The sequence below is a fragment of the Moorella sp. E306M genome, from assembly GCF_006538385.1.
Lineage (GTDB): Bacteria > Bacillota > DSM-521 > Neomoorellales > Neomoorellaceae > Neomoorella.
On sequence record NZ_BJKO01000001.1, the window covers coordinates 1,672,526 to 1,730,196 of the forward strand.

A 57,671-nucleotide genomic window follows, 5' to 3' on the forward strand; every position below is an offset into this window, starting at 1 on the left:
AAGAATACTTTAAGCAAAATGCTGAAACGATTAAGTTTTGGTTTTAGGAATCGTAATCATTTCATCAAGAAAATTTTCCTGGGATGTTGCCCTCAAAATTTAATCCCACAACTATTGACATAGAGCCGAAAGCTTATTGACAGTTGTTACCCCATTTGTTATTATGGGGTCGAAAAGTAAATATGGTAACGGACTGTATAATTGGGGGAATAGGGCTCCCAAGTTTCTACCGGGCAACCGTAAATTGCCCTGGCTACAGCCTGAAAGTGTACCTCAGGGTTCCGCGCGAAGGTTATTTCGCGGCCAGGTCCGAGTGGTACAGGCACATTTTGTGCTACACCGGAGGGATAAAAACCCAGGCGGGTAGGTTTCAGTGTTGCGTGACCTACCCCGGCCTGGGTTCTTTAGTTTGCCGGCCGGCAAGAGGTATATTGGGCGGCAGCAAAAAGGATAAAGGGGGATGATAAAACAAATGCTAAAATATAAGGAAGGAGAAGAAATTTGATGAACATGGCACATGTTGGTATTGTCATGGGCAGTGACTCCGATTTGCCGGTTATGGCCCAGGCCGCAGGCTTCTTGGAGTGCTTCCAGATTCCTTATGAAGTAAGGATCCTATCCGCGCACCGCTCGCCCGATGCTGCCCTGGAATACGCCCGCAATGCAGCCGGCCGGGGGCTCAAAGTCCTCATCGCCGGCGCCGGCGGGGCAGCCCACCTGGCCGGTGTCCTGGCCGCCGTGACCACCCTGCCCGTCATTGGCGTTCCTATCAAGACGGCGGCCCTGGGCGGGGTGGACTCCCTCTACGCCATGGTACAGATGCCGAAAGGCATCCCGGTGGCTACTGTAGCCATAGACGGGGCGGCCAATGCCGCAATACTTGCGGCCCAGATTCTCGCCGTTCATGACCCGCAGCTAAAGGCGCGCCTGGCGGCCTATAAAGAAGAGCTGGCCCGGGAAGTGGCGGCCCGGGATGCTAAACTGGCGCAGCTGGGCATCGAGGGTTATTTACGGGAGGGGAAAAAATGATTGCACGCTACACCTTGCCGGAAATGGGGAAAATTTGGGAACAAGAACACAAATTCCGCACCTGGCTGGCTATTGAGATCTATGCTTGCGAAGCCTGGGCCGAGCTGGGCCGGATCCCGCCGGCCGCCCTGGAAGAGATCAAGGCCAAGGCCGATTTTGACATTGACCGGATCAATGAAATTGAAGCCACCACCCGCCATGACGTCCTGGCCTTTCTCACTGCCGTTGCGGAAAAGGTGGGTGACGCCTCCAAGTATATTCACCTGGGCATGACCTCCTCCGATGTCCTGGACACGGCCCTGGCGGTGCAGATGCGGGACGCCGCCGACCTGCTCCTCAGACGCCTGCAGGAACTGCGGGCCGAACTCGTCAAAAAGGCCCGGGAACATAAATACACCCTCATGATCGGCCGCACCCACGGTGTCCACGCCGAGCCCACCACCTTTGGCCTGAAAATGGCCCTCTGGGTCATGGAAGTAGACCGGCATATAACCAGGCTGGAACAAGCCAGGGAAATGATCAGTGTCGGCAAAATATCCGGCGCCGTCGGCACTTTTGCCAATATCAATCCCCGGGTGGAAGAGCACGTATGCCGTCGCCTGGGTCTTAAACCGGCCAGCGTTTCCACCCAGATCATCCAGCGCGACCGTCACGCCCAGTTCCTGGCCACCCTGGCTGTCATCGGCAGTTCCCTGGAGAAAATGGCTACAGAAATCCGCAACCTGCAGCGGACTGATATTTTAGAAGTTGAAGAGCCCTTTGCTCAAGGGCAGAAGGGTTCCTCGGCCATGCCCCACAAACGCAACCCCATCATGTGCGAGCGGGTGGCGGGCCTGGCCAGGGTGTTGCGGGGCAATGCCCTGGCGGCCATGGAAAATATCGCTCTCTGGCACGAGCGGGATCTCACCCATTCTTCCGTCGAGCGGGTGATTATTCCCGACAGCACCATTCTGCTGGACTACATGCTGGTCAAATTCACCGAGATTATAGCCGGCCTCAATGTCTACCCGGAGAATATGCGCCGGAATCTTGAAGCCACCCACGGCCTGGTCTTTTCCCAGCGGGTTCTCCTGGCCTTGGTGAACAAAGGCGTTTTGCGGGAGACAGCCTACGCCTGGGTGCAGCGCAATGCCATGCAGGCCTGGCAGACCCGCCAGCCCTTTAAAGAGCTGGTCTTAAAGGATCAGGATATTATGGCTCACCTGGACCGGAAGGAAATCGAGGCTTTATTTGATTACGACTACCACCTGCGCCACGTGGACTACATTTTCCGCCGCGCGGGATTGGAATAAGGGGGAATATCCATGCCTGCTAAAGGAGAGCTGCTCTATGAAGGTAAAGCCAAACGGGTCTACCGCACGGGTGACCCCGACCAGTACCTGGTAGAATTCAAGGACGACGCCACGGCCTTTGACGGCCTGAAAAAAGGCACCATTGCCCGCAAGGGCGAGATCAATGCCCGGCTGTCGGCTCTGTTTTTCCAGATGCTTTCCCGCCGGGGCATCCCCACTCATTTTATTGAACAGACAGGCCCCCGGGAGCTCCTGGTGCGGGCGGTAGATATCATCCCGGTGGAAGTTGTGGCCCGGAACATTGCCGCCGGTAGCCTGGCCAAACGCCTGGGCCTGGCGGAAGGGACACCCCTCAAGCGCCCGGTGCTGGAGTTTTACTATAAATCCGATGAACTCCATGACCCCATGATTAACAACTACCACATTGCCGCCCTGGAGCTGGCCACCGCAAGCCAGATTGAAGAAATGGAAAGCTGCGCCTGGAAGGTTAATGAGCTGCTGACGGAATTCTTGCAGCCGGCCGACCTGGTCCTGGTGGACTTCAAGCTGGAGTTTGGCCTTTTCCACGGCCAGGTCCTCCTGGCCGATGAGATTTCCCCCGACACCTGCCGCTTCTGGGACGGCACCAGCGGGGAAAAACTGGACAAGGACCGCTTCCGCCGCGACCTGGGCGGCGTTGAAGACGCCTATGAAGAAGTGTTAAGCCGGGTGGAGAGGCTGTTGCAATAAATATGGAGGACGATAGTTATGTTCCTGGCTAAAATTTACGTCACCTTAAAACCCGGCGTCCTCGACCCCCAGGGCGAGGCTGTCATGGGCGGCCTCAAAGCCATGGGGTATGAGGGGGTAACTGCGGTACGCGTCGGCAAGTACCTGGAAGTGCAGCTGGACCTGGACGACCGGCAGGAAGCCGGGCGGCAGGTGGAAGAGATGTGCCGGCGGCTCCTGGCCAACCCGGTGATCGAACAATACCGCTTTACCCTGGAAGAACCTGCCGGCGCCGGTGGCAAGGCTTGAGCGCGGCGCGGCGATCGGTGGGGTATAGTCCGGTAGATAAAATGGAGGAACAACCATGAAGTTCGGCGTTATCGTCTTTCCCGGCTCCAACTGCGACCAGGATGTTTACCACGCCCTGGGGTCCGTCCTGGGCCAGCCGGTGGACTACCTCTGGCACGGCGATACCGAAGTTGCCGGTTACGACTGCCTGGTGCTGCCCGGCGGCTTTTCCTACGGCGATTACCTCCGGGCCGGGGCCATCGCCCGCTTTGCCCCTATTATGCCGGCAGTCATTGACTTTGCCAGGTCCGGCGGCCTGGTGCTGGGCATCTGCAACGGCTTCCAGATCCTGTTGGAGGCCGGCCTCCTGCCGGGGGCCATGCGGCGCAATGACTGCCTCCAGTTTCGCTGCCAGTGGACCTATTTAAGGGTGGAAAATAACGCCACCCCCTTTACCAACCGCTTCCAGGAGGGCCAGGTCATCCGCATTCCCATTGCCCACGGTGAAGGCAACTATTATGCCGACGCCGCCACCCTGGCCGAACTTGAGGCCAACCGGCAGATTATTTTCCGCTACTGCAATCAGGACGGAGAAGTGACGCCGGCGGCCAATCCCAACGGTTCGGTGGGCAATATCGCCGGCATTGTTAACCGGGAGGGCAATATCCTGGGCATGATGCCCCACCCGGAACGTTGCGCCGAAAGCCTCCTGGGCGGTACCGACGGCCGGGAACTTTTTGCTTCCATAGTTGACTGGTGGCAGAGGGGGGAGCGCCTTGGAGCCTGAAGTTTACCGGCAGATGGGCCTCACGGACGAGGAATTTGCCCGGATTAAAGAAATCCTGGGTCGCGAGCCCAATCATGTGGAAGTGGGCATGTTTGCCGTCATGTGGTCGGAGCACTGCGGCTACAAGCACTCCCGGCCGGTGTTAAAGCTTTTTCCCACCAAAGCCCCCTGGGTCCTCCAGGGGCCGGGGGAAAACGCCGGCATTATCGACATCGGCGACGGCCAGGCGGTAGTTTTTAAAATCGAAAGCCACAACCACCCCTCGGCCATTGAGCCCTTCCAGGGAGCGGCCACCGGCGTGGGGGGTATCGTGCGCGATATCTTTGCCATGGGGGCACGGCCCATTGCGGTCCTTGACTCCCTGCGCTTCGGCCCCCCGGATGACCCGCGTACCCGCTACCTCATGGGCGGCGTAGTGGCCGGTATCGCCTTTTACGGCAACTGTCTGGGCCTGCCCACGGTGGCCGGGGAAGTATATTTTGATCCATCTTATGCCGGCAATCCTCTGGTCAACGCCATGGCCGTGGGCCTTATCGAGCAAAAAGACATCCGCCGCGGCCGGGCCGCCGGGGTGGGCAATGCCGTCATGCTGGTGGGCGCCCGTACCGGCCGCGACGGCATCCACGGCGCTACCTTTGCTTCTGAGGAGTTGACCCAGGCCTCCGAAGAACGCCGGCCTTCGGTCCAGGTAGGCGACCCCTTTCGGGAGAAACTTCTCATTGAAGCCTGCCTGGAAATAATTAAAGAAGATTTAATCATCGGCATGCAGGATATGGGCGCGGCCGGGATCACCAGCTCTTCCTGTGAAATGGCGTCCCGGGCCGGAACGGGAATGGAAATCGACGTCGCCCTGGTGCCCCGGCGGGAAGAGGGCATGACCCCCTATGAGGTGATGCTTTCGGAGTCCCAGGAACGCATGCTCCTGGTGCCCAAAAAAGGCGCGGAAGCAAGGATCCAGGCCATCTGCCGGCGCTGGGGCCTGGAGGCGGTGGTTATCGGCCGGGTGACGGACGACGGTATCATGCGCATTAAAGAGGGCGGCCGGGTGGTGGCCGAGGTGCCGGCCCGGGCCTTAACGGACCAGTGCCCTGTCTACGAGGTGGAACGGCGCCGGCCGGCTTACCTGGATAAATTGCAAAATATGGATCTCAGCCGCCTGCCGGAGCCGGAGGATTACGGGGAAACGCTTTTGCAGCTCCTGGCGGCGCCCAATATAGCCAGTAAAGAATGGGTTTACCGCCAGTACGACTACATGGTACGCACGGACACGGTGGCCGGACCCGGCGGCGATGCCGCTATCTTAAGGATTAAGGGAACCGGCAAGGGCCTGGCCCTGACGGTGGACGGCAACAGCCGCTACTGCTACCTGGACCCGGAAACGGGTGGGGCCATTGCCGTAGCTGAAGCAGCCCGCAATCTCTCCTGTGTAGGCGCCCGTCCCCTGGGCCTTACCGATTGCCTGAACTTCGGCAATCCCGAAAAGCCGGAAGTCGCCTGGCAGTTTTACCAGGCTGTTGTGGGTATGAGCCGGGCCTGCGAGGCTTTGCAGACGCCGGTTACTGGCGGCAACGTCAGTTTCTACAACGAAACAGAAGGCGAGGCCATCTATCCCACGCCGGTGGTGGGTATGGTGGGTCTCATCGCTGATATTGAAAAACGCTGCGCTTTAGCCTGGCACCGTGAGGATGATGTCCTCATCCTCCTGGGTGAAACCTGCCCGGAGATAGGCGGCAGCGAATACCTGGCCGTTGTCCACGGCCTGGTGGCCGGGCGGCCGCCGGGCCTTAACTTGGAACGGGAAGCCGCCGTCCAGGAAGTTGTGCGGCAGGCCATCGCCGCCGGGCTGGTGACGGCGGCCCACGATTGCGCCGAAGGGGGCCTGGCCGTGGCCCTGGCTGAAAGTGCCCTGGCCGGCGGGTTGGGCGCCGTGGTGGAACTGGTAAGCAGTCTCCGGCCGGACTACCTCCTCTTCAGCGAAAGCCAGTCGCGGGTGTTGCTGGCGGTCCCGCCGGCAGCCCAGGACAGGGTGCTGGCCATGGCCCGGGAGAAGGGCGTGCCGGCGGCGGTCATCGGCCGTACTACCGGCCGGGCCCTGGCGGTAAGGGTAAACGGCAGGACGGTGTTTAATCTCAGCCTGGGGGAGATGGAGAAGCAATGGCGGGAGAGCATACCTGCTTTGATGGCCCGGTGAGGGAAAGGGAGTTATCCTGGGACCGGTCGCCCTGGCATGAAGAGTGCGGCATCTTCGGCATCTATGCCCCGGGCAAGGATGTGGCCCGCCTGGCCTATTACGGCCTCTTCGCCCTGCAGCACCGGGGCCAGGAGAGCGCCGGGATTGCCGTGGCCGACGGTCGCCATATTGCCGTCCACAAGGGCATGGGGCTGGTGGCGGAGGTTTTTAACCAGGACAACCTCCGGGCTTTAAAGGGTAGCGTAGCCATCGGCCATGTGCGCTATTCTACTACCGGGGCGAGTTCCCTGGTCAATGCCCAGCCCCTGGTTTTCCGCTACCTCAGGGGTATGGTGGCCATTGCTCATAACGGGAACCTGACCAATGCCAACCGGCTTAGGCGGGAGCTGGGAGCCAGGGGCTCCATCTTCCAGTCTTCCACCGACAGCGAAGTCATTGTCAATCTTATCGCCCGCTACAGCCAGGAGCCCATTGAGGCGGCCCTGCGTCGCTGCCAGGACGAGCTGGAGGGCGCCTATTCCCTGGTGGTGATGACCGAGGAAAAGCTCATCGGCGTCCGCGATCCCTTTGGCGTCCGGCCCCTGTGCCTGGGGAAAATGGGGGAGGCCTGGGTGCTGGCCTCCGAGTCCTGCGCCCTGGATACCGTGGGCGCCGCTTTTTGCCGTGACATTGAGCCCGGGGAAATTGTCGTCATCGACAGCCAGGGGGTGCACTCCATTCAGGGACGGCGGGCGCCCCACAGCGCCCACTGCATCTTTGAATACGTCTACTTTGCCCGGCCCGACAGCATCCTGGACGGCGAGACCGTCAACCTGGTGCGGCGGGAGCTGGGCCGCAATCTGGCCCGGGAATACCAGGTGGCGGCCGATGTGGTGATCCCGGTGCCGGATTCCGGCATTGCCGCCGCTGCCGGTTACGCCGAGGCGGCGGGTTTACCCTTTATCGAAGGGTTGATGAAAAACCGCTATGTGGGCCGGACCTTCATCCAGCCCACCCAGGAGATGCGCGACCTGGGCGTGCGCTTGAAACTCAATCCCATCAAGTCAATTCTGAAAGATAAACGGGTTATTATCATCGATGATTCCATTGTCCGGGGAACTACCAGCCGGCGGATTGTGGAGATGCTGCGCCAGGCCGGGGTGCGGGAGGTCCACCTGCTGGTGGCCTCGCCGCCGGTTTTGCACCCCTGTTACTATGGCATTGATACCAGCGCCCGGGGCGAGCTCATTGCCGCCCGGTATTCCCTGGAGGACATCCGCCGCCATGTCGGAGCCGACAGCCTCTATTACCTGAGCCTGGAAGGGCTGTTCCGTTCCGTAACCCGCGGGGCCGAAAATTTCTGCGCCGCCTGCTTTTCCGGCCGCTATCCCATCCCCATCCCCTCCACGGAGGAGGCGTCCAAGTACAGCCTGGAGGGGTAGGGGTAAAGGTTTAACAGGCTGGCTTTTGTTTTGCCTGAGGAGCCGCTGGTGGCGGCACGCCGCCACCAGCGAGGGTATGAAAATGCCTGGTTGGCATTTGTCGGAAGCGAGTGACTTGGCCCGAGTGGTGAAGCGGCCCAGGCGAAGCTGAGGAGCGAGGGCGGGGCCGAGGACAGGATGTCCGAGGCCGGCCTCTGAGGCAAGGATGCCGAATAGGCCGGGAACCCCGCCCGAGCCCGAAGCTGAGCCGTAGGCCGCTCCACAAGGGCCAGGGAGCGAGCGAGACAATGCCAACCTGCGATAGAGTTATTTTCGGAGGGGAACATTATGGTAGCTGGCGAAGGCCTGACCTATGCTGCCGCCGGGGTGGACATAACCGCCGGCAACCGCGCCGTAGAGTTGATGCAGGAGCATGTCCGCCGGACCTTCCGGCCGGGGGTCCTGGGGGACCTGGGCGGTTTCGGCGGCCTTTTTGCCCTGGAACCGGGCCGTTACCGGCAGCCGGTGCTAGTGGCGGGCACGGACGGGGTAGGGACGAAGCTGAAGATAGCCTTCCTCATGGACCGCCACGATACCATCGGCATCGACGCCGTGGCCATGTGCGTCAACGATATCCTGGTTCATGGGGCCGAGCCCCTCTTCTTCCTGGACTACCTGGCGGTAGGGAAAATGGTGCCGGAAAAAGTGGCCCAAATCGTCGCCGGGGTGGCCGAAGGCTGCCGCCGGGCCGGCTGCGCCCTGATCGGGGGCGAGACGGCCGAGATGCCCGGCTTTTACCCTGAGGATGAATACGACCTGGCCGGTTTCGCCGTCGGCGTCGTGGAACGGGAGGAGCTCCTGGACGGCAGCCGCATCCGGCCCGGCCAGGTGGTCCTGGGCCTGGCCTCAAGCGGCCTGCACTCCAACGGCTTTTCCCTGGCCCGCCGGGTTTTGCTGGCGGAAGCCGGTTACACCCTGGACCGGCAGCTGCCGGAACTGGGCCGGGCCCTGGGGGAAGAATTGCTGGAGCCGACCCGTATATATGTAGCCTCTCTGTTGCCATTAATAAAAGAGGGATTAATCAAGGGCCTGGCCCACATCACCGGCGGCGGCCTGGTGGAAAACCCGCCCCGCATCCTGCCGAAGGACGTAAACATGCGCCTGGACCGGCGCAGCTGGCCGGTACCGCCCGTTTTCCGCCTCATCCAGGAGAACGGCAAAGTGCCGGAACCGGAGATGTACCGCACCTTCAATATGGGCCTGGGTATGCTGGCGGTGGTTGCGGCCGGTGACGTTGACAGGGTAAAAGCGCGCTTAGAGGCCGCCGGGGGAGAGGTTTTTGTGGTTGGTGAAATAATACCCGGCCGGGGAGCAGTAGAGTTCGTGCCGGAGCTAAAATAAAAAAGTAAACGGCTGGCTTTTGCTATGAGAAAGTCTAGTTTCGGGGGAGAGAGAATGGTTGCAGCACCTTTACCGATAGGCATCCTGGTTTCCGGCCGGGGCAGCAACATGGAGGCCATTGCCGACGCTATAGCTGCCGGCCGCATCCCCGCCCGCATCCAGGTGGTCATCAGCGACCGCCCGGAAGCCCGTGCCCTGGAACTGGCCCGGCAGCGGGGGCTCAAGGCCTGTTGCCTCGTACCCCGGGAATACCCATCCCGCCAGGCCTATGACCGGGCCCTGGCGGCGGTCTTGAAAAAAGAGGGGGTAAAGCTGGTAGTCCTGGCCGGCTTTATGCGGCTCCTCAGCCAGGATTTTCTCGATCAGTTTCCGGGGGCGGTAATCAACATCCACCCGGCCCTGCTGCCGGCCTTTCCCGGCCTCAACGCCCAGCGCCAGGCCTGGGAATACGGTGTCAAGTTTTCCGGCTGCACCGTCCACTTTGTTGACGCCGGCACCGATACGGGCCCCATCATCGCCCAGGCGGTGGTACCGGTAAAGGACGACGACACCCCGGAAACCCTGGCGGCCCGCATCCTGGTGGAAGAACACCGCCTTTACCCCGAGGTTATCAAATGGCTGGCCGAAGGCAGGGTAGAACTCCACGGCCGGCGGGTCGCAGTGAAAATTTGAAGGAGCCGCTCATGGCGGCAAGTCGAGTTATTTTCATAGGAGGCGAGCTATACATATGCCGAAAAGGGCGCTTCTTAGTGTTTCCGACAAGACCGGCCTGGTGGATCTGGCCCGGGGGCTGGTAGAGCTGGGATGGGAGCTTATCTCTACCGGCGGTACCGCCCGCACCTTGACCGCAGCCGGTTTGCCCGTTACCGAAGTCGCAGCCGTTACCGGTTTTCCTGAGATCCTTGACGGCCGTGTCAAAACCCTCCACCCTAAAATCCATGGGGGTATCCTGGCCCGGCCGACGCCGGAACACCTGGATCAGCTCCAGGAGCAGGGCATTCAGCCCATTGACCTGGTGGTGGTCAACCTCTACCCCTTCCGGGAAACCATTGCCCGGCCAGGGGTAACGCCGGAAGAGGCCATTGAAAACATCGACATCGGCGGCCCAACGATGGTCCGGGCAGCAGCCAAGAATCACGAGAGAGTGGCGGTGGTCGTTGACCCGGCCAGCTACAGCGAGGTGCTGGCCGAACTGCGGGAGAAGGGGAATTTAAGCACGGCCACCCGGCGGCGCCTGGCGGCGGCGGCCTTCGCCCACACGGCTGCTTACGATGCGGCCATTGCCGCCTATTTCCAGCGCCTTATCCGCAATGAAGAGCCTTTTCCTGTTCACTTTATCCTCAGCGGCGAGAAGGTCCAGGACCTTCGTTATGGTGAGAATCCTCACCAGCAGGCCGCTTTTTATCGTTTGCCCGCCGTATCCCCCGGCAGCCTGGCCGGGGCGCGGCAGCTCCAGGGCAAGGAGCTTTCTTACAACAACCTCATGGACCTGGACGCTGCCTGGAACCTGGCCTCTGACTTTAAAGAGCCGGTAGCGGCTATCATCAAGCACACCAATCCCTGCGGCGTGGCCCGGGCTACAACTCCATCCCAGGCCTACCGCCTGGCCTACGCGGCCGATCCTGTTTCCGCCTTTGGCGGCATCGTCGCCCTGAACCGGACGGTGGATGCCGCTACAGCCAGGGAAATGACGGAGATATTCCTGGAAGCTGTCATCGCCCCTGATTTTACCCCGGAAGCCCTGGAGATTCTTAAAAGCAAACCCAACCTGCGCTTGCTTGCTGCAGACGAGAGGGCTGCCTACCGCGTCCAGGAATACCAGGTAAGGCCCGTCAGCGGCGGCTTCCTGGTCCAGGAGCCGGATTACCATGTCCTCGACCCCGAGCACCTCAAGGTGGTAACGGCCCGTAAACCCGAAGCAAGGGAGATGGAGGATTTACTCTTTGCCTGGCAGGTGGTGAAGCACGTCAAGTCCAACGCCATTGTGGTGGCTAAGGACGGCGTTACTTTGGGCATTGGTGCCGGCCAGATGAACCGGGTCGGCGCGGCGCACATCGCCCTGGAGCAGGCCGGGGCCCGGGCGAAAGGGGCTGTCCTGGCTTCTGATGCCTTCTTCCCCTTCAGCGACACAGTGGAACTGGCAGCTAAGGCCGGGATTACAGCCATCATCCAGCCCGGCGGCTCCGTCCGCGACGAAGAGTCCATCAAAGCAGCCGATGCCGCTAGTATAGCCATGGTGTTTACCGGCATCCGCCATTTCCGGCATTAAAGGAGGTACTATTAAATGCGCATCCTGGTAGTCGGCGGCGGCGGGCGGGAACACGCCCTGGTGTGGAAGATTGCCCGGTGTCCCCGGGTTACAGAAATCTATTGCGCGCCGGGTAATGCCGGCATTGCCGGATTGGCTAATTGTGTGCCCATTGCCGCCGATGATATTGAGGGTCTCTTGGCCTTTGCCCGCCAGGCAGGCATCGATCTTACCGTCGTGGGCCCCGAAGCACCCCTGGTGGCCGGCATTGTCGATGCCTTCCAGGCCGCAGGGTTACCTGTTTTTGGCCCCTCCCGGGCGGCGGCCCGGCTGGAAGGGAGCAAGATTTTTGCCAAAGAGTTAATGCAGGCGGCGGGCATCCCTACGGCCCGCCATACCGCCTTTATGGAGGCCGGGGCAGCCCTGGCCTACCTGGAGGAACATCCCGGCCCGGTGGTCGTCAAGGCCGACGGCCTGGCCGCCGGCAAGGGAGTGGTGGTGGCTCCGGACACGGCCACGGCCAGGGAAGCGGTAACGGCCATGTTCGGCGGCCGGTTTGGCCCTGCCGGGCAGCGGGTGATTATTGAAGAGCACCTGGAAGGCGAAGAGGTCAGCATCCTGGCCCTCTGCGACGGGGAAACAGTGATCCCCCTCTTGCCTTCCCAGGACCACAAGCGGGTGGGGGAAGGAGATACCGGCCCCAATACCGGCGGCATGGGCGCCTACGCCCCTGTCCCCTTTTACACTCCGGAAATAGCCGGGGAGGTAGAAGAAAAGATACTCCGGCCTACAGTCCGGGCTATGGCCGCGGCCGGCTGCCCCTACCGCGGCGTCCTCTACGCCGGGCTGATGCTCACCCGCGAGGGGCCTAAAGTCCTGGAATTTAACTGTCGTTTTGGCGATCCGGAAACCCAGCCCTTGATGCTGCTTTTACAGAGCGACCTGGTGGAACTGATGCTGGCTACCATAAACGGTGAGCTGGCCGGAACAAAGATTGACTGGTGCCCGGGGGCGGCAGCCGGGGTGGTCCTGGCGGCCGGCGGTTATCCCGGACCTTATGCCAGGGGTGAAGTCATTACGGGGCTGGAGGCAGTGCCGCCTGGAGTGGAGGTTTTCCACGCCGGTACGGCTCTGGTGGACGGTCAGGTAGTAACTGCCGGGGGACGGGTATTATGTGTTACTGCTCGAGGTGAAAATTTACAGGCCGCCCTGGACCGCGTTTATGCCGGTATAAAGGCCATCAATTTTGCGGGCATGCACTACCGCCGCGATATTGGTTACCGGGCCCTGTAAATCGCTATAAAATAAGCACCCGGCAATTGATTTGCCGGGCTTATTGCATTTTATCCGGATATTCGCCTGCATGGTGCGAAGAATGACTACCCCTTTAGCTTCTGAGCCACCGTGGCAATACGTTTACCCAGGGAACGGGCGATGACCTGGTCCTGGTCCGTGGGCGGCTGGTCATGGTTGGGACCGGAGGTGGCGGAAGCTCCGTAGGGAGTTCCGGCGTTGACCAGGCTAAAATCTTCATAGGTCCGGCCGACGATAATCATGCCGTGATGGAGCAGGGGCAGGAGCATGGAAATAAGAGTAGCTTCGTTACCCCCGTGAATGCTACCCGAGGTACAGAAGACACCCCCAACTTTACCGGCCAGTTGACCTTTACCCCATAAAGGAACAGTAGCATCGATAAATTGTTTTAACTGGGCCGCGGCATTACCAAAGTGGCTGGGGCTGCCGAAGATTACCCCATCGACATCCTGGAGGTCTTCCAGGGTGGCTATGGAAATGTCCTTCATTTCCTCCTGGGCCTTTTGATAAGCCGCCGATTTCTCAAGCTGCTGCAGGGTTTCCCGCGGCATGGTTTCCGGGACCCGCTTCAAGATGGCAGTGCAGCCGGGTATTTCTGTAACCCCGGCCCCTACAGCCCGGGCAAGTTTAGCCGTATTACCGTAGAGGCTGTAGAAAACCACCAAAATCTTTGTCTCACCGGCCAAAAAAATCAACTCCCCATCAAAACACATTGTCCTTACAGTCAGTGTGAGCCAAAACTGGCGCTTTTAGTCATTTTTAAACAGGCCAATTTCAAACCGCATATCTCTAGCTGCCCAATCGAGATGCGGCGACTTATGCATAATGTTTCCTCCCCCGGTAAAAGCTATCCAGTGCTGGTATTAACCGGCTTCCACTTAAAGGAGGGAGGAACTTTGCCCGGTCCTTACCGCAAGCCCTTAAGGGCGGCTCTTTTCCGCCGCCGGCAGCCTTCAGGAAAGCAGGATAACAAGGGTCATTCCAAGGGTAGTAAGGCTCAAAAGGCACCTTACCCGCCCCTGGAGGAATACCAGCTCACTGCCGAACTGAAGCTCAACCTGGAACAGCTGCAGAGAATCTTTGCCAAATGCAGCGATGTCGTCAACCGCGATTTTTACCTCGGCCAGGCTATTAAAGCAGCCCTTTTTTATATCGACGGCCTGGCCGACAAAAAGCTCATTGAAGATACCCTGATGCGCACCCTGCAGCAGGCACCTCCGCAGCTGGCCCGGGACCTGGCAGACAAAACCCGGGACCTGGCCGCGGTTATGGAAACCGTCATGCCCATGACGGATGTGGCCGTAGTTGATAACATGGGGGCCGTGGTTAAACACGTCCTGGACGGGGATACGGTCCTGCTCCTGGATGGGTATAATAAAGGCCTGGCCTTAAGCACCCGTTCCTGGGAACACCGTGCTATTGATGATCCCATTACCGAGAGCGTGGTCCGGGGCCCACGGGAAAGCTTCATTGAGAGCTTACGCACTAATACCGCCCTCCTCCGGCGCAGGTTGAAAACTCCGTCCCTCAAAATGGAACTTGTTTGCCTGGGCCGCTATACCATGACTAATATTGTCATCACCTATATAGAAGACCTGGCCGACCCGGCGGTAGTCCGGGAAGTGCGCCAGCGGCTGGAGCGGATTCAAATTGATGGTATCCTGGAAAGCGCCTACATTGAGGAACTTATAGAAGATAACCCTACTTCCCCCTTTCCCCAGATCGACCATACGGAACGGCCGGACAAGGTGGTGGCCGCCCTGCTGGAAGGCCGGGTGGGCATCCTGGTGGATAATACTCCCTTTGCCCTCATCGTACCGACCCTTTTTATCCAGTTTATCCAGTCCAGTGAAGACTACTATGAACGCTATTACCTTTCCAGTTTCCTGCGGCTGGGTCGTTTTATCGCCCTGAATGTAGCCCTGCTCCTGCCGGCTTTCTATGTAGCTGCCAGCACTTTTCATCAGGAAATGTTACCTACCAACCTCCTGATAAGGCTGGCCTCACAGCGGGAAGGCATACCTTTCCCGGCTGTAGTAGAAGCGTTGATCATGGAACTTAGTTTTGAACTCCTGCGGGAAGCCGGCGTGCGCCTGCCAAGGCAAGTTGGCCAGGCGGTAAGCATTGTTGGGGCTTTGGTTATTGGGGAAGCGGCTGTGAGCGCCGGCCTGGTGTCCCCAGCCATGGTAATTGTCGTAGCCCTGACGGGGATCAGCTCTTTTGCCCTCCCGTCCTTCGCCATGGCCATCACCCTGCGCCTCCTGCGTTTTATCATGCTCGTCCTGGCCGGCACCCTGGGCTTTTACGGTATTATGCTGGGGTTGCTGGCCATCTTGGTACATCTTAATACCTTACGTTCCTTCGGGGTACCCTACCTGGCGCCCGTCACCCCCTGGAATTTTAGCGATTTTAAAGACGTCCTGATCCGAACACCACGCTGGGCCATGAACTCCCGGCCCAGCCAGATCGGTTATCGCGATCCGGTGCGTCAGGGAGCCGGGCTAAAGCCCACCCCGCCAGCCAGCTCCAATCCCCCGCCGGAGGAGGGCCGGTCCTGAAGATGCGGGAAGAAGGCTATATCAGTCCCCGCCAGGCGGCGGTCATGCTGTGGTTTGCCATCCTGCCTACAGCCATCCTTTTTTTGCCGGCTTTGCTGGCTTTGCGGGCGCACCAGGACGCCTGGTTGTCGGTCATAGTGGCCACCCTGGCTGCCGCCGCAGTGGCGCTGGTTGTCTACCTGCTGGCCCAGCGTTTCCCCCACCATACCCTTTTCCAGTACTGCGAGCTGATTTTAGGCCCTGTGGCGGGTAAAATAGTAGCCTTTATCTTTGTCCTGGCCTTTTTCCTGCTGGATGCGGTAGTCATCCGGGAGTTCAGCGAGTTCCTGGTCACGGCGGTTATGCCGGAAACGCCGGCTTTATTCTTCAGCCTCAGTATCGTCGCCGTGGCCGTCTATGCCGCCCGCAACGGTCTGGAGGTCATCGCCAGGTGCACGGACTTTATCCTGCCTCTGATGGTGGCCTTTATTGCCATCGTCCTCCTTTTTGCCACTCCGGAAATGGCGCCCCGCAATCTCTTGCCCGTCCTGGAAAACGGCTTCCGGCCGGTTCTGGGGGGTGCCCTGGTGACCTGGAGATTTCTGGGCCAGATATTCATCCTGGCTACTTTCGGTGCCTTCGTTAACCCGCCTCGAGCCCTGAGAGCCAGCCTGGTCAGCGGGCTGCTGGGGATAGCCTTTTTCCTCAGCCTGGTGACTATGGGCACCATTCTTGTCTTCGGCTGCTGCGAAGCTGCCCGCCTGACCTTTGCCGCTTACGCCCTGGCGCGGGTGGTCTCTTTGGGTCAGTTTTTTGAGCGCATCGAAGCCCTGTTCCTGGCCATCTGGGTAGGGGGGGTATTTATCAAAATAACCCTTAACCTCTATGTAGTGGCCCTGGGCTTGGCCACCGTCACCGGGCTCAAGGAGTACCGACCCCTGGTTGCCCCCCTGGGGGCGTTAAATGTTGCCGTAGCGGCCCTCCTTTACCGGAACATCAGCGAGATCCGCCACGATCTCCTCATGGTAGAACCAGGGTGGACCCTGACCTGGCAGCTTATTTTACCCTTATTTTTGCTCATAATGGCCTGGCTTCGAGGTAAAAGGAGGACGGGGATATGAAGGCCCGGCTGCGTTTAACCCTGGCCCTTCTTTTACTGGCTCTTATGTTACCCGTGCTTGCGGGCTGCTGGAGCCGTCATGAGATTGAAGAGCTGGCCATTGTCATGGCCGTGGCTCTGGATGCCGCCCCAGGGGACCTGGTACGCCTGAGCGTTTATATAGTTATCCCCCGGGCCATAGCTGGCGGGCCGTCCATGGGTGGTGGTGGCGGTGGGGAACCGGATAAAGTAGGGGAAGTTATCAGCGCCACCGGCAGCGACTTTGCCCAGGCAACCCGGCGGCTGGAAAGTTTGGTGCCGCGGCGTCTTTTATGGGCCCAGAACCGGGTGTTGATTCTTGGTGAGGAGCTGGCCCGGCAGGGGCTTCATTACCTGGACCTCTTTACCCGCGAGCGCCAGATGCGGCTGACGACACCGGTATTGATTACCCGGGGCGAAGCCCGTAAAGTACTGGAAGTGCCGCCGGGCATTGAATTAATGCCCGGGACGATTTTAACCGGTATTTTGCGCAACCGAACCACCTTTAAAGTGGAACTAAAGGATCTTCTTGCCATGTGGGAGGCGCCGGGAGATAACCCCGCCCTGCCCCTGGTGGTAATGACGCCGACGCCGGAGCAGGAAAGCCGCGAGGCGAGAGGCGGTGATGATGATAAGGGCCAGAAGGGCGGTAACAAGGAGGAGGGGAAAAAGAACCAACCCGAGGCCGTAGCCATTAAAGGTGCCGGGGCTTTCCGCGATGACCGTTTGATCAGCTGGCTGGATGAAAGGGAGACCAACGGCCTTATGTGGCTGCGGGGGGAAGTAAGGGAGGGGGTTATTACCGTAACTTTGTCAATACCGACCGGGGGTAATTTCCCGGGGCAGGAGCAGGGGCAGAAAAGGGGTCAAACTATAACACCGGACCAGGGGCAGGGACAGCCTGCCGGGCCGGTAGAGGGGCAGGGGCAAAACCCTTCCCAGAATCAAGCCCGGGCCAGGAGCCAGGGACAGGCCTCGGTGATTTTTCACCGCGTTTCTACGGAGGTTAAACCCCGGGTTGAAGGCAGCCAGGTAACTTTTAACGTGGAAATCCGTGGCAACTGTGACTTAACGGAAGCTACAGTTAGCCTGAACCCCGACCGGCCGGAACATTTGCTGGCCATTCAGGAGGCTGTCAACAGGGCCGTAGAAGAGCGGGTCCTGGCTGCCGTGCGCAAGGCCCAGCAGGAAATCCGGGCGGACATCTTTGGTCTTGGCGAAACCCTGCACCGCAGCAACGTTCGCTACTGGCGCCAGGTCCAGGACCGCTGGAACGAAGAGTTTACCCGTGCTAAAATCCAGGTTAAGGTGGATTTGTATCTGAACCGGCTGGGAATGACCAACAGGACACCAGGTAAAACCCTGGATATTGGCGGCAAGGGCGCCACTCAGGGCAGTACCAGGTAGGAGTGATGAAATGCTTATTTTAATTATCCTGGCTTTCCTGGTCATCGCTTACCTGGATGCTCCGAAGCTCTGGGAGAAAAAGTACTGGCGGGAACTGACCGTCATGGGTATCGTCTGGTCCCTGGGTCTGGCCTTAAGCCTGGCCCTGGCTTTAAATTTACCTGTCCCCAACCCGGCAAAACTTTTAGCCCGGGTTTTTGGCCCGGTGACAGAGTGGCTGACCAGGTTGATTGGTTGAAGGAAAAACCAGGTGCATGGCGAAGTTTTTAATTATCGCATAGAAAGCTAAACTTGTTGACTTCTCACCTCTCACTTCCCACCTCTCACATGATATAGGGGGAGGGTATGCTATGGGCCGGGATAAGTTGCAGGACCCCCAGGTTGATGAACTGTTCCGCGCTATTTTAGCCCTGGAGAACCTGGATGAATGCTACCGCTTCTTTGAAGACCTGTGTACTACCGCTGAAATCAAGGCCATGGCCCAGCGCCTGGCCGTAGCCCGCTACTTACGCCAGGGGGTTACCTATGCGGCCATTGCCGCCGCTACAGGGGCCAGTACAGCCACCATCAGCCGGGTCAAGCGTTTTTTAAACTATGGCGCCGACGGCTACAACCTCATCCTGGATCGCCTGGATAAAAGGGAGTAATTTGACGCCATTGATAACCGGCTGGAGATAAAGAGGTTTAATCAGACTTGCCGGCCTCTGGACGTGGCTGGCGGTTTTTGTCAAGAGGTCGTTCCCTGTGCTATTATTACGTTAATACGTTAACATGATAAAGCAATGGAGTGAAGGTAGTGGCCGGCAACTGGAATAATCTCCAGGTACCGGCGGGGGTGCGGGACCTGCTGCCGGCAGAGGCAGCTGCCCTCAGGGAACTGGAGCAGGAACTGGTGGCTTTCTTTCAAAGTTGGGGTTACCAGGAAGTGCTGACCCCGACTTTTGAATTTGTGGAAACTTTTCAGGCCGGCTCTCCCGCTGGGGATGAAGGGAGCCTCTACAAATTTATCGACCGCGAGGGACGGGTTCTCGCCTTACGGCCGGAGATGACGGCCCCTATTGCCCGCCTGGTGGCTACATCGTTACGGCGTGAGGCCTTACCGTTACGCCTGTGTTACAGCGCCAGGGTATTTCGCTATGAAGAACCCCAGGCCGGGCGCCTGCGGGAATTTCACCAGGCCGGGGTGGAACTCATCGGTGCCGGGGGTGTGGCGGCCGATGGGGAGATTATTGCCCTGGCGGTAGAAACCTTGTTAAAGGCCGGCTTGAAGGACTTTCGTTTAGGCATTGGCCAGGTGGCCGTCACCAAGGGCGTACTCCAGGACCTGGACCTGCCCCGGGAGGCGGTGGCGAGGATTAAAGTAGCCCTGGCCGGCAAGGACCTGGTGGGGCTGGAGCGGCTTGTCGACGAGTATAGTCTTACGGGGTTGAAGAGGCGGCAGCTGGAACTCCTCGCCACTTTACATGGCGGTAAAGAGGCCCTGGAGGAAGCCCGGGCCAATTTTATCCAGACCGGAGCAGCCGCTGCCCTGGCCGGCCTGGAAGAAGTATGGCAGGCGCTGACAGCTTACGGGCTGGAAAAGTGGCTCTTCATTGACCTGGGTATTTTACGGGATTTTGATTATTACACCGGTATCGTTTTTGAAGGTTATGTACCGGGCCTGGGAGTACCCGTCTGCGGCGGCGGGCGCTACGATGGCCTGGTGGGCCAGTTTGGTTACCCCTGCCCAGCCACCGGCTTTGCCCTGGGACTGGAGCGGGTGCTCATGGCCCGGGGCGAAGGGCAGGGAGGCGGGCAGGGTGGTTACCTGGTGGCCGGCCGGGACCTGGCGGCTGTTTTGCGCCGGGCACGAGAATTGCGCCGGCCGGGGGTAATGGTAATTATAGATGGGGAAAGTCAAAACCGCCAGGAAGCAGCAGCCCGGGCCGCCGCCCGGGGGTTGGCCCTGGTTTGGGTGGATTAGCTTAAGATTTTCGGAGGAACTTTTAAATGGTCACCGACTTGCTGACGCTGGCCTTGCCCAAGGGCAAGCTGGGCGAAGACGCCTTGCAATTATTGCGTAAGGCCGGGCTCCCGGTAGATGGCGTGGCCACCGGAGCACGGCAGCTGGTCTTTGCTTTCCCTGCCGACCGGGTGCGTTATGTCATCTGCCGTCCCACGGACGTGCCGACCTATGTAGAACACGGGGCTGCCGATCTGGGGATTGTCGGCAAGGATACCCTGGCGGAGGCCGGGGCCGATGTCTTTGAGCTGGTGGACCTGGGTTTTGGTTATTGCCGTTTTGTCGTAGCCGCGCCTCGGCAGCGCTGGGAAGAAGCAGGCCGGTCCCTGGAAAACCTGCTGGCCGGTAGCCGCCGGGTGGCCACCAAGTTTCCCAGGGTAGCAGCAACCTTTTTCCAGGAGCGAGGCTTGCCGGTAGAAATAATCAAGCTCCATGGCAATATCGAGCTGGCCCCCCTGGTGGGACTGGCCGACCTGATTGTGGATATTGTATCTACCGGGCGAACCTTAAGGGAAAATGACCTGGTAGAAGTGGTCCCCATTTTTCCCTCCACCGCTCGTTTGATTGCCAACCGGGTTAGTTACCGGATCAATTACCAGCGCCTGCGGCCTGTAATAGAAGCCTTAAAGCGGGCGGCTGCTCAAGGGGGTGCCGGGATTGCTACCTGTTCTTGAGGGTGAAGAAGTGCGGCGCCGCTGGGCCGGCCGGCTGCTGGCCCAGATCGATGTAGCCGCGAGGGTACGGGATATTATTACCGCTGTCAGGGCGGAAGGCCAGGCAGCCGTAGAACGTTACACCCGCGAGCTGGATGGAGTTGATCTAAAAAAGGTCGGTTTTTGCGTGACGGCCGGGGAGATTAAGGCTGCTTATGAAGCCGTTACTCCTGAACTGCGGGAGGCCATTCAAAAGGCCCGGGATAATATTGCCGCCTACCACCGCCGTGAGCTGCGGGGTTCCTGGATGGAGGCGGATGCCAGCGGCACCATCCTGGGCCAGATCTGCCGTCCTTTAAAGCGGGTGGGCCTTTACGTACCCGGCGGTACGGCTGCTTATCCTTCGTCGGTATTAATGACCGCCGTACCGGCCCGGGTGGCCGGGGTTGAGGAAATAGCCCTGGCGACGCCACCGCGGCGGGACGGCACCCTGCCGCCCCTGCTCCTGGTGGCGGCAGCCGAGGCCGGGGTAAGGGAGATCTATAAAATGGGCGGGGCCCAGGCCGTGGCCGCCCTGGCCTACGGTACGGAAGCAGTGGCCCCGGTGGATAAGATTGCCGGCCCGGGAAATATTTATGTTACCCTGGCCAAGAAGGAAGTCTATGGGGCAGTTGATATAGATATGCTGGCGGGGCCCAGTGAAATCGTGGTCATTGCTGATGCATACGCCCGGCCGGACTGGGTGGCGGCCGACCTTCTCTCCCAGGCCGAGCACGACACCCTGGCCGGCGCGGTCCTGATCACGCCGGAAGCCGGCCTGGCCCGGGCGGTGGTAGAGGAAGTAGCCCGCCAGCTGGAGACCCTGCCCCGGCGGGAGATAGCCGCCCGTTCCCTGGCAAATTATGGTGCGGCCGTGGTAGTGCCCCATCTGGAGGCCGCCCTGGAGCTGGCCAATGCCCTGGCGCCAGAGCACCTGGAACTGTACGTGACCGAACCCTGGTCCTGGCTGGGCCGGGTGGAAAATGCCGGGGCGATTTTCCTGGGGCCTTACAGTTCCGAGCCCCTGGGGGACTACTGGGCCGGGCCCAGCCATGTTTTACCTACCGGCGGCACGGCCAGGTTTTATTCACCTTTAAGTGTCGCTACTTTTATGAAGAAAAGCAGCCTCATTGCCGCTGGTCCCGCCTACCTGAAGGCGGCCGGGAGTTTGATCCAGACCCTGGCCCGGGCCGAAGGCCTGGAGGGTCATGCCCGGGCCATTGAGCTGCGGCTGGAGGAAGGGGATAGAAAATGAGTCGCGAGGCCTTGATTGAGCGTCAGACCACAGAAACCAGCATTCGCGTTAAGCTCGACCTGGACGGCAGCGGCAAATGGCAGGGGAGCAGCGGTATCCCCTTTTTTGATCACCTGCTGGCCCAGCTGGCCCGCCATGGCCTCCTGGACCTGAAAATCTGGGCTGAGGGCGACCTGGAAGTTGACAATCACCATACTGTGGAAGATATCGGTATCTGCCTGGGAGAGGCCATCAAAAAGGCCCTGGGCGATAAAGCCGGGATTAATCGCTACGGCAGCGCCCTGGTACCCATGGATGAGGCCCTGGTCCAGGTGGCCCTGGACTTCAGCGGCCGGCCCTACCTTGCTTGTAACCTGGACCTGCCCCCGGGCCGGATCGGCAGCCTGGAGACAGAACTGCTGGAGGAATTCCTGCGGGCTTTTGTTAACCACAGCGGCCTGACCCTCCACGTGCAAAAGCTTGCCGGGCGCAACGGCCATCATGTCGCCGAGGCCCTCTTTAAAGCCCTGGGCCGGGCCATCAGGGAGGCCGCCAGCCGCGATCCCCGGGTAGAAGGTCCCCCTTCTACCAAGGGTAGCCTGGACTGATAAGGGTTAGACAATGCCAGCCTGTGACAAAGTTATTTGCGGAGGAACTAAAATGCGGCCGTTAGCTATTATCGATTACGGTATGGGCAATCTCTTGAGTGTTCAGAAAGCCCTGGCCAAACTAGGTTACCCGGCGGAGATAACCTCAGACCCGGAGGTAGTGCTTGCTGCTCCCGGTGTTATCCTGCCCGGCGTGGGAGCCTTTGCCGACGCCATGGCCAACTTGCAGGAGAGGGGCCTGGTGGAAGCCATCCGGAAAGTTGTGCGGCGGGGTGTACCCTTCCTGGGCATTTGCCTGGGGTTGCAGCTCCTCTTCAGCACCAGTGAAGAAGGGGGTCCGGTGGAAGGTCTAAACCTTTTACCGGGCGAAGTTAAACGCCTGCCGCCAGGGTTTAAGGTTCCCCACATGGGCTGGAACCAGGTGCAATTGCTAAAGCCCGGAGAGCTTTTCCAGGGTGTACCCACGGGCACGAACTTTTACTTTGTCCATTCGTATTATATTGACCCCGCCGATAAAACCATAGTTACCGGTACTACGGATTATGGTTTAACCTTTGCCGTAAGCATCCAGCGGGATAACCTCTTCGGGGTCCAGTTCCACCCGGAAAAAAGCAGCCGCTGGGGCCTGGAGGTTTTAAAAAACTTTGGGGAGCTGGTAAACCGTGTTGATTCTGCCTGCCATTGACCTGCGGGAAGGGCGCTGCGTGCGCCTTTACCAGGGGCGGCCGGAAGCCGAAACTATCTACTCCACCGACCCGGTGGCTGTGGCCAGGGGCTGGGTGGCCAGGGGCGCCCGCTGGCTCCATGTGGTGGACCTGGACGGGGCCTTCGCCGGCCGGCCGCGGAATATGGAGGTTATTGCGGCCATAATCAAAGAGGTGCACATCCCGGTCCAGGTGGGAGGTGGCATCCGCAACCTGGAAAGCCTTAAAGACCTGCTCGCTGCTGGGGCGGCCCGGGCCGTCCTGGGGACGGTAGCCATCACCAACCCGGAGATAGTTGCTGAGGCTGTTGTGCGCTTTGGTGACCAGGTGGCCGTCGGTATTGACAGCCGCGAAGGGATGGTAGCCGTGGAAGGCTGGGCGGCAACAGTGGAGGAAAGGGCCCTTGACTTTGCCGGCCGCATGGCTGCCCTGGGGGTAAAGCGGGCCATCTTTACTGATATCAGCCGCGACGGTACTCTCCAGGGACCCAATCTTGCCGCCACCAGGGAGGTTGCCAGGAGGAGCGGCCTGAAAGTCATTGCCTCCGGTGGTATTGCCAGCCTGGACGACGTCCGCGCCCTGCGGGGCCTGGAAAAGGAAGGCGTGGAAGGTGCCATCCTGGGACGGGCCCTTTACAACGGCAACTTTACCCTGGAAGAAGCCATGGCCGTGGCCGGGGAGGAGGATTGATTTAAGATGCTTACCCGGCGGATTATTCCCTGCCTGGACGTGGACCACGGGCGGGTAGTTAAGGGGACCAATTTTTTAAACTTAAGGGATGCCGGGGACCCGGTAGAGCTGGCAGCTGCCTATGACCGCGCCGGCGCCGATGAATTGGTCTTCCTGGATATCTCGGCCTCGGCCGAAGGACGGGAGATTATGGTCGACGTGGCCCGGCGTGTGGCTGAGGAGGTCTTTATCCCCTTTACCGTAGGAGGTGGCCTGCGCACGGTGGAAGATATTCGCCGCATGCTGGCCGCCGGGGCCGACAAGGTTTCCCTGAATACGGCCGCCGTGCTGGATCCCAGTCTCGTGGCCATGGCAGCCCGACGTTTCGGCAGCCAGTGCGTAGTGGTAGCCATCGATGCCCGCCGTACCGGCCCCGGTTCCTGGGAGGTTTATACCCACGGCGGCCGCCAGCCAACGGGAAAAGACGCCCTGGAGTGGGCCCGGCAGGTGGAGGAGCTAGGGGCCGGGGAGATCCTGCTCACCAGTATGGACTGCGACGGTACTTTAGAAGGCTACGACGTGGAACTGACGGCAGCCATAAGCACAGCTGTCAGCATCCCGGTAATCGCCTCCGGCGGCGTGGGGAAGCTAGAGCACCTGTATGAAGGCCTGACGGCAGGCCGGGCCGACGCCGTCCTGGCGGCCTCTATCTTTCACTTTGGCACCTATACTATAGGGGAAGCCAAGCGTTACCTGGCCGGGCGCGGCGTGCCCATACGTTTATAAGAGCAGGAAGACGCATGGCTCTTGAGTGTGCAGGCACATGCTCCTTTACGAAATATGCTATATGCGGAGGATATTTGCTTATGGGTGTTACCATACCTGAGGAAATTCGCTTTAATGCCGACGGCTTAATCCCGGCCATTATCCAGGATGTAGAAAGCGGCCGGGTGTTGATGCTGGCCTATATGAACCGGGAAGCCCTGGCCCGCACCCTGGCTACCGGCGAGACGTGGTTTTACAGCCGCAGCCGCCGGGAACTCTGGCATAAAGGGGCCACCTCGGGCCATCGCCAGTATATTGTCAATGCCAGCTACGATTGTGACGCCGATGCCTTGCTCTTCCAGGTCCGCCAGATAGGAGTGGCCTGCCACGAAGGGGAATTTTCCTGCTTTCATAACTCCCTCCCCATGCAGGTTAGCAGACCCGGCAGCAACAGGCAGGGCGAAAAGGGGCGGACAGAGAGGAAGCAAGCCGATAGCGGGCCGGATGAACGGAGCTGGACAGACCTGCACGGCGCCCGGCAGGTTGTCCTGTACCCGGCGACCCCGGGCAGCCAGGTAGAAGCATCCGGCCCGGCCACTGGCGACCTGGGAACTATCCTGGCAGAGGTCTTCCGGGTGATTAAAGAACGCCAGGCTACCCGGCCGGAAGGCTCCTACACGTCCTATCTCTTTAATAACGGCCAGGATAAAATCCTGAAAAAAATCGGCGAAGAGGCCGGTGAAACCATCATTGCCTCTAAAAACGACAGCCGGCGGGAAATTTTATACGAGCTCGCCGACCTCTATTACCACACCCTGGTCTTGCTGGCCTACCATGATCTGGAACCGGGACAGTTGGCTGCCGAACTGGCCGCTCGCCTGCCGGTAAATGAACCTTTGGCCAAAAAACACCAATGATTACCACTATATACCCCGACGGGCTTCCTGCATAGTTCGGGATGTTTCAGTAACTGGCTACCCGGCAACAGGATACGGATCTACCTAAAGGAGCACCTGCCTGCCTGACAACCTGACCAACCTCTATCCTCACCGTGCTTTTATCTAGTCAAATGCAGAAAAATATGTTAATATAAAGAATAATGCCGGGAGGTGGAGGAAATTGGTAATTAATCTTCGCACTAAACTTTTCTATTTTATTCTCTTGCTTTTTTTGGCTCTGGGCCCGGGGACGGTAGGAACAGCGCTGGTAGCCGTCCAGGGCGTTAGCTGGCAATTGCTCCTTTTACCGGCCATTGTGGCGGGGGCCCTGGGTTTGATTTTAAGCCTGGTTATCCTTCTCAATCTATACATAAAATGGATGCGCCCCTTGCAACGGGTGATGCAATTTCTTAATTTGCTTGGCGAAGGCGATCCGGTACGAGCAGAACAATCTCTGACCGGGGCGCAGTTAGGGGAGAGTTTCCAGGGGCCGGTAACTGCCGTCCTGGACAGTTTTTACCGCCTGGTGGGTCGCATGCAGCGTACCGCTGATGAACTGTCTTATTTTTCCCGAAATCTCCAGGAAAGCGCCGGTACCAGCCATCGCAACCTGGAAGAGGTAACGGCAGCCATCCAGGAGATTGCCGGCGGTGCCGACGAGCAGGCGGGAGCCACCCAGAAGGTGGCGGAAAATATCAAAACGTTACACAACCTGGCGGAAGATATCAGCGACCGGGCCGGGCTGGGTACGGAGTTAGGGATGGAAGTTAGGAGCAAGGAAGAGGAAGGTCGCCGACTTTTTGAGCAATTACTTCAGGAAATCAAGGCCGGGGCCGCTTCCATCCAGGAGGCGGCCGGCCGCATGCGGCAGCTGGAAAATAAAATGGAGCAGATTAATACCCTGGTCCAGGCGGTCACGGCCATTGCCGATCAGACCAACCTGCTCGCTTTGAATGCCGCCATTGAAGCCGCACGCGCCGGGGAGCAGGGCCGTGGTTTTGCTGTGGTGGCCGAAGAGGTGCGGAAACTGGCCGAACAGTCGGCGGCGGCCGCCCAGAATATAACCTCCCTGGCGGCAGCTATCAGCGAAGAGGCGCGCCAGACAGCGGCCCAGGTGGATAAAAATGTCGAGCTGGTCCGGAGCAACCTCCAGCGCGGGACCCAGGTGAAAGAGAATTTTATGGCCGTAAGCCAGGCGATCAATAAGGCCGCCGAAGTCATGACCAACATCAGCCACCAGGCCCAGAACCAGCTGGCCAGGGTGCGGGAGGTAAACGATGCTGCCACCCGCATGGCAGCCGTGGCCCAGGAAACGGCGGCCAGCATTGAAGAGGTATCGGCTGCAACGCAGGAACAAAAGGCTGCTATGGCGGTGGTGGAAGAGAATACGCGCCAGTTTGCGGCCATGGCGCAGAATTTCTTTACCATAGCTGCCGGTTTTACCCGGGACGGGTGGGACCAGGAACTGCGCCGGGAACTTGTTAACCAGGGTTATGCCTTACTGGAAAAGCTGGCCGCCGATCCTGTTGTTAAGAAAATGGAAGCCGCCACCCTGGCGCCGTTCCTTGACGCCGCCTTCAGCGAGTCAGCTATTATCCAGACCTTGATTGCCACCCTACCGGACGGAGCAACTATTTATAACCGGCCGGATGCGGGAGTGACCAACTGGTCCTTCCGGCCATGGTTCCAGGCGGCCATAAGGGGGGAACGTTATGCCAGCGAGCCCTATGTAACCCAGAGCTCCAACCGGGTGGCCATCACCATCTCTGTTCCTGTACGCGCTGATGACGGCCGCATCATTGGCGTCCTGGCAGCCAATATAGCGCCGGCGGAAAAATAACAGCTGGCGGGCACTAAAGGAGACCGCAGGGCATATAATGATCAAGGGTAAATTTTATGCGAGGTGAGGTATGTGAGTGCTGATCTGGATGCCCTGCGCCAGCGCGTCATTGAAGCAGCTACCAGCGGGAAATCCCTGGGACAGGTTTTTAAAGAAATGGGCATAACGCCCGATAACCCTGCTGTCGTGCAAGAAATAATGGCTCAAGCGGGTATAGATCCTGCTGCCATGTTCCCGGACGGCCAGGTAGATATGGCCAGCTTTGTTAACAACATGACCAAAGATCTGAGCCCGGAGATGAAGAAACAGCTTGCCCAGCTAATTGAAGGGATGGCGGGGGAGATTAATAACGGCCAGCCCCTGCCGCCGGATATCCAGGAGTTTCTCAAAAGCTGGCAAAAAAGTTAAATACATTACCATAGCGGTAACGGTACCGCTAGCAGTATAAAAGGGCCCCGGGTTGGAAAGCCCGGGGCCTTTATATTAAAACCCCGGCGGGGCCGGGGTTTTCCCGCTCATGCATTGGCTGCACTGAGAGGGATGAAGAAGATAAAGAAAATGGGGATGATGATAATCACGATAATAGGAATAAACAACCACCAGAAGTTAAAACCATGGCCGCCCATTAAAAATTCCTCCTACTTAGTATTTAACGGGAACAAGAAGAACAGGAAGATGATGGGGATGATAATGATGACCGGGATGATGATAATAAACCACCACAATAATTCTTGTGTCATTAAAATACCCTCCTTTTCCCTTTGCAGGGACCTTTTCTAGACCTAGCATATGCAGTTCCAGGTCTGATGGTTAATCAGAAAAGGGAAAAATATTTTCTGCCGGCCGGGTTTAATTTATTTAACCCCCTCCAGCAGCAATACATAGAATGGAGCATAGGAGGGGTTAACCATGTGGCCTGTTTTGCTGGCTTATTATGCCGGTGTAGTAGCGATGGCCGGCGTTTCCATTACCCGGCTGGGTAGCGATTACGGCAGCCGGAAAATTATCATGTTCCGCAAGCACCGGCCCTTGAGCAGTTGTCATGAAACAGTCCTGAAAAAGGGCGGGCGGGTAGTACGCGAATTACCCCTGGTGCATGCCCTGGCAGTAAGGATACCGGAACAGGGGCAGGCCCTTGCAGAGCTGGGCTTACACCCGGATGTCCTTTTAATTGAAGACGATTTCCTGGTCCAGACAGTAGCCCTGCCGGCAGTTAAATTGCGGCAAAGGGAGCAGACCATCCCCTGGGGAGTGGAATGTATTGGCGCACCAAAGGCCTGGCAGGAGGCGGCCGGAGAGAAGGTGAAGGTGGCCATCCTGGATACGGGGATTGATGCCAGCCACCCCGACCTGAAAGCTAACATCCGTGGTACCAAGAATATCAAATTTCCCGGCTGGGAGGCCGGGGATGGCAATGGCCACGGTACCCATGTGGCCGGGATAATTGCAGCGCTTAATAATAATTTTGGGGTGGTAGGGGTAGCCCCCCGGGCGGAGATTTATGCCGTCAAGATTTTTAACCGCCGGGGTAATGGTTATATATCCGAGATCATTGCCGGCCTGGACTGGGCGCTGCAAAATAAAATGCAGGTCGTCAATATGAGTTTCGGCACCACCCGGCCGAGTCAAGCCCTGGAAGAGGCCGTCCGCCGGTGCGTCCAGGCCGGCATGGTCCTGGTGGCGGCCGCCGGCAATGAGGGGAAAGAAAATAGCGTCATGTATCCGGCCCGTTACCCCGGTGTCATCGCCGTTTCGGCTATTGACCGGAAGAATAACCTGGCCAGCTTCAGCAGCCGGGGTCCGGAAGTAACGGTAGCTGCTCCGGGCGTTGATATCCTTTCCACCTTCCGGGGCGGTAAATACCGGGCCATGAGCGGCACCTCCATGGCCTGTCCCCATGTTGCCGGGGTTGCAGCCCTGGTGCTGTCCCGGGATGGGCACATATCCGGCAGGCAGGTAGTAAAGACCATCACCAGCACGGCCACCAGGCTGCCGGGTTTAACGCCGGAAGAACAGGGTTCGGGGCTGGTGAACGCCTCTTTCCTGGCGGCCGGGAACCGTATTAATGATGAGGCCAGGGAAGGCCCGGCAGTTACTTCTTTAAATGTGATACCTTCCATGACAAGTTAAATAAAAAGCGACCTGGTTTAGTTCCAGGTCGCTATTACATTTATGGGCTGCGCCTCTAATGACGGGCCTGAAGAACAGAACCGCCTGCTCGAAATCAGAGGGTTCCTTCTTCTTTACTTTTCATATCTTACAGGATAGAATGGAATTGAGCGGAAGCAAAAATGGACGCTGGGGGGAGAAAAGGTATGCTAGCCAGTACCCCGGAGAATACAGTTTATTACCGGGCGGGCTATTCTATTGGCAGTCAGCTTCCTGTAAACGACCTGGAAGAAATACCGGATAAAATAAGCGCCCTGGGAATAGGAAACCTTAAGTTGAAAAGTGTAAAAGGCGGTAAAATAACCGTTAAATGGAATGAATGTTTCACTTGTTCTTATTTTCCGCCTGTAGGCCAACAATTATGCTATTTGGAAGGGGGCCTGCTCGCTGGGGCTCTCAACAAACTCTTTAAAAAAAGAATAGAGGTCGAAGAAACCAAATGCTGGGGGACAGGGGAACATTATTGCCAGATGGAAGCAACCATATCCCCTGTTTCTGGTCTTGATGAGCCTTATTCCTTCTTCCCCCTCGAAAAAAACAATAGATTGCTTAAAGATCTTACCTTCCAGGCGGTGCTGGCAACTAGAAGCTACCGCCAGGCTACCCTCGGGTCCGAAAAAGATGTAAAAGGGTTCCCTTTAAGCATCGGGGATGCCATCTTCCATATAATACCCCTGGGACTGGTGATTACCGATAACCAGGGGAGAGTGGTAGGGATAAATAAGGCCGGCCTCCAAATACTGGGTATTACAGGTCAAAGGGTGCAAGGCCGCATGTTGGAAGAAGTAATCCCTATAGCCCAATACTCCGAAATAATCCAATCCGGCAGACCACGGGTATGGGAATTCCAGAAAACAAAGGGGAATACTATCATCGTCATAGGAACGCCTCTTTGGATCCAATCCGAAATAGAGGGTGTGCTGTACCAGTTTTTTTCCGATGAAAGCGAGCCTGTACGTCTTCTCCTGGAACAGCTTAAAAAAGTAGAAGCCAGAGTTGGCCATAACCCTGCAAACTTCAAACCCGCTGGGTGCCTCTTCAATTTCCGCCACATCCGGACTTTAAATCACTATTTTAGGGACGTTTTAAGCCTGGCCCAGAAAGCAGCCGGGAGCAATGCTACTGTACTCATCCTGGGAGAAAGCGGTACCGGAAAAGGGGTCCTGGCCCAGGCTATCCATGAGGAAAGCCCCCGCCGTAACGCGCCTTTAATAAAAGTAGACTGCGCAGCCATCCCACCGGAACTTCTAGAATCCGAACTCTTCGGTTATGAGGAAGGCGCTTTTACTGGAGCTAAAAAGGGCGGCAAACCTGGAAAGTTTGAACTGGCTCACGGCGGGACCATCTTTTTGGACGAAATCGGAGATATGCCCCTTAATATGCAAGCCAAGCTTTTAAGGGTTTTGCAAGATAAAGAGATTGAGCGGTTGGGGAGCACCCGGACCAGAAAAATAGATGTGCGGGTGATAGCAGCTACCAACAAGGATTTGGAAAAAATGGTACATGAAGGCCGTTTTCGGGAAGATCTCTTTTACCGCTTAAATGTGGTCACGCTAGTGCTCCCACCCCTTAAAGAGCGGCCGGAAGACATACCTCTCCTGGCAGAGGCCATTTTACAAAGGCTAAACAAAGAATATGGGAAAAAATTACGGCTTACTCCCGGCGCTATGGAGAGTCTTCTAAGCTATTCTTGGCCGGGCAACGTCCGGGAATTGGAAAATGTCCTGGAGAGGGCTGCCATCCTGGCTGAAACCCAGGAAATCCATCCCCATCACCTCACGATAGGCTATCATGGTAAAAAGAAAAGGTTGAGGGAGATCTCCCCCCTTTATAAAGTCCGGATAGAAGCGGAAAAGGAGGCCATCATTCAGGCCCTGGAAGCTTTTGGCGGAGAAAAAACAAGGGCCGCCAAGGCATTAGGCCTTTCCCGCCAGGCACTCTATACTAAAATGGCCAGCTATGGCTTGCTTAAAAATTAATGTCAACTCTTTTTAACGTGTAAAACTAAATTGACATCGAGGTTCTTAGGCCGTCAAGCTTTGGCGGCCTTTTTCTTTTGGCACGCTTTTTGCTATAGAACACAAAGGTAGCTTTTGCGTTATTTCATCTTGGTTAAACACTTGATTTTATAACTTCGATTTTATACCTTTTTACCTAATTTACTTAAGGCCATTGCCAGAGTGAAGTAAAGGCCTTTGGTATGGATAATGTCTGCGTTAGCCTTGTTTAGCAAGGGACAGAAGAGAAGCAGAACAGAGGAGGTGTTCAAGTGAAGCTGGCCATTTCCGGGAAAGGTGGTGTCGGCAAGACCACTATCGCTGCCGGCTTAATTAAATATTTTGCCCGGCAGGGTTACCAGGTATACGCCGTCGATGCCGATCCCGATACCAGCCTGGGTATGGTTCTGGGGCTCCCCGAGGAAAGGCTCGGTACCATTAAACCTATCGTGGAGATGCGAGAATTGCTTGCCGAGCGCACCGGCGGCAGCGGCGCCTTCTTTTCTCTAAACCCGGAAGTAGATAGCCTGCTGCAAGATTATACCATAAAGAACGGAAATATCCTTTTTCTGAAAATGGGAGCCATCAAGCCCGGGGGATCGACCTGCTATTGCCGGGAAAATGCCGTCTTAAATGCCATGGTTAATGCCCTAATCCTAAAACACCGGGAAATGGTGGTCCTGGATATGGGGGCTGGCATCGAGCACCTGACCCGGGGTACGGCCCGGGGGGTAGATCTGATGTTGATTATTACCGAGCCCACCCTGGTCAGCGTCCAGACCGCCCGGGTCGTCCAAAAACTGGCCGCTGAACTTGGTATTAAGCGAATAAAGTTTGTAGGCAACAAATTGCGTCAACCCCGGGATAAGGAATTTATCCTCAGCCACCTGCCGCCGGACGATGTCATCGGCCTGATACCCTTCCAAGCAGAAATTTTAGATCAAGCTGCTGGTTTTACCGGTGAGCAGTCTTTTACCGCAGCAGGTATTGCCGAGCTGGCTGCCAGGGTGCTAAACCGACGGGCTATTGCCCCGGACATAGGGGGAACAAATATAACCATAAAAATAAAAGGTGGAGGTTAGGTGTGACATGTGATAATGGGCACGAGTGCAGCAGGAATAGTTGCTGCAGAAACCCTCCGTTCCCTGGTTTTACTCCCCGCGTTTTCAGGGCTGCAGTAGTTGCAGGAAGTTGACCGGACGGAAGGCCGCTGACGCTTTGATATGAAAGCAGGTAATAAAGTTTACAATCCTGCGGCGTTGCCGCATATTCCTCAAGGAGGTCGATGCTGATGGCCAAGTCGTGTAAGGTTTCTCTGGACCCGGCGGTTTGCGAAATGGTGGAAAAGGCCGGGCGCCTGGAGGTGGAGACGGTCTGGGATCGCTACCAGGCGATGCTTCCCCAGTGCGGCTTTGGGGAAACCGGGCTGTGTTGCCGGCACTGCCTGCAGGGCCCCTGCCGTATAGATCCTTTTGGTGGCGAGCCCAAGGCGGGGATTTGCGGGGCTACGGCGGACGTCATCGTCGCGCGAGGCCTGGATCGCGCCATCGCGGCCGGCGGGGCGTCCCACTCGGGCCATGCGAAGCACATTGCCCACACCTTGAAAAAGGCGGTTCGGGGTAAGGCACCGGACTACGCCATTAAAGACAAAGCCAAGCTCCGCAAAGTGGCTGAACGTCTCGGCATTCCCACAAAAGGCAGGAGCGAGGCCGAGATTGGCCTGGCCGTTGCCGAGGCGGCTCTGGCGGACTTTAACGAGAAAGCAACGGAAGCGCCGGTCACGTGGGTGGCCACCACGGTGACCGAGAAGCGGAGCAAGCTCCTTATGGAACGAGGCTTGATGCCTAAGGGGATAGACTACGAGATCGCCGATATTATGCACCGGACGCATTACGGCTGTGACGCAGACCCGATTAACCTCCTCCAGGCGGGGATACGTTGCTCCCTTGCGGACTTTGCGGGTTGCCACATGGGTACCGACTTGTCCGACATCCTCTTCGGCACGCCCCAGCCCGTGGTCAGTGAGGCCAATTTAGGGGTCCTCAAAGCGGACATGGTTAACGTGGCGGTCCACGGCCACAACCCGGTTTTATCCGAAATCATCGTCCAAGTAGCCGAAGAGATGAAGCCGGAAGCCAAGGCAGCCGGCGCCGGGGGTGTGAATGTGGTGGGCATCTGCTGCACCGGCAACGAGGTGCTGATGCGCCACGGCATTCCGTCCTGCACCCATTCGCTCAGCCAGGAGATGGCCCTGATCACCGGCGCCCTCGATGCCGTCGTGATGGATTACCAGTGCATCATGCCCTCTCTCGCTACGGTGGCAGAGTGCATGGGGACCAGGCTGATCACCACCATGGAAACCATGAAGATCCCCGGTGCGATCCACATCCCCTTCGCGGAAGAAAGGGCTAAAGAGATCGCCCGGGAGATCATTCGCCACGCCATCGAGGCCTTCATCCGGCGCCGGGGTAAGCCGGTGGACATACCGCAGAACAGGTCCAAAGTGGTGGCGGGTTTCTCCGCGGAAGCCATCATAAACGCCCTCTCTAAGTTGAATGCCGACGATCCCCTTAAGCCTTTGCTTGACAACATCGTCGCCGGCAACATTCGCGGGGTGTGCCTCTTCTGCGGATGCAACAACGTCAAGGTTCCGCAAGATAGGAACTTCGTCACCATGGCCCGCCGCCTCCTGAAGGAGAACGTGCTGGTTTTAGCCTCCGGCTGCGGCGCGGGGGCGCTCATGCGCCACGGGTTTATGGATCCGGCCAGTGTGGATGAGGTGTGCGGGGAAGGCTTGAAGGCGGTCCTGACGGCCATCGGCGAGGCCAACGGCCTGGGCGGGCCCCTGCCGCCGGTGCTGCACGTGGGCTCCTGCGTGGACACCTCGCGGGCGGTGGCCCTGGCGGTGCCCCTGGCCAACCGGCTGGGTGTGGACACGGATCAACTTCCCGTGGTCGCTTCGGCCCCTGAGGCGACGGCTGAAAAAGCGGTCGCCATCGGCACCTGGGCGGTGACCCTCGGTATCCCCACCCACGTGGGGGTCATGTTGCCGGTGGTTGGTAGCCGCTACGTCACCCAGGTGCTGACGGATAAAGTCCGGGACTTGACCGGCGGTTACTTCATCGTGGAACCCGATCCCGAGTCTGCGGGCCAGAAGCTCCTGGCGGCCATCGACGAGCGCCGGGCCGGTCTGGGGCTCAACGTCCCGGGAGGTGCCCGGCGATGAAACGGAAGGAGATCTTTGTTCGTTATGAACGGTGTACGGGCTGCCGTTCCTGTGAGCTGGCTTGCGCCGTGAGCCACACCGCGGCCCGGAATCTGTTTGGAGCCCTACTGGGGGGCGAAAGGCCGCAGAAGCGCCTCTATGTGGACCAGGTAGGCAGGGTGAAAGCTCCGGCCGTCTGCCGGCAATGCGAGGAGCCGCCTTGCGTGGCCGTCTGCATCACCGGCGCGATGCACAGGCGGGAAGACGGCGTCAACGTGGTCGCCTTGCGCCGGTGCATCGGTTGCTGGATGTGTGCCATGGCCTGCCCCTTCGGTGCAGTGGGCCGGGGCGAAGGTAAGGCCGTAAAGTGCGACCGGGAGTGCCTGGATGAGGAGGGCGTACCGGCCTGTGTGCGAGCCTGCCCCACCGGGGCCCTGGTCTTCCAGACCGTGGAGGAGTTTGAAGCCGAACGGCGCCTGGCGGCCGCTGTTTCATTTAGATAGCGGTTCAGGGCAGGGGCGGGGTGGGGAAGCCCCTTCCCCGCTTCGTGGCTTGAAACTGAGCAAGCTCGGAAGAAGTGCTGTTGTTGCTGATGTAGTGTCATTTAGAGGGGCGGGAGGTAAGGCTAAATGATCGTTCAGCAGTTATTTCTGCTGTCCATTCTCCTGTATGTCGCCGGAGCAGTTGCCTCCCTGGCGCTGAACAGAGCCGGTAAAATTGCCAACTATACTTCAGGAATAAGCGCCTTTGTGGCAGCGAGTGCCGGGATGGCTGCGGCCATCCCGGTCTTCGCTCGTGGTACGGGCTTTACAATGGCAGCGGCGGGGTTTATTCCCTTTGCGCCCTTTGTTATCCGGGTCGATCTCCTTTCTGCCTTTATGGTGCTGGTCATTTCGCTGCTGGCCGCCGCTACAGCTATTTACTCCCTTGCTTATCAGGAGGAGTATGCCGGGAGGGGCGCCGGGGTACTGGGCTTTTTGAATAACATTTTCCTTGCGTCCATGGTCCTGGTGGTTGCTAGCGGCGACGCCTTCTATTTTCTCGTTTTTTGGGAGCTGATGACCCTGGTTTCCTATTTCCTGGTTAGTTTCGACCAGGAAAACCCGGAGAGTGTCAATGCCGGATTTATCTATTTCCTGGTGGCCCATGCCGGGGAAGTAATGATTATGCTGTCATTTATTATATTTTTCGTCTATACGGGCACCTTTGATTTTGCTTCCTTCCGCAATGCAAACCTTCCGCCGGCTACCAAACACCTGGCCTTCTTGCTGGCTTTCTTCGGGTTCGGGGCCAAAGCCGGTATTATGCCACTCCACTTCTGGCTGCCGCGGGCTCACCCTGCGGCTCCTTCCAACGTTTCCGCCCTCATGTCGGGTGTAATGATTAAAACCGCTATCTACGGCATACTCAGGGTCAGTGTCGATTTCCTCGGCGCTTCCGTTTGGTGGTGGGGCCTTACGGTCCTGGCCTTCGGAGCAATCTCGGCGGTTCTGGGTGTGCTTTATGCAATAAATGAAAATGATCTCAAGCTGCTGCTGGCCTATTCCAGTATCGAAAACGTGGGGATCATCCTGATGGGCATCGGTGCTGGCATGATTGGCATAGCCAGGGGAGAACCCGTTCTGGGAATGCTCGGCATCTTGGCGGGGCTCTATCACCTGGTAAACCATGCTGCCTTTAAAGGCCTCCTTTTTCTCGGGGCAGGCTCGGTAATCTATCGCCTCCACACCAAAAACATGGAGGAGATGGGCGGGCTGGCCAGGCGAATGCCGTGGACCGGATTGGCTTTTTTGACCGGCGCTCTGGCCATCGCGGCTATTCCCCCTCTCAACGGTTTTGTCAGTGAATGGTTTATATACCAGTCCCTGTTAATGGCGAGCACCAGCAGCTTCCTGGCGGTCAAAGTGCTGTCACCCCTTTTGGCAATTATGCTCGCTCTAACGGGCGCCCTGGCGGCGATGTGCTTTGTAAAAGCTTATGGGGTCACTTTTACCGGTCCCTGGCGCAGCAATCGCGCCCGGGAGGCCAGGGAAGTGCCGGTGCCGATGCTTGCCGGGACGGCGATTTTAGCGGTTGGCTGCATTGCCCTCGGGCTGGGCGCACCGGTTGTTGCTCCTTATATTGGCAATGTGGCCGCGGCGTTGCTGGGCGCCTCTCCGGTCCGGGTAAGTGACGGGCTGCTGGTATTTCCGGCAAGCAGCGCCCGGGCGGTGCTTTCCCCGCCCCTCCTTGCCCTTCTCCTGGTGGGGTTTGTCACGTTACCCCTGTTAATTGCCGGGATGCAAGGTGGGATGCAGGCCGGGCGGCGGATCGATGCCGAGCCGTGGGCATGCGGATATAAATACTCACCGCGGATGGTGTACGCGGCTACCGCCTTTGCCCAGCCATTAAGGGTGCTTTTCCGCCCGGCCTATTTGCTAAGGACCACCCTCGCGGGGCCGGGCTATACCATTGCGGCGTATGGCAAGGAAGCAGTGGTCTACGTCGCCCGTGTGGAGTCGCTGTGGAAAGATTACCTCTACGGTCCCCTGTTACGGGGTACGGTACGTCTGGGTAAACGGGTGCAAGCCCTCCAGATAGGGAATGTCCGGCTGTATTGCCTGTATATAATCGTAACGCTCGTAGTCCTGCTGGTAGCAACGGTCAGATAGGAGGAGAGAAAGATGCCCGGTAACGAGTTGCTCCCCATCGGCCTGGCGCAGGCCTTGCTCGTCCTGCTGGTAGCGCCTCTTTTTACGGGCTTTTCCCGCACTTTAAGGGCAAAGCTGCACTCCAGGAAAGGTCCCGGTATTTTGCAGAACTACCGGGATATCTTCAAACTCATCAAAAGGCAAGAGGTGGTGCCTGCCCAGACCAGCTGGGTCTTCCGGTTTACTCCCTATGTGGTTATGGCAACCACCCTGCTCGTTGCCATGGTGATTCCGATTTTAACCCTGCAGTCGCCCCTGGGGATGGCCGCTGATCTCATCGCTGTCGTTTACCTGTTCACCGTGGTCCGCTTCTTCTTTGCCCTTGCAGGTCTGGATTCCGGCAGCGGGTTCGCCGGAATAGGGGCCAGCCGGGAGATGGCCCTGGCCGTGCTCGTAGAGCCAACTATTATCCTGGTGCTGTTTGTGGTCGCCCTTCTCGCCGGGACGACCGATCTGGGAACAATCAGCCAGAAGGTGGCGGCCGGTGAGATATCATATTTTAGCCCGGCAGTCTGGTTGGCCATGGCTTCCTTTGCTGTCGCCACCTTCATCGAAACCGGCAAGCTGCCCTTTGACCTGGCGGAAGCAGAACAGGAAATCCAGGAGGGACCCCTTACGGAATATTCCGGTCGCTCCCTGGCCCTCCTGAAATGGGGTTTATATATGAAGCAGGTTGTGGTGATCGCCCTGTTTCTGGCCGTTTTCTTCCCCTATGGGAGCGCGGCGGTGGTCAGTACTTCCTCCCTCCTGGTATCCACGGCTGTCTTTTTATTGAAGGTTGCCGGTTTTTACGTTATCGCTGCCCTGCTGGAAAACAGCATGGCCAGATTACTCCTTTTTAAGGCCCCCGCAGTAACCTGGGCGGCTTTCGGCATAGCCTTGCTGTCCTTCGTTTTCTACCTGGCCAATGTTTAATAGAAGCGGGAGGGGATCTGATAGTGTCCGGTACCAGCGTAGTCAACGCCCTGGCTGTGCTGCTCATCCTGACCTCGATGCTGGTGGTGGAAACCAGAAAGCTCCGGAGGGCGGCGTACATGTACAGTATCCAGTCCCTGGTCCTGGTGGCGATTTTTCTGTCCCTGGCCGTATTTATGCAGGCGGAACCGCTGTACATCTGGTCCATTACTGCCCTCATCACCAAGACCTTCCTGGTGCCCTATCTCATCATCAGGACCCTCAAAACGGTAGGGAACCAGGAAGAGGAGGGGCCGGCACTGGAGACAAGCTCGTCTGTTTTTCTTGCGGTGGGCCTGGTGGCTTTATCGTTCGTGATAGTCGAGCCTTTTCATATGCATGCGGTACTAAAGTTGAAGGTTGCGCTGGCGGTTTCTATAGCCCATTTTCTCCTCGGGTTGCTCTGCATACTTGCTAGAAGAAATGCCCTCAAGCAGATATTGGGCTATTGCCTGATGGAAAACGGCTCGCATTTGACCCTGGCCATCATGGCTTATAACGCCCCCGAGACAGTAGAAATCGGCATCCTGACCGATGCGGTTTTTGCGGTCCTGATCATGACTATCATCGCCAGGCGCCTCTTCAAGGTCTTCGACACCCTGGATACGGATAAGTTCACACTACTAAAGGGTTAGGTGATAGAAGTGGGGGAGAATATTTTATACTACTTGCCCGCGGTGCCCCTTGGAACGGCCCTGATCGCTTTTGGGATAAGGTCCCGGCGCATGGTGGAGGTTGTGCACTTGGCCGGGATTAGCAGCGTGGCTCTTCTCTCCTTGCTGCTGGTGCAGTATGTCCTGAGGGGACAAACGCTGCTGGCCCTGGACGGGATGCTCTACGCCGACGGCCTCACGGCGCTCCTGGTTCTTATCATCGGGGTGGTAGGGTTTCTGGACGGCTTTTACTCTATAGGATATTTGCGACATGACCTGGCGCAGGGCCAGGTTGATGCGAAGGGCGCCTGCTTTTATTACGGTTTTTACCATCTACTTTTGTTGACGATGGTTCTTGCTGCTATATCTAACAATATTGCTATTATGTGGGTTGCGATAGAAGCAACCACCCTGGGCTCGGCCTTCCTGGTCGGGTTCTATAAACATAAGACTGCGGCGGAAGCTGTCTGGAAGTACGTCCTGATCTGTAGCGTCGGCCTGGCCTTTGCCCTGTACGGGACCATCCTGACCTACTCCAGTGCCTTTGCTGTGGTGCAGGACGCCCACAAGGCGATGCTATGGACTGAGTTAGCAGGGATGGCCCGGGGACTCGACCCGCAGGTGATGAAACTGGCCTTTGTCTTCATCTTGATCGGTTACGGCGCCAAGGTCGGCCTGGTTCCTATGCACACCTGGTTGCCCGACACCTACAGCGAGGCCCCGAGCCCGGTTAGCGCCCTGCTGTCGGGTGTACTGATGAAGTGCGTGTTATTTGGTATATTAAGATATTATCCCATTACCTTGCAGGCCGTCGGCAAGGAATTCCCCCAGACCCTGCTCCTCATCTTCGGCCTTCTCTCGGTGGGTGTCGCGGCTTTCTTCATCCTGGTGCAGAACGACATCAAAAGGAAGCTGGCTTACAGTAGTGTTGAGCATGTAGGCATCATCGCCACCGGCCTGGGCGCAGGAGGGTCGCTGGGAATACTTGCCGCGCTCTTTCACGTCATCAACCATAGCCTCACTAAATCCCTTTTGTTCTGCACGGTGGGCAATGTGGCTCGCAAGTATGGTACTAGGGACGCCCAGAAGATCCGGGGAATGCTAAAGGTGGCCCCCTTTACTGGTTTTATGTTCATGGCCGGCCTTCTTGCTGTGGTCGGTGCACCGCCTTTCAGCATCTTCGTAAGCGAGCTTATGACCCTGGCGGCCGGACTGCAAGGTGGGTATTTCTGGCCGATGATACTCTTTCTTGTCCTTCTGGTGATCGTTTTTGTCGCATTTATTATCCTTATAAGCGACACGGTTCTCGGTTTTCCTCCGGAGGACCTACCCCGGGGTGACGCCGGGTGGCTGTGCTTGTTGCCCCTCGGGATCCTGTTCGTGCTCATGGCCGGGCTGGGGATACATGTACCGGCCCCGCTAAATCAATTACTGCAGGGCGCAGTCAGCGTTGTCCTGGGAGGTAAATAAAATTGTCAGCAAAAGGTCGATCCCATCAATGAGGGATACTGGAGGTGCCATTTAGATGATTTGGTATGCGCTGGGAAGCATTTTGCTGCCGGTATTAGGAAGCCCCCTGGTCCTATTTTTACCGGAGCGACACGTGAAAAAGGCAAGCCAGATTTTCTCCCTCCTGGCTTTTACCAGCGGTTTGCTTTTACTGATCGCTTTTGCGTTCAACCGCGCGAGCTTCACCCGGGAACTGGTTACTTTAAACGGTATTAACTACTACGGTGTCACTATAGATACCCTCAGCGTCCTGGTCAACTTCATGGTAGTTTTTCTCGGCTGGCTGATCTGCACCTACTCGGCCGGGTACATGAGCCCTGACAACAAAGAGCATCCTATTAAAGAAGGGGTTCCCCGGTTTTACGCCCTCATGCTGCTTTTTATCGGCTCTATGGCGGGCGTAGTCTTCTCTTCCACGCTCCTCGGGCTCCTGTTCTTCTTTGAAATGACCGGTCTCTGCTCGTGGGGGTTGATCGGATTTTACGGGGATCAAAAATCCCGGAATTCCGCCCTCTGGGCGATTATACTCACTCACACCGCCGCGCTGGGACTCTATGTGGCTACTGCCTATCTCTATGTAAACACCGGCAGCTTCGCGGTGACCGCCCTTAATAAATTAACGGACGCCGGGAAAACCATTGCCTTTACCGGAATCCTGATCGCCTGCTGGGGTAAGTCCGCCCAGCTTCCTTTTCATCCCTGGCTCCCCCGGGCGATGGTGGCGCCGACCCCGGTGAGCGCCTATTTGCATGCCGCTTCGATGGTTAAGGTCGGCGTCTACATCTTTGCCCGGACCGTCCTGGCAACGGGGTCGGTTCCCCAGGTGATCGGCCAGGCCGGGGCCATCATGGCTGTGGTCACCATGATCTACGGTTTTATCATGTATTTCCCGCAGGATGATATGAAGCGACTCCTGGCCTACTCGACCATCACCCAGCTCTCTTATATTTTCCTGGCGATCTCCATTTCCATCTACGGCTCCAGGATGGCCTTTAACGGAGCAGTGGCCCACATCTTCAACCACGCTTTTGCTAAGGGGCTCTTCTTCCTGGTTGCCGGTACGCTGTCCTATACAACCGGTACCCGCCTGCTTTCGCTGCTCAAGGGAATTCTAAATAAAATCCCGGTGGTGGGTTTGGGTTATATTGCGGCTGCTATGGCCATTGCCGGCGTTCCCCCTTTTAATGGTTTTTTTAGTAAATTTATGATCATAATTAGCGGTTTTGAGATTGGCAGGCACTACCCCCTGATCCTTGCCCTGATTATCGTTACGGTTATTGAATCCGTTGGCAGTTTCATCTGGTTCCTGAAGTGGATGGGAGCGAACGTCCTGGGGGCACCCTCGGAGGTAGTTGCCGGTGCGGCTGAACCGCCTCTGGCGATCAAATTTGTTCTCGCCCTGCTCATGATCATGACCGTGATTTCCCAGTACATTGTTTTTATCCTGTTAGGCTAGGGGTAAAGGAGGCTGCCAGTAGCATGCAAAATGAAATGAAACCCGGACAGGACGGGAAAAAATCCGTGGAGGCCTTGCGGTCTAAGTTCGGGGCGGCAATTCTTGCCGAGGCCTGGCAAACACCGGACCAGGTAACCCTGACGGTCGAACTTAGCTCCCTCCCGGAAATTGTGGAAGAGGCATATTACCGGCAGGGAGGGTGGCTCTCCAGTGTTGTCGGCAATGATGAGCGCGGCTTGAACGGCCACTTTGCGGTGTACTACGTTTTATCCATCGAAAAAGAGAGGGATTCCGATAAAAACTTCTGGTTGACGGTGAAGGCCCTGGTTCCTTCCCATAAACCGGAGTTTCCTTCGGTGACCCCGCGGGTGCCGGCCGCCGTATGGTACGAGCGGGAGGTGCGGGATATGTTCGGCCTGGAGCCGGTGGGCCTCCCGGATGCGCGGAGGCTGGTATTGCCCGATGACTGGCCGGACAACCTGTATCCACTGCGGAAGGACGCCATGGATTACCGCTTCCGCCCCGACCCGGTGGCAGAGGAAGAAAACTACAAGTTTATCGAAGTAGAAGGGGAGGGTATTGTCGAGGTACCCCTGGGGCCGCTGCACATTACTTCCGACGAGCCAGGGCACTTCCGGCTCTATGTCGACGGCGAGTATATAGTGGACGCCGACTACCGCCTTTTCTACGTGCACCGGGGGATCGAGAAACTGGCCGAGAACCGCATGGACTACGACCAGGTTACTTTCCTGGCCGAGCGGATCTGCGGCATCTGCGGTTACACCCATAGCGTGGCGTACGCGTCGGCGGTGGAAACTGCCAATGGGATTGAGGTACCGCCGCGGGCCCAGTATATCCGCACCATCCTGCTGGAGGTGGAGAGGATGCACAGCCACCTCCTGAATCTGGGGCTGGCGGCCCACCTGGTGGGTTTCGATGCGGGTTTTATGCATTTCTTCCGGCTAAGGGAGAAGGCCATGCAGATGGCCGAAATTCTTACCGGTGGCCGTAAAACCTACGGCATGAACCTTATTGGCGGCGTGCGCCGGGATATTTTAAAAGAAGAAAGGAACCAGGTTTTGCGACTAATCGCAGAGATCCGGGTCGAACTGGATGAACTCCTTGACTTGCTGCTGAATACCACCAACTTTATCTCACGAACCCGGGGGGTAGGACGCCTGGACCCTGGGGTTGCCCGGGACTTCAGCCCGGTGGGGCCTAATATGCGGGGTTCCGGGTATGCCCGGGATACGCGGGCTGACCATCCCTACGGTGCCTACGATCGGGTTCCCTGGGATGTTATTTCCAGGGATGGATGCGACGTTCTTTCCAGGGAACTGGTGCGGGCGGCAGAGCTTTATGAGTCCTTAAAAATCATTGAGAGGTGCCTGGCCGAAATGCCTCCCGGGCCGGTCCTCGTGGAAGGGTTTGCTTATAAACCGTACACCTTCGCGCTCGGATATACTGAAGCCCCCAGGGGAGAAAATGTCCACTGGGTAATGACAGGAAACAATCAGCAGGTGTACCGGTGGAGGGCGCGAGCTTCTACCTATAATAACTGGCCGTCCCTCAGGTATATGTTTCGGGGTAATACGGTGTCCGATGCCCCTCTCATCGTGGCCAGCATCGACCCCTGCTATTCCTGCGCTGAAAGGGTTACCGTGGTCGATGTGCGTAAAAAGAAGGCGAAGACGATCGAATACAAGGAGCTGGAACGGTACTGCCAGGAAAGAAAAAACTCGCCGCTAAAATCCTAACCCGGCTATAAGCGAGCAAAAGGAAGGGGGATTCCCAGGATGCTAAAATTGCTAAGAAAAGCACTAAAGGTCGGGGAGGCTACTGTTGAGTATCCCTTTAAACCGGTTGAGGTGGCACCAGGGTTTCGCGGCAAACCGGTTTACGACTTTAGCCGGTGTATAGCTTGCGGCGCCTGTGCTACTGCTTGCCCGCCCAATGCCATTACCATGGACTGGGATTTAGAGCGGGGGGTTAAGTCCTGGAATATAAACTACGGCCGCTGCATTTTCTGCGGCCGCTGCGAGGAAGTTTGCCCTACAGGCGCCATCGTTCTTTCGGCAGAGTTTGAATTGGCCGCCGCCAGCAAGGAGGACCTGTACTGCCGGGCTGAGCTCAAGCTTTGTAAGTGCATCTCCTGTGGCGCATACTTTGCACCCTGTCGTGAACTGGAATACGTGCTGGTTAGCCTCAAGCAGGCAGGATTGCTGGAGGGCGGCCATGAAGGCTGGAAAAAGCTCCTGAAGGTATGCCCGGAGTGCCGGCGCCGGCAGACGGCGAGCGCAACCGGAGCCCTCGGGCGCCCGGGCAGGATGCCGGGAGGGAGGCAGTAAGATGGACCAGGAAGTAAAACTGGCGGAGCTGAAGGCAAGGCTAAAGAAAATTATCAAACGATCTGTCTATATTTACCGGGTGGACTGCGGGGGGTGTAATGGATGTGAGATTGAAATTTTTGCCGCCATCTCTCCTGTTTACGACCCGGAGAGGCTGGGGATGAAGGTGGTGGCCTCTCCCCGGCATGCCGATGTTCTTCTCTACACCGGCCCCATGACCAGGGCCATGCGGCTGCCGGCCATACGGGCGTATCAGGCGGCCCCCGATCCCAAAATCGTGGTAGCCTACGGCGCGTGTGGCTGTAGCGGCGGTATCTTTCACGATTGTTACAGTGTGTGGGGAGGGGCTGACAGCATTTTCCCTGTAGACGTATATATTCCCGGCTGCCCTCCAACTCCGGCAGCGACGTTGTACGGCCTGGCTATGGCCCTGGATTTACTCCAACAAAAGATAAAAGGAGAGCAGTTTGCAGAAACGGAGGTTACCCGGGTCGTTCCGCAATATGATGGAGTTTGCCCCGAACTGGCCAAAGAGATTGAGCAGGAGGCCCGCCGTTTGAGCGGTTACCTGCATGGCCGGCGCATAGCCGCCCAATATCTCCAGTTCGTCAGGGAAGGAGACCCGCCGGCGGTCGACCGGAAGATTAAAGAGCTGATCAAGCAGGAAAAAGACCCGCGACTGGCCGAAGTTTTTTTGAGCTTGCACAAAATTTATATGGAGAAGATGGAGAGGGTAGGCCATAATGCCGGGTAAGGTAAGATTCTACAAGTTATGCAAGAGGTTTGTGGACGAAAAAGACGAAAAAGACGCCCCGCCCCGGGTTAAGCAACTGGAGTATTACGCTCTGGCCATCGGTCACCATATAGGGGTGGTTGATTGTTTGTCGCCCGTCATGGTTATCGACGAGGAGGACTATTTTCAATGGATTAGCAAGCTGCCCCGGGGTAAAGCCAGGAGCAAGCTGGAGGGCCTGGCCAGGTGGGGAGAGGTGGAGATAAATAAAGAGCATGTTTCACCATTAGTAGCGGCACTGGCCGGTGCTGCTTCCAGTTTCCTCCCCGAAGAGAAGCAATGGGCCGGCTGCCTGCTCCAGCATCTCCAATCTATAGGAAAAGAACCAGCTATATATCTGGTGGTGAGGCTGACTAAGTGAAGGGGCTGGTGATTACTGTAGGCAACGAACTGATGGGCGATGATGGAGCCGGGCCGTTGCTGGCCCGGCTCCTGGAAGAAAAACGCGTCCCCGGGTGGGAGGTAATCAACGGCGGGCCGGCGCCGGAGAATTACCTGCATCGAGTGCGCGATCTCCAACCGGCAGCGGTGGTGGTAGTGGATGCCTGCGATATGAACCTGCAGGCCGGGAGCATACGCCTCATATCTGAGAAGGATATTGCCTGGGAGTTTTTTCTGACCACCCACCGGTTACCCCTGTCATTTTTCATCTCGGCTTTGAAAGAACTGGTGCCGGAAGTCTATTTTGTCGGTATCCAGCCGGCGGTAGTCGCCTTCGGTCTGCCGATTTCGCCTGAAGTAAAACAAGCCGTTGAGACTGTGTACCAAAAGCTGCAAACGGGGGAGCTCGATTTTCCGCACCTCGATTGAGCAGGGAGAGGAATAGGATGCATGAACTGGCCCTGACGGCTGAGTTATTAAAGCTATTAGAACGCAGTGCCCGGGAGAAAGGTATAAAGCGCATCCGGAAAGTTAAGCTGGTGATAGGGGCAATGACCTCGGTTTTACCGTCTGCCCTGGAGTTTTCTTTTTACGCGCTTAAAGAAGGTCCGTTGTTTGAGGGGGCCCAATTAGAAATAGAGGAAAGGCCCGGGCGGGGACACTGCCAGGATTGCCAGGCTGAAGTAGTTCTGGATAACTGGTGTATTATGTGCCCTTCCTGCGGGTCGCGGAGGGTTGCCATAGATCAAGGAAGGGAGCTTTATATTGATTTTTATGAAGGCGAATGAAAATTCCAGGAGGAACCCTTTAAAAACAGACGGAGGGAATATCAATGAAAGTAATAATGGCTCAAAAGATTCTCCAGGCTAATCAAGATATAGCCGAGCAAAACCGAAAGCGCCTATCCCAAATACTAACTGTCAATCTGATAGGTTCTCCTGGTGCGGGTAAAACTGCACTCTTGGAAAGGACAATAGCCTCATTAAAAAGGGAATTTACCGTCGGGGTGATTGAAGGTGATATATACACCACCCTAGATGCCGAGCGTATTGCCGGTCAAGGGGTAGAAGTTGTCCAGATCAATACCGAAGGAGCTTGTCACCTGGATGCCAGTATGCTCTCCAGTGCGCTAGAAGGGCTCGACCTTTCCAACCTGGAACTTATATTTATCGAAAATGTGGGCAACCTGGTATGTCCGGCCGAATTTGACCTGGGTGAGGATTATAAGGTGGCCCTGTTGAGCGTCACTGAAGGCAGCGATAAGCCTGCCAAGTACCCTTTGGTATTTCGCGAAGCCCGGGCAATAGTAGTTACAAAGGCAGACCTCTTACCGCACACTAACTTTGATTTGAAGGCAGTCGAAGAAGAGATTAAGGCAGCCAATCCTGCTGTGAAGATTTTTGTAACCTCAGCTCAAACCGGTGAGGGCCTGGAGGCATGGTGTTCATGGCTCAAAGATGCAATGCAAAGAAAAAGGGGATTGTTCGCTATCGGATAATCGTCAAAGGGATCGTCCAGGGTGTGGGGTTTCGCCCCTTTGTTTATAACCTGGCAAGCCTGCATCGCCTGAAGGGCACGGTTTCCAATACCAGTCAGGGCGTGCTCATTGAAGCCGAAGGTCAGGAGGAGACAGTACACGCTTTTCTGTCCTGTTTAAAGGCAAATCATCCTCCATTATCGCGGATAACTGCTTTAGAATGGGACGTCCTGGAACCGTGCGGTTATAGTTCTTTTACTATTATCCCAAGTGGAGAAGGAGCCGGAAAGGAAGCCCTGATTCCCCCTGATGTAGCCCTGTGTTCTGATTGTGCCCGGGAAATAACGGATCCCCGGGATAGGCATTACGGCTACCCCTTTACCAACTGTACCAATTGTGGACCGCGATTTACCATTGTACGGGGCGTACCGTATGACCGCGCGAAGACCTCCATGGCCCGGTTTCCGATGTGTCCGGAATGCGCCCGGGAATACTACGATCCGGGCAACAGGAGATTCCACGCCCAGCCGGCCGCCTGCCCGGCCTGCGGGCCTCAGGTAGAGCTGGTGGACAGGCAGGGGCGAAAGGTGGAAGGCAACTGGTTGGAGCTGAGCTGGAGATTCTTGCAAGACGGCAAGATATTAGCCGTAAAAGGGCTGGGAGGCTTTCACCTGGTATGCGATGCCAAGAATAGGGCAGCCTTAAAGACCCTCCGCCGGCGCAAGGGCCGTGAAGCCAAACCCCTGGCGGTAATGTGCCTCCTGGAAACGGCCAGGAAGTACTGTTACGTTAGCCCGGAGGAGGAAAAATTGCTGTCTTCTCCTCAAGCACCTATTGTTATTCTTACCAAACTGGCCGGTTGTAATTTGCCGGATGAGCTGGCCCCGGGGATGATGACCCTGGGTATAATGTTACCTTATACACCGCTGCACCTGATGCTTTTAAACGGCCCCCTGGAAATTTTAGTCATGACCAGCGGTAATCGCAACGGTTTGCCCCTGGCAAAAGACAACGGTAGAGCCCTGGAGGAACTGGGCGGTATAGCCGACTATTTTCTCTGGCACAATCGCGAGATTGTCAACCGCTGCGACGATTCCGTTGTAGCGGTGACAGGTGATATGGTTCAGATCTGGCGACGCTCGCGGGGATATGTCCCCTCGCCCGTTAAGGTTGCGGTTAAATCCAGTTCCCCTGTGCTGGGCGCCGGCGGGGACATGAAAAACACCTTTTGCCTGTTAAAAGGCAATCAGGCCTTTGTCAGCCAGCACATCGGCGACCTGGGCAGCAGGGAAGGTGAAGCACACTTTTTCTCCAGCCTGGAGAATTTAAAAAACCTCATCGGCTCCGAACCTGAAGTGGTCGGTTACGACATGCATCCCGGCTATCGTTCCTCCCGCCTGGCGGCAGGAATTCCGGCCAAGGCGCACTTTGCCGTTCAACACCATCACGCCCATATGGTTTCTTGCCTGGCCGACAATGGCGTGGATGAGGAAGCAATCGGGGTAATCCTTGATGGAACCGGATACGGAACCGACGGGCGTCTCTGGGGTTTTGAGATCCTCACCGGGGATTGTGCCGATTTTACCAGGGAGTATCACCTGGCCTATGTACCGTTGCCCGGTGGCGAGCAGGCAGTGCGTTATCCATGGCGGACAGCAGTAGCCTATTTAATGAAATACCTTTCGGCGCAAGGCGAGTCGCTTGCCGACCGCCTTTTTCAAAGCAGGGGGCAGGAGCTTGAGGTTATCAAACGCCTCGTCGCCACAGGCTTTAATTCACCGCTAAGCTCGAGCTGCGGTCGTCTTTTTGACGCCGTTTCGGCCCTCCTCGGCCTCTGCTGCCATAATAGTTACGAAGGACAGGCGGCAATCGAGCTGGGAGAAATGGTCCTTGACCCGGCGGAGGGCAAAAGATTAATACCCTATCCATTTTTTATCGAGGGGAAAGTTATCCATCCGGGCGGGGTCATAGCCGGCGTGGCGGCCGACCTGGAACGGGGAGTTGCCAGGGAGATTATTGCCACCCGTTTCCACAATACGGTCCTGGCGATGGTACGCGAGGCGGTACGAATGGTTGCTGAAAGAACACATATAAAGACTGTAGCCCTTAGCGGTGGTGCCTGGCAAAACCGCTATCTTTTCAGCCTTGCTAAAGAAGTCTTGCCTGGCGACGGTTATCGCCTGCTGGTCCACCGGCAGGTACCGGCCAATGATGGGGGGCTCTCCCTGGGCCAGGCAGTAATCGCTTGCCGGAGGTGGCAACAATGTGTTTAGGTATTGTGGGTAAAGTAATTAAGGTAACTGCGGCTGATGAAACCGCGATAATTGATGTTCACGGCGCCCGCAGGGAGATATCCATAGCTTTACTGGGGCAGGTAAAGGTTGGCGATTATGTGCTGGTTCATGCCGGATTTGCCATTGAAAAGATTGATTTAAAAGAAGCAGAACAGATGGTAAAAATGTGGGAGGAACAATTAAACGATGTCACCTCTGGACAGGTTTTGTGATACGGAATTAAGCAGGAAACTCATGGGCCGGGTTGCCGCCCTGGCAGATGAGGTTGCGGAACGCCTTGGGCGGCCGGCAGTTTTTATAGAAGTATGCGGTACACACACAGTGGCTATTTCCCGGCTGGGATTGCGGAGCTTGCTGGCAGGTCGCGTAGAATTGCGAAGCGGCCCCGGGTGTCCTGTTTGTGTAACCGATCACCAGGAAATCGATATGATGGTCAATCTGGCCCGCTTGCCCGGGGTTACGGTGGGAACCTTCGGGGATATGTTACGCGTTCCCGGCAGCCAGTCTTCCCTGGAGAGGGAACGCGCCGGCGGTGCCGACGTGCGCATTTTTTACTCGCCCTTGGACGCAGTGGCCTTTGCTGAAGCCAACCCGGGAAGAGAGGTCGTGTTCCTGGGAATTGGTTTCGAAACAACTGCCCCGGCAGTCGCTGCAAGCCTTGCGAGAGCCCGGGCTAAAGGGGTGAAAAACTTCAGTATATTTTCGGCCCATAAACTCATCCCCCCGGCCCTCCGCGCCGTTCTCAGTGACCCCGAATTAAAACTTGACGGGCTTATCTTGCCGGGGCATGTTAGCGCCGTTACTGGCAGGCGGGCGTTTGACTTCATCGTTAAAGAGTATGGCCTGCCATCGGTAATCAGCGGGTTTGAACCCATGGATATTCTGATTGCCCTTCACGAGCTTTTGCTTCAATTGCTCCGGGGCGAGGCACGGGTAGCGAACAAGTACACGAGGGTAGTGCGGGAAGAAGGTAACCTGGATGCCCGCGAGCGCATAGCGGAGTGTTTTGAGGAGGTCGATGTCCCCTGGCGCGGCCTTGGAGTTATTCCTGAAAGCGGACTTTCACTACGGGAAACTTTTCGCGATTTCGATACGCGATTTAAACTAAATATAGAACCGGCCCCGCTATCACCTCTTTACCCGCCAGGCTGTGCCTGTAAAGAGATTTTACGGGGAAAACTTTTACCCCTGGAATGCCGGCTATTTAGTAATGTATGTACACCTGTTCATCCTGTAGGCCCCTGTATGGTTTCAAGTGAAGGGGCCTGCGCGGCTTACTATCGATATGAACGTTTATCTACAGTTGGAGGTGGCATTTAGGATGAAAGAGAATGGCAGTGATATTGTTTTGCTGGCTCACGGTGACGGGGGTGCCCTTACCCATGAACTCATCAATACCCTTTTTCTTCGCTATTTTGGAAGCAATATCTTGAAAAAGCTCAGTGATGCAGCGGTTTTTTCCGTAAATCAAGGGAGAATGGCCATTACTACTGATTCCTTTGTGGTTGATCCGCCTTTCTTCCCCGGGGGAGATGTGGGAAAACTGGCGGTTTGCGGCACGGTAAATGATCTGGCGGTCAGCGGCGCCCGGCCCATCTATCTCACGGCTTCTTTTATTTTAGAAGAAGGACTGCCCCTTGCCGATTTAGAAAGAATTGTTCAATCTATGGCCGGGGCCTGCGGGGTGGCGGGCGTAGAAATTGTCACCGGGGATACCAAGGTGGTTGAAAAAGGACATTTAGATAAAATTTTTATTAACACCACCGGTATCGCTTATATTTTTCCAGGAGTAGATTTGGGTTACCACCGGATTAAACCCGGTGATAAAGTTTTAGTCAATGGTAACCTCGGGCAACACGGTATTGCGGTACTCTGCAAACGGTATGGCTTTGATTTTGCAGGACAGGTCATGAGCGATTGTGCCCCGCTCAACGGCATAACTAGCCTGCTTTTAAAGGAAATCCGGGGGATCAAGATAATGCGGGATCTTACCCGGGGTGGCCTGGCGACTGCAGCCAAAGAAATTGCGTCAGCCTGCGGTTTAGATATCTGGCTGGATGAAGATTGTATCCCGGTAGATGCCGGAGTAAAGGGTGTTGCTGAGATGCTGGGACTGGATCCCCTTTATCTTGCAAACGAGGGGAAATTTATGAGTATTGTCAGCCCGGAGGAAGCAGGAAAAGCTGTAGCGGTAATGCAAGGGCATGAATTGGGAAGGGATGCCAGGATTATAGGCGAAGTCAAACCTGGCAAGGGGAACGTTTATCTCTCCACATCCCTTGGAGGTACTAAACTCTTAGATCTTATGGCTGGAAGTCCTCTACCACGGATCTGCTGATTACTGTACCTTCTGAAATGTGATTGGCAACATTTTGAAGATCGGAAAATCCGACATACGTCCGGAGGATGATGGAACGCTATCTCCCGAAAAATTTTTTAAAAAAGTGTTAAGGAATAGCAGGAATCTAAATTTTAATGGCGAAATACATCAGCAAACCGGAACCGATTTCGGAAAATGTACCACCTGGCGCTAAACATAACTTTATGTATCAAAGCAATTAAGCCCGGAAACCGTTTTCGGCAAACTAAATCGACCCGGGCGGAAAAGAGGGAGAAAATGCAGGATCTGCGTTATCAAACCACCCGCCGTTCACCGGCGGAGTTAATCCGGCACTTGCAAAATTTTGAGCTAAAACTGCGCTTTTCGGCCGGCATATGGTTCTTTTCCGGCAGCAACAGCCGCTTTCATACCCGCTATGGCAGGGAGCTGACCATTGAGGAACGCCTGGAGAAATACGCGGCGCTGCAACAATATGGCCTGGAAGGTATCGAGGCCCATTATCCCAACGAGATCAATGAACACAACCTGACCCTTTACCGGGATTTCTGCCGGGATACCGGGATGCGGGTAGTAACGGTAGTGCCCAATCTTTTCTATGAAGAACAGTTCCGCCACGGGTCTTTATCTTCACCCCTGCCGGCGGCCCGGCAGGCAGCCATCCAGCGCGTTAAAGAAACGCTAGAAATAAATAAAGAGCTGGGCACAGAGTTCATGGTTGTCTGGCCTGGAATAGATGGCTATGAAAACCCCTTTGGTATCGATTTCATAGAAATGCGCCATCGTTTCGCTACCGGACTGGCAGAAGCCATGGATGCTGTGCCCGGGGTACGGGTAGCCATTGAGCCCAAACCGTATGAGCCCCGGGGGAGAATAATCTACGGCACCACCGCGGAGGGGGTTTTGCTGGCCGAGAAGGTGGAGGGGCTGCTGCAAAACCAGGAAAATAAACAACTCCTGGAGCAGGGCTATACATTGGTCGGGCTCAACCCCGAGATCGGTCATGTCCTCATGGGTTATGAAGATTTGCCTTATGCGTTGAGCCTGCCCCTGGAGTACGGCCGGCTGGTGCATACCCACTGGAACAGCCAGCCCCTGGGTAACTACGACCAGGATTTGAATGTCGGCGTCGTAGCACCGGAACAGGCCGAGGCCGCCCTCTACGTCCTCAAGATGCACGGCTACCAGGGGTGGTTTGGCCTGGATATTAACCCGGAGCGGATGCCCGTAGAAAGGGCGCTGCTGAACTGCATAGATGCCTTACGGGCCATGAATGACCGCATCAACAGCCTGGATCATGAACGGGTAGTTACCTGTCTGCAGGATCCGGAACGCTATGCCGGCTACCTGGAGGCTATCCTCATCCGGGCCCGGGCCAGGAAGGCAGATATTTTGAGCCCTTTAGCCTTACCGACGCCATAGTTCCATCTCCAGGGGCTCTGAACGTTGCCCAAATCCATCAGTCCCCGGATAAGGTTCGTCGAAATGGGTTGTAACAAGTCCTGGCAGGAAGGGAAAAGATTATGCCGTATTTACTCGGGATCGATATCGGTACGTCAGGTACCAAAGCCGTACTGGTGGAGGAAGGCGGCAGGGTAGCGGCTTCCTCCTATGTAGAGTATCCTTTGAGCCAGCCCCGGCCGGGCTGGGCCGAGCAGAACCCGGAACAGTGGTGGCAGGCCGTGGTGGCGGCGGTGCAGGAAATCTGGGTTAAAACCGGCCTTGACGGCCGGGAGGTTGCCGGCGTTGGCCTTTCGGGCCAGATGCACGGGGCCGTAGTTTTAGGCGCCAACTACCAGGTTTTACGGCCGGCCATCCTCTGGTGCGACCAGCGCACCGGAGCGGAATGCACCTGGATGTACGAGGAAATAGGGGAAGAAAAGCTCTACCAGTGGACGGGGAACCCCGCCCTGCCAGGCTTTACGGCACCAAAGCTGGTCTGGCTGAAGAAGCACGAACCGGAAATTTATAATCAAATCCGCCATGTGTTACTTCCTAAAGACTACATCCGTTTCCGGCTCACGGGAGAACTGGCCACCGAAGTATCCGACGCTTCCGGAACGTTACTCCTGGATGTGACCCATCGCCGCTGGTCGGAGGATATGCTGGAAGCTCTGGACATCCCCCAGGAATGGCTGCCGCGGGTATACGAGTCGCCGGAAGTGACCGGCCAGATCACACCGGAAGCCGCGGCCGCCACCGGCCTCCCGGCCGGGACGCCGGTGGTGGGTGGCGGCGGTGATCAGGCCGTCGGGGCTGTAGGTACAGGCATTGTGGCAGAAGGGCTTCTATCGGCGGCCCTGGGAACCTCCGGCGTGGTATTCGCCATGACCGCTAAGCCGAGTATCCAACCGGGCAGTACCCTGCACTCCTTTTGCCATGCCGTTCCCGGCAAGTGGCACCTTATGGGCGTGATGCTGGCTGCCGGGGCTTCATTACAGTGGTTTCGCAACCAGCTGGGCGGCGAAGAGGTCAGGGAAGCTGCGGCAACGGGCACGGATCCCTATGAGTTGTTGACGGCCCTGGCGGTTGACGCGGGTCCGGGTGCCGAAGGGTTGCTGTTCTTGCCCTACCTGCTGGGAGAAAGGACGCCTCATCCCGACCCGGCAGCCCGGGGCGGATTTATCGGCCTCACCATGCGTCACAGGAAGGGGCACCTGGTGCGGGCCGTCCTGGAAGGTGTTGCCTTCGGCCTGCGCGATTCCCTGGAACTTTTACAGCAGGCCGGGGTGAAGGTGGAAGAAATCCGCGTTTCCGGCGGCGGCGCCCGCAGTCCTTTATGGCGGCAGATTCTCGCCAGCGTCTTTAAGCACCCGGTGACCACGGTGAACAGTACCGATGGGCCGGCCTTTGGCGCCGCCTTGCTGGCCGGGGTGGGGGCGGGTATTTACCCTTCCGTGGAAGCTGCCTGTAGCTCTACCATCAAGGTGACCAGCCGGGCCGAACCGGTACTGTCAGAAGCTAGCACCTACGACCGCCTTTATACCCTGTATACGTCCTTGTATCCCCTCCTGCGGGGCACAATGCACGATTTGACCAAGATGACGGAGTGAAAAAGAGTTGGCAAATATCTCTGATGTTGCTAAAAGAGCCGGAGTATCACGAACTACAGTATCCAGGGTTCTCAACGGCAAAGACGACGTCAACGAAGAGACCCGGCGCCGGGTGCTGGAGGCCATCCGGGAGCTTAACTACCGTCCCAGCGCCCTGGCCCGCAGCCTGGTGAAGCAAAAAACCGACACCATCGGCGTTATCCTGTCGGACATCACCGATCCCTTTTTCTCCCGCATCATCCAGGGAGTGGAGGATGTAGCCCATAAGTTTGGCTACGGCATCGTGTATGCCAGCATGCGCTGGGACCCACAAATCAAGCACAACTATGTTAATTTCTTACGCAGCGGCCGGGTAGACGGCCTACTCATGATGGGCCATACCGTAGGCAATGAAGACTATGTGCGCGAGATGGTGGAAGAAAGATTTCCAATAGTTCTGGTAGAGTACTGGATCGATAATCTGAAGGCGAACTTCATTGCCATCGACAACCGGGGTGGCGGTTATCTCGCCACCAGGCACCTGCTGGGCCTGGGGCACCGCCGCATTGCCCATGTAGCGGGGCATAAGAATGCCCGGGTGTCGCAAGAACGCCTGGCCGGCTACCGCCAGGCCCTGGTCGAAGCTGGTGTGCCCTACGACGAAAGCCTGGTAGTTTACAGCGATTTTACCACCGAAGGGGCCATACCGGTGGCGAAAAAACTATTATCCCTGCCTGAGCGGCCGACTGCCATCTTTGCTGCCAACGACCTGATGGCCTATGGTGTCATCCATGCGGCGCGCGAACTGGGCTTAAAGGTACCCCAGGACCTGGCTGTGGTGGGTTATGACGATATTGAGCTGGCGTCCCTGGTAACGCCGCCCCTGACCACCATCCACCAGCCGCGGTACGAGATCGGCTCCATGGCCGCCTGGTCCCTGATCCAACAGATCGAGAATAAAGAGATGCAGCCCACAGTAACCGAGTTTAAGACGAGCCTGGTTATCAGGGAATCTTGCGGTGCTGTTTTCCGGCGCGGCAGCCAGGGGTATCTAGAAGGAGGTAAACCGGCATGAGCCCCTGCTGGTGGCGGGAAATAAACTTCCGCGGCTGGGATGGCGCTGTCGAGTTCGGCAATGACCTCATCCGGGTGGTGATGGTCCCGGCCCTGGGCGGAAGAATTATGGCCTATGATCTTGGTGGTTATTCCTTCCTTTACGTTAATAAAGAGTTAGAGGGCAAACTTTTCACGCCCGAAGAAAATTACGGCGATGGTTCCGTTGCCGCCTGGAAGAATTACGGCGGCGATAAAACCTGGCCGGCACCCCAGGGGTGGGATACCGGGGAAGAATGGCACGGCCCGCCGGACCCGGTGCTTGATACCGGGGTATATACGGGGCGATGGCTGGAATGCAGCCCGGAAAAAGTAAGCTATGAAGTGGAAAGCCCGCCGGATCCCCGAACAGGGATTAAGATTTTTCGCAAGGTTACTATTCGGCAGGAAAGCAGCAAGCTGTGGCTGGAGTTAAGGATGAAGAATGTCAGCTCCCGGCCGGTCGCCTGGAGTATCTGGAATGTGACCCAGTTAGATACACGATTGAGAAGTGACAATGGCTATGACACTAATTGCCGCCTTTATATACCTTTAAACCCTGAGAGCAGGTTCGCCAAAGGATATCGCGTGATCTTTGGCGAAGAAGATAACCCGCAATGGGGCCGAGGAGAAGACGACCTCTTAGTAGTACCTTATCTGTTCTATGTTGGTAAAATCGGCGTCGATTCACCGGCTGGTTGGATGGCCTTTGTCAATGGTACCGAAGGCTATACCTGGTGCCTGCGTTACCCCTACTATCCGGGAGAGAAAGATGCCTATCCCGACGGGGGTTGCACGGTGGAATGCTGGACGGTGGGACGCGGTGTAGTGACAGGCAAGGATTATTCGCAAGAAACCGGTTATCACCTGGAAGCGGAAGTATTGGGGCCCATCCGCAAGCTGAAGCCGGAGGAAATACAGATTCTTCCTTTGGAAATGGGAGTTGCTAAAGGGGGTGGGGGATTTGCGAGTGTAACAGCAGCGGGTTATATAGCCAGAGGGGGTGACGTCAGGTTACAACAAGGGAAATTAATAATAAATCTTTCTGGCGGTGTTTTTTATAAAGGAAGGTTGCGGGTAGTTGTAACTGATGCCAGGCATACCGTTATTTGGCAACAAGATTTAGGAGACGTATCTCCTCAAGAAGAGGTAAAAATTAACCGAAAAATACACCTGCCCTTTTCCAACAAAAATTTGCTAACTCTGCAAGCTCATTTAGTCATTGACCATCCCGGAGGTATGGATGAATACTACCAAACGTACCTCTAATTCTAAGAAAAGGATAAATTTGACTTTAATTCTTAGTGTGAAAAGGAGGAGCTTTAAGAGTGCTAAAAAGGAGGACCTCCAGGATAATTGCCCTGGCTGCAGTTTTAATCCTGCTGGCTATGACCATTCTTATAGGTTGCGGTCAAGGTGGAAATTCGAACAAAAATGGAGGTAATCAGGGCGCTTCGGCCAAAAGTGGCGATAAGATAAAAATAGGTCTCTCAATGGATGATTTACGCCTGGAACGCTGGCAGCATGATAGAGACTTGTTTGTGGCTAAGGCCAAGGAACTCGGAGCTGAAGTACTGGTACAATCGGCAAACGGTGACGATGCTACCCAGCTTTCCCAGGCTGAGAACCTCATTTCCCAGGGTATTAATGTCTTGGTTGTAATACCCCATAATGGCGATGCTATGGCTCCTATTGTCGAAGCGGCGCATAAAGCTGGTGTGAAAGTCCTGGCTTATGATCGTTTAATAAGAAATGCAGATGTAGATCTCTATATTTCCTTTGATAATGTCCGCGTCGGTGAATTGCAGGCCGAGTACCTGACCAAGAAGGTTCCTCAAGGTAAATATTTCCTTATGGGTGGATCGCCTACAGACAACAATGCTAAATTATTTAGACAAGGGCAGATGAATGTTCTTAAACCGCTTATTGATAAGGGAGACATTAAAGTTGTTGGCGATCAGTGGGTTAAAGATTGGCTGCCGGAAGAGGCCATGAAGATTATGGAAAATGCCCTGACCAGCAATAATAACCAGATTGATGCTGTGGTCGCATCTAACGACAGTACTGCGGGCGGAGCTATTCAAGCTTTGG

53 protein-coding genes and 1 riboswitch (1 of these 54 cut by a window edge) are annotated in these 57,671 nt (G+C 56.8%); of the genes, 52 read left to right on the forward strand and 1 reads right to left on the reverse strand.

Annotated elements, in window-relative coordinates; all coding sequences use genetic code 11:
• Positions 1-173: 173 nt before the first annotated feature.
• A riboswitch (purine riboswitch) is annotated at positions 174-276 on the forward strand.
• 228 nt (positions 277-504) lie between these two features.
• From purE to purD, 11 genes are all read left to right on the forward strand, one after another.
• On the forward strand, positions 505-1,029 hold the full coding sequence (gene purE, locus FLZ89_RS08800; RefSeq protein WP_141304801.1) for a 5-(carboxyamino)imidazole ribonucleotide mutase: 525 nt from the start codon (positions 505-507) through the stop codon (positions 1,027-1,029).
• Entirely contained in the window at positions 1,026-2,321 is a 1,296-nt protein-coding gene (gene purB, locus FLZ89_RS08805; protein ID WP_141304802.1) for an adenylosuccinate lyase, read from the forward strand. The genes purE and purB overlap by 4 nt, the downstream gene beginning before the upstream one ends.
• Before the next feature lie 12 nt (positions 2,322-2,333).
• Entirely contained in the window at positions 2,334-3,050 is a 717-nt protein-coding gene (purC, locus tag FLZ89_RS08810; protein WP_141262878.1) for a phosphoribosylaminoimidazolesuccinocarboxamide synthase, read from the forward strand.
• A gap of 18 nt (positions 3,051-3,068) precedes the next feature.
• Entirely contained in the window at positions 3,069-3,338 is a 270-nt protein-coding gene (gene purS / locus FLZ89_RS08815) for a phosphoribosylformylglycinamidine synthase subunit PurS (RefSeq protein ID WP_141262877.1), read from the forward strand.
• Positions 3,339-3,393: 55 nt separating this feature from the next.
• Positions 3,394-4,104 carry a phosphoribosylformylglycinamidine synthase subunit PurQ gene (gene purQ, locus FLZ89_RS08820; protein WP_141304803.1) on the forward strand — a complete coding sequence of 237 codons (711 nt, stop codon included), beginning with the start codon at positions 3,394-3,396 and terminating at the stop codon, positions 4,102-4,104.
• Complete coding sequence (gene purL / locus FLZ89_RS08825) at positions 4,094-6,295, forward strand: phosphoribosylformylglycinamidine synthase subunit PurL (protein ID WP_141304804.1); 2,202 nt, start codon at positions 4,094-4,096, stop codon at positions 6,293-6,295. Before purQ ends, purL begins: the two co-directional genes overlap by 11 nt.
• The gene (purF, locus tag FLZ89_RS08830; protein WP_141304805.1) at positions 6,259-7,716 is read left to right on the forward strand and encodes an amidophosphoribosyltransferase; all 1,458 of its coding nucleotides are present in this window, start codon (positions 6,259-6,261) and stop codon (positions 7,714-7,716) included. The genes purL and purF overlap by 37 nt, the downstream gene beginning before the upstream one ends.
• Before the next feature lie 327 nt (positions 7,717-8,043).
• Complete coding sequence (gene purM, locus FLZ89_RS08835) at positions 8,044-9,096, forward strand: phosphoribosylformylglycinamidine cyclo-ligase (protein ID WP_141304806.1); 1,053 nt, start codon at positions 8,044-8,046, stop codon at positions 9,094-9,096.
• Between the two features lie 54 nt (positions 9,097-9,150).
• On the forward strand, positions 9,151-9,768 hold the full coding sequence (gene purN, locus FLZ89_RS08840) for a phosphoribosylglycinamide formyltransferase (RefSeq protein ID WP_141262872.1): 618 nt from the start codon (positions 9,151-9,153) through the stop codon (positions 9,766-9,768).
• 55 nt (positions 9,769-9,823) lie between these two features.
• Positions 9,824-11,365: a bifunctional phosphoribosylaminoimidazolecarboxamide formyltransferase/IMP cyclohydrolase gene (gene purH, locus FLZ89_RS08845; protein ID WP_141262871.1), complete on the forward strand. Its 1,542-nt coding sequence runs from the start codon at positions 9,824-9,826 to the stop codon at positions 11,363-11,365.
• A gap of 15 nt (positions 11,366-11,380) precedes the next feature.
• Complete coding sequence (gene purD, locus FLZ89_RS08850; RefSeq protein WP_141262870.1) at positions 11,381-12,637, forward strand: phosphoribosylamine--glycine ligase; 1,257 nt, start codon at positions 11,381-11,383, stop codon at positions 12,635-12,637.
• Positions 12,638-12,723: 86 nt separating this feature from the next.
• Here purD and wrbA read toward each other — a convergent pair whose 3' ends face one another.
• On the reverse strand, positions 12,724-13,344 hold the full coding sequence (wrbA, locus tag FLZ89_RS08855) for an NAD(P)H:quinone oxidoreductase (RefSeq protein ID WP_216363866.1): 621 nt from the start codon (positions 13,342-13,344) through the stop codon (positions 12,724-12,726).
• A 210-nt stretch (positions 13,345-13,554) separates the two neighbouring features.
• Here wrbA and FLZ89_RS08860 point away from each other — a divergent pair, with 210 nt between their 5' ends.
• From FLZ89_RS08860 to xylF, 41 genes are all read left to right on the forward strand, one after another.
• The gene (locus FLZ89_RS08860; protein ID WP_141262868.1) at positions 13,555-15,216 is read left to right on the forward strand and encodes a spore germination protein; all 1,662 of its coding nucleotides are present in this window, start codon (positions 13,555-13,557) and stop codon (positions 15,214-15,216) included.
• Between the two features lie 2 nt (positions 15,217-15,218).
• The gene (locus FLZ89_RS08865; protein ID WP_141304807.1) at positions 15,219-16,316 is read left to right on the forward strand and encodes a GerAB/ArcD/ProY family transporter; all 1,098 of its coding nucleotides are present in this window, start codon (positions 15,219-15,221) and stop codon (positions 16,314-16,316) included.
• A complete protein-coding gene (locus FLZ89_RS08870; RefSeq protein WP_141304808.1) occupies positions 16,313-17,740 on the forward strand; it encodes a Ger(x)C family spore germination protein in 1,428 nt (475 codons plus the stop codon). The genes FLZ89_RS08865 and FLZ89_RS08870 overlap by 4 nt, the downstream gene beginning before the upstream one ends.
• A 10-nt stretch (positions 17,741-17,750) precedes the next feature.
• Entirely contained in the window at positions 17,751-17,978 is a 228-nt protein-coding gene (locus tag FLZ89_RS08875) for a hypothetical protein (protein ID WP_141262865.1), read from the forward strand.
• 112 nt (positions 17,979-18,090) lie between these two features.
• On the forward strand, positions 18,091-18,387 hold the full coding sequence (locus FLZ89_RS08880) for a YerC/YecD family TrpR-related protein (protein ID WP_141262864.1): 297 nt from the start codon (positions 18,091-18,093) through the stop codon (positions 18,385-18,387).
• A 149-nt stretch (positions 18,388-18,536) separates the two neighbouring features.
• Positions 18,537-19,703: an ATP phosphoribosyltransferase regulatory subunit gene (hisZ, locus tag FLZ89_RS08885; RefSeq protein WP_141304809.1), complete on the forward strand. Its 1,167-nt coding sequence runs from the start codon at positions 18,537-18,539 to the stop codon at positions 19,701-19,703.
• 26 nt (positions 19,704-19,729) lie between these two features.
• Positions 19,730-20,416: an ATP phosphoribosyltransferase gene (hisG, locus tag FLZ89_RS08890; RefSeq protein ID WP_141304810.1), complete on the forward strand. Its 687-nt coding sequence runs from the start codon at positions 19,730-19,732 to the stop codon at positions 20,414-20,416.
• A 10-nt stretch (positions 20,417-20,426) separates the two neighbouring features.
• Positions 20,427-21,689, forward strand: coding sequence for a histidinol dehydrogenase (hisD, locus tag FLZ89_RS08895; protein ID WP_373995618.1), 1,263 nt, complete (start codon positions 20,427-20,429; stop codon positions 21,687-21,689).
• Entirely contained in the window at positions 21,686-22,276 is a 591-nt protein-coding gene (gene hisB, locus FLZ89_RS08900; protein ID WP_141304812.1) for an imidazoleglycerol-phosphate dehydratase HisB, read from the forward strand. Before hisD ends, hisB begins: the two co-directional genes overlap by 4 nt.
• Positions 22,277-22,328: 52 nt before the next feature.
• Entirely contained in the window at positions 22,329-22,961 is a 633-nt protein-coding gene (hisH, locus tag FLZ89_RS08905; protein ID WP_141262859.1) for an imidazole glycerol phosphate synthase subunit HisH, read from the forward strand.
• On the forward strand, positions 22,939-23,670 hold the full coding sequence (gene hisA, locus FLZ89_RS08910; protein WP_141262858.1) for a 1-(5-phosphoribosyl)-5-[(5-phosphoribosylamino)methylideneamino]imidazole-4-carboxamide isomerase: 732 nt from the start codon (positions 22,939-22,941) through the stop codon (positions 23,668-23,670). The genes hisH and hisA overlap by 23 nt, the downstream gene beginning before the upstream one ends.
• A gap of 6 nt (positions 23,671-23,676) precedes the next feature.
• On the forward strand, positions 23,677-24,435 hold the full coding sequence (gene hisF / locus FLZ89_RS08915; RefSeq protein ID WP_141262857.1) for an imidazole glycerol phosphate synthase subunit HisF: 759 nt from the start codon (positions 23,677-23,679) through the stop codon (positions 24,433-24,435).
• Between the two features lie 80 nt (positions 24,436-24,515).
• Positions 24,516-25,331, forward strand: a complete 816-nt coding sequence (gene hisI, locus FLZ89_RS15955; RefSeq protein ID WP_141304813.1) for a phosphoribosyl-AMP cyclohydrolase — start codon at positions 24,516-24,518, stop codon at positions 25,329-25,331.
• A 202-nt stretch (positions 25,332-25,533) separates the two neighbouring features.
• The gene (locus FLZ89_RS08925) at positions 25,534-27,192 is read left to right on the forward strand and encodes a methyl-accepting chemotaxis protein (protein ID WP_141262855.1); all 1,659 of its coding nucleotides are present in this window, start codon (positions 25,534-25,536) and stop codon (positions 27,190-27,192) included.
• A 72-nt stretch (positions 27,193-27,264) separates the two neighbouring features.
• Positions 27,265-27,600 carry a hypothetical protein gene (locus FLZ89_RS08930; RefSeq protein ID WP_172613526.1) on the forward strand — a complete coding sequence of 112 codons (336 nt, stop codon included), beginning with the start codon at positions 27,265-27,267 and terminating at the stop codon, positions 27,598-27,600.
• A 501-nt stretch (positions 27,601-28,101) separates the two neighbouring features.
• Positions 28,102-29,322 carry a S8 family peptidase gene (locus tag FLZ89_RS08935; protein WP_141262853.1) on the forward strand — a complete coding sequence of 407 codons (1,221 nt, stop codon included), beginning with the start codon at positions 28,102-28,104 and terminating at the stop codon, positions 29,320-29,322.
• Between the two features lie 185 nt (positions 29,323-29,507).
• Positions 29,508-31,340: a sigma 54-interacting transcriptional regulator gene (locus FLZ89_RS08940; RefSeq protein WP_172613527.1), complete on the forward strand. Its 1,833-nt coding sequence runs from the start codon at positions 29,508-29,510 to the stop codon at positions 31,338-31,340.
• 290 nt (positions 31,341-31,630) lie between these two features.
• A complete protein-coding gene (locus FLZ89_RS08945) occupies positions 31,631-32,440 on the forward strand; it encodes an AAA family ATPase (protein WP_141262851.1) in 810 nt (269 codons plus the stop codon).
• 209 nt (positions 32,441-32,649) lie between these two features.
• Complete coding sequence (cooS, locus tag FLZ89_RS08950) at positions 32,650-34,584, forward strand: anaerobic carbon-monoxide dehydrogenase catalytic subunit (RefSeq protein WP_141262850.1); 1,935 nt, start codon at positions 32,650-32,652, stop codon at positions 34,582-34,584.
• A complete protein-coding gene (locus FLZ89_RS08955; protein WP_054936714.1) occupies positions 34,581-35,066 on the forward strand; it encodes a 4Fe-4S dicluster domain-containing protein in 486 nt (161 codons plus the stop codon). The genes cooS and FLZ89_RS08955 overlap by 4 nt, the downstream gene beginning before the upstream one ends.
• A gap of 126 nt (positions 35,067-35,192) precedes the next feature.
• Positions 35,193-37,214 (forward strand): hydrogenase 4 subunit B, encoded by a 2,022-nt coding sequence (hyfB, locus tag FLZ89_RS08960; RefSeq protein WP_141262849.1) that lies wholly within the window; start codon positions 35,193-35,195, stop codon positions 37,212-37,214.
• Between the two features lie 12 nt (positions 37,215-37,226).
• On the forward strand, positions 37,227-38,168 hold the full coding sequence (locus FLZ89_RS08965) for a respiratory chain complex I subunit 1 family protein (protein ID WP_141262848.1): 942 nt from the start codon (positions 37,227-37,229) through the stop codon (positions 38,166-38,168).
• Positions 38,169-38,191: 23 nt separating this feature from the next.
• On the forward strand, positions 38,192-38,842 hold the full coding sequence (gene hyfE, locus FLZ89_RS08970; protein WP_141262847.1) for a hydrogenase 4 membrane subunit: 651 nt from the start codon (positions 38,192-38,194) through the stop codon (positions 38,840-38,842).
• The gene (locus FLZ89_RS08975) at positions 38,843-40,330 is read left to right on the forward strand and encodes a hydrogenase 4 subunit F (protein ID WP_141304815.1); all 1,488 of its coding nucleotides are present in this window, start codon (positions 38,843-38,845) and stop codon (positions 40,328-40,330) included.
• 55 nt (positions 40,331-40,385) lie between these two features.
• On the forward strand, positions 40,386-41,825 hold the full coding sequence (locus tag FLZ89_RS08980) for a hydrogenase 4 subunit D (protein WP_141304816.1): 1,440 nt from the start codon (positions 40,386-40,388) through the stop codon (positions 41,823-41,825).
• Positions 41,826-41,848: 23 nt separating this feature from the next.
• On the forward strand, positions 41,849-43,582 hold the full coding sequence (locus tag FLZ89_RS08985) for an NADH-quinone oxidoreductase subunit C (protein WP_141304817.1): 1,734 nt from the start codon (positions 41,849-41,851) through the stop codon (positions 43,580-43,582).
• 39 nt (positions 43,583-43,621) lie between these two features.
• Positions 43,622-44,173, forward strand: a complete 552-nt coding sequence (locus FLZ89_RS08990) for a formate hydrogenlyase complex iron-sulfur subunit (RefSeq protein WP_141304818.1) — start codon at positions 43,622-43,624, stop codon at positions 44,171-44,173.
• A 1-nt stretch (position 44,174) separates the two neighbouring features.
• Positions 44,175-44,927, forward strand: a complete 753-nt coding sequence (locus FLZ89_RS08995) for an NADH-quinone oxidoreductase subunit B family protein (RefSeq protein ID WP_141304819.1) — start codon at positions 44,175-44,177, stop codon at positions 44,925-44,927.
• Between the two features lie 31 nt (positions 44,928-44,958).
• The gene (gene hycH / locus FLZ89_RS09000; RefSeq protein ID WP_253256441.1) at positions 44,959-45,327 is read left to right on the forward strand and encodes a formate hydrogenlyase maturation protein HycH; all 369 of its coding nucleotides are present in this window, start codon (positions 44,959-44,961) and stop codon (positions 45,325-45,327) included.
• Positions 45,324-45,776: a hydrogenase maturation peptidase HycI gene (hycI, locus tag FLZ89_RS09005; protein ID WP_141304820.1), complete on the forward strand. Its 453-nt coding sequence runs from the start codon at positions 45,324-45,326 to the stop codon at positions 45,774-45,776. The genes hycH and hycI overlap by 4 nt, the downstream gene beginning before the upstream one ends.
• Positions 45,777-45,793: 17 nt before the next feature.
• Positions 45,794-46,135, forward strand: coding sequence for a hydrogenase maturation nickel metallochaperone HypA (gene hypA, locus FLZ89_RS09010; protein WP_141304821.1), 342 nt, complete (start codon positions 45,794-45,796; stop codon positions 46,133-46,135).
• A 44-nt stretch (positions 46,136-46,179) separates the two neighbouring features.
• Positions 46,180-46,845, forward strand: coding sequence for a hydrogenase nickel incorporation protein HypB (hypB, locus tag FLZ89_RS09015; protein WP_054936700.1), 666 nt, complete (start codon positions 46,180-46,182; stop codon positions 46,843-46,845).
• Positions 46,794-49,097 (forward strand): carbamoyltransferase HypF, encoded by a 2,304-nt coding sequence (gene hypF, locus FLZ89_RS09020; RefSeq protein ID WP_054936699.1) that lies wholly within the window; start codon positions 46,794-46,796, stop codon positions 49,095-49,097. The genes hypB and hypF overlap by 52 nt, the downstream gene beginning before the upstream one ends.
• On the forward strand, positions 49,088-49,330 hold the full coding sequence (locus tag FLZ89_RS09025; protein ID WP_054936698.1) for a HypC/HybG/HupF family hydrogenase formation chaperone: 243 nt from the start codon (positions 49,088-49,090) through the stop codon (positions 49,328-49,330). The genes hypF and FLZ89_RS09025 overlap by 10 nt, the downstream gene beginning before the upstream one ends.
• On the forward strand, positions 49,305-50,438 hold the full coding sequence (gene hypD / locus FLZ89_RS09030; protein WP_054936697.1) for a hydrogenase formation protein HypD: 1,134 nt from the start codon (positions 49,305-49,307) through the stop codon (positions 50,436-50,438). Before FLZ89_RS09025 ends, hypD begins: the two co-directional genes overlap by 26 nt.
• A 1-nt stretch (position 50,439) precedes the next feature.
• Positions 50,440-51,456 (forward strand): hydrogenase expression/formation protein HypE, encoded by a 1,017-nt coding sequence (gene hypE, locus FLZ89_RS09035; RefSeq protein ID WP_141304822.1) that lies wholly within the window; start codon positions 50,440-50,442, stop codon positions 51,454-51,456.
• A gap of 279 nt (positions 51,457-51,735) precedes the next feature.
• On the forward strand, positions 51,736-52,878 hold the full coding sequence (locus FLZ89_RS09040; protein ID WP_141304823.1) for a TIM barrel protein: 1,143 nt from the start codon (positions 51,736-51,738) through the stop codon (positions 52,876-52,878).
• Between the two features lie 101 nt (positions 52,879-52,979).
• Positions 52,980-54,509, forward strand: a complete 1,530-nt coding sequence (xylB, locus tag FLZ89_RS09045) for a xylulokinase (RefSeq protein WP_141304824.1) — start codon at positions 52,980-52,982, stop codon at positions 54,507-54,509.
• A 7-nt stretch (positions 54,510-54,516) separates the two neighbouring features.
• Positions 54,517-55,563, forward strand: coding sequence for a LacI family DNA-binding transcriptional regulator (locus FLZ89_RS09050; protein ID WP_141304825.1), 1,047 nt, complete (start codon positions 54,517-54,519; stop codon positions 55,561-55,563).
• Positions 55,560-56,849 (forward strand): DUF4380 domain-containing protein, encoded by a 1,290-nt coding sequence (locus FLZ89_RS09055; protein ID WP_141304826.1) that lies wholly within the window; start codon positions 55,560-55,562, stop codon positions 56,847-56,849. The genes FLZ89_RS09050 and FLZ89_RS09055 overlap by 4 nt, the downstream gene beginning before the upstream one ends.
• A gap of 119 nt (positions 56,850-56,968) precedes the next feature.
• Positions 56,969-57,671, forward strand: partial view of a D-xylose ABC transporter substrate-binding protein gene (gene xylF / locus FLZ89_RS09060; RefSeq protein WP_141304827.1) — the 5' portion only. It continues 338 nt past the right edge of the window; the window shows 703 of its 1,041 coding nt (coding positions 1-703); the start codon lies at positions 56,969-56,971; the stop codon falls past the right edge of the window.

Excerpts from the sequence above, each read along its gene's own strand:
- purS (WP_141262877.1), top strand. The coding sequence starts at position 3,069 with ATGTTCCTGGCTAAAATTTACGTCACCTTAAAACCCGGCGTCCTCGAC.
- purQ (WP_141304803.1), top strand. The coding sequence starts at position 3,394 with ATGAAGTTCGGCGTTATCGTCTTTCCCGGCTCCAACTGCGACCAGGAT.
- xylB (WP_141304824.1), top strand. The coding sequence starts at position 52,980 with ATGCCGTATTTACTCGGGATCGATATCGGTACGTCAGGTACCAAAGCC.
- FLZ89_RS08980 (WP_141304816.1), top strand. The coding sequence starts at position 40,386 with ATGATTTGGTATGCGCTGGGAAGCATTTTGCTGCCGGTATTAGGAAGC.
- FLZ89_RS08875 (WP_141262865.1), top strand. The coding sequence starts at position 17,751 with ATGCTTATTTTAATTATCCTGGCTTTCCTGGTCATCGCTTACCTGGAT.
- hypB (WP_054936700.1), top strand. The coding sequence starts at position 46,180 with ATGAAAGTAATAATGGCTCAAAAGATTCTCCAGGCTAATCAAGATATA.
- FLZ89_RS08870 (WP_141304808.1), top strand. The coding sequence starts at position 16,313 with ATGAAGGCCCGGCTGCGTTTAACCCTGGCCCTTCTTTTACTGGCTCTT.
- purH (WP_141262871.1), top strand. The coding sequence starts at position 9,824 with ATGCCGAAAAGGGCGCTTCTTAGTGTTTCCGACAAGACCGGCCTGGTG.
- FLZ89_RS08865 (WP_141304807.1), top strand. The coding sequence starts at position 15,219 with ATGCGGGAAGAAGGCTATATCAGTCCCCGCCAGGCGGCGGTCATGCTG.
- FLZ89_RS09055 (WP_141304826.1), top strand. The coding sequence starts at position 55,560 with ATGAGCCCCTGCTGGTGGCGGGAAATAAACTTCCGCGGCTGGGATGGC.
- purM (WP_141304806.1), top strand. The coding sequence starts at position 8,044 with ATGGTAGCTGGCGAAGGCCTGACCTATGCTGCCGCCGGGGTGGACATA.
- FLZ89_RS09025 (WP_054936698.1), top strand. The coding sequence starts at position 49,088 with ATGTGTTTAGGTATTGTGGGTAAAGTAATTAAGGTAACTGCGGCTGAT.
- FLZ89_RS08940 (WP_172613527.1), top strand. The coding sequence starts at position 29,508 with ATGCTAGCCAGTACCCCGGAGAATACAGTTTATTACCGGGCGGGCTAT.
- FLZ89_RS08990 (WP_141304818.1), top strand. The coding sequence starts at position 43,622 with ATGCTAAAATTGCTAAGAAAAGCACTAAAGGTCGGGGAGGCTACTGTT.
- hypA (WP_141304821.1), top strand. The coding sequence starts at position 45,794 with ATGCATGAACTGGCCCTGACGGCTGAGTTATTAAAGCTATTAGAACGC.
- hypF (WP_054936699.1), top strand. The coding sequence starts at position 46,794 with ATGGCTCAAAGATGCAATGCAAAGAAAAAGGGGATTGTTCGCTATCGG.
- purC (WP_141262878.1), top strand. The coding sequence starts at position 2,334 with ATGCCTGCTAAAGGAGAGCTGCTCTATGAAGGTAAAGCCAAACGGGTC.
- FLZ89_RS08985 (WP_141304817.1), top strand. The coding sequence starts at position 41,849 with ATGCAAAATGAAATGAAACCCGGACAGGACGGGAAAAAATCCGTGGAG.
- hypE (WP_141304822.1), top strand. The coding sequence starts at position 50,440 with ATGAAAGAGAATGGCAGTGATATTGTTTTGCTGGCTCACGGTGACGGG.
- cooS (WP_141262850.1), top strand. The coding sequence starts at position 32,650 with ATGGCCAAGTCGTGTAAGGTTTCTCTGGACCCGGCGGTTTGCGAAATG.
- hyfB (WP_141262849.1), top strand. The coding sequence starts at position 35,193 with ATGATCGTTCAGCAGTTATTTCTGCTGTCCATTCTCCTGTATGTCGCC.
- hisH (WP_141262859.1), top strand. The coding sequence starts at position 22,329 with ATGCGGCCGTTAGCTATTATCGATTACGGTATGGGCAATCTCTTGAGT.
- FLZ89_RS08880 (WP_141262864.1), top strand. The coding sequence starts at position 18,091 with ATGGGCCGGGATAAGTTGCAGGACCCCCAGGTTGATGAACTGTTCCGC.
- purE (WP_141304801.1), top strand. The coding sequence starts at position 505 with ATGAACATGGCACATGTTGGTATTGTCATGGGCAGTGACTCCGATTTG.
- purN (WP_141262872.1), top strand. The coding sequence starts at position 9,151 with ATGGTTGCAGCACCTTTACCGATAGGCATCCTGGTTTCCGGCCGGGGC.
- FLZ89_RS08955 (WP_054936714.1), top strand. The coding sequence starts at position 34,581 with ATGAAACGGAAGGAGATCTTTGTTCGTTATGAACGGTGTACGGGCTGC.
- FLZ89_RS08935 (WP_141262853.1), top strand. The coding sequence starts at position 28,102 with ATGTGGCCTGTTTTGCTGGCTTATTATGCCGGTGTAGTAGCGATGGCC.
- purB (WP_141304802.1), top strand. The coding sequence starts at position 1,026 with ATGATTGCACGCTACACCTTGCCGGAAATGGGGAAAATTTGGGAACAA.
- hisB (WP_141304812.1), top strand. The coding sequence starts at position 21,686 with ATGAGTCGCGAGGCCTTGATTGAGCGTCAGACCACAGAAACCAGCATT.
- hypD (WP_054936697.1), top strand. The coding sequence starts at position 49,305 with ATGTCACCTCTGGACAGGTTTTGTGATACGGAATTAAGCAGGAAACTC.
- FLZ89_RS08965 (WP_141262848.1), top strand. The coding sequence starts at position 37,227 with ATGCCCGGTAACGAGTTGCTCCCCATCGGCCTGGCGCAGGCCTTGCTC.
- purD (WP_141262870.1), top strand. The coding sequence starts at position 11,381 with ATGCGCATCCTGGTAGTCGGCGGCGGCGGGCGGGAACACGCCCTGGTG.
- hisI (WP_141304813.1), top strand. The coding sequence starts at position 24,516 with ATGGGTGTTACCATACCTGAGGAAATTCGCTTTAATGCCGACGGCTTA.
- hisG (WP_141304810.1), top strand. The coding sequence starts at position 19,730 with ATGGTCACCGACTTGCTGACGCTGGCCTTGCCCAAGGGCAAGCTGGGC.
- FLZ89_RS08995 (WP_141304819.1), top strand. The coding sequence starts at position 44,175 with ATGGACCAGGAAGTAAAACTGGCGGAGCTGAAGGCAAGGCTAAAGAAA.
- FLZ89_RS09040 (WP_141304823.1), top strand. The coding sequence starts at position 51,736 with ATGCAGGATCTGCGTTATCAAACCACCCGCCGTTCACCGGCGGAGTTA.
- purF (WP_141304805.1), top strand. The coding sequence starts at position 6,259 with ATGGCGGGAGAGCATACCTGCTTTGATGGCCCGGTGAGGGAAAGGGAG.
- hisF (WP_141262857.1), top strand. The coding sequence starts at position 23,677 with ATGCTTACCCGGCGGATTATTCCCTGCCTGGACGTGGACCACGGGCGG.